General features: G+C 38.5%; 47 protein-coding genes. 34 read left to right on the forward strand and 13 right to left on the reverse strand.

Features of this window, described 5'->3' with window-relative positions:
* The first annotated feature begins 93 nt into the window (after positions 1-93).
* Positions 94-228: a 30S ribosomal protein THX gene (locus tag ACNI3T_RS03705; RefSeq protein WP_141876970.1), complete on the forward strand. Its 135-nt coding sequence runs from the start codon at positions 94-96 to the stop codon at positions 226-228.
* Position 229: 1 nt separating this feature from the next.
* Here the strand turns inward: ACNI3T_RS03705 and ACNI3T_RS03710 are convergent, their stop codons facing one another.
* The 4 genes from ACNI3T_RS03710 to ACNI3T_RS03725 form a co-directional block, all read right to left on the reverse strand.
* On the reverse strand, positions 230-895 hold the full coding sequence (locus tag ACNI3T_RS03710) for a uracil-DNA glycosylase family protein (protein WP_418226853.1): 666 nt from the start codon (positions 893-895) through the stop codon (positions 230-232).
* A 4-nt stretch (positions 896-899) separates the two neighbouring features.
* On the reverse strand, positions 900-1661 hold the full coding sequence (yaaA, locus tag ACNI3T_RS03715; protein ID WP_418226680.1) for a peroxide stress protein YaaA: 762 nt from the start codon (positions 1659-1661) through the stop codon (positions 900-902).
* 91 nt (positions 1662-1752) lie between these two features.
* Positions 1753-2811 carry an RluA family pseudouridine synthase gene (locus ACNI3T_RS03720; protein ID WP_418226681.1) on the reverse strand — a complete coding sequence of 353 codons (1059 nt, stop codon included), beginning with the start codon at positions 2809-2811 and terminating at the stop codon, positions 1753-1755.
* A complete protein-coding gene (locus tag ACNI3T_RS03725) occupies positions 2801-3424 on the reverse strand; it encodes a PASTA domain-containing protein (RefSeq protein WP_295178882.1) in 624 nt (207 codons plus the stop codon). The genes ACNI3T_RS03720 and ACNI3T_RS03725 overlap by 11 nt, the downstream gene beginning before the upstream one ends.
* A gap of 101 nt (positions 3425-3525) precedes the next feature.
* On the opposite strand from ACNI3T_RS03725, the gene ACNI3T_RS03730 reads away from it, so the two are divergent.
* Positions 3526-4503 carry a D-alanine--D-alanine ligase gene (locus tag ACNI3T_RS03730; RefSeq protein ID WP_418226682.1) on the forward strand — a complete coding sequence of 326 codons (978 nt, stop codon included), beginning with the start codon at positions 3526-3528 and terminating at the stop codon, positions 4501-4503.
* A gap of 17 nt (positions 4504-4520) precedes the next feature.
* Complete coding sequence (coaD, locus tag ACNI3T_RS03735; RefSeq protein ID WP_418226683.1) at positions 4521-4982, forward strand: pantetheine-phosphate adenylyltransferase; 462 nt, start codon at positions 4521-4523, stop codon at positions 4980-4982.
* Here coaD and ACNI3T_RS03740 read toward each other — a convergent pair.
* Positions 4979-7270: a TonB-dependent receptor domain-containing protein gene (locus ACNI3T_RS03740; protein ID WP_418226684.1), complete on the reverse strand. Its 2292-nt coding sequence runs from the start codon at positions 7268-7270 to the stop codon at positions 4979-4981. The two genes, coaD and ACNI3T_RS03740, sit on opposite strands and share 4 nt — an antisense overlap.
* A 9-nt stretch (positions 7271-7279) precedes the next feature.
* Positions 7280-8572, reverse strand: a complete 1293-nt coding sequence (locus ACNI3T_RS03745; RefSeq protein WP_418226685.1) for a PQQ-dependent sugar dehydrogenase — start codon at positions 8570-8572, stop codon at positions 7280-7282.
* A gap of 164 nt (positions 8573-8736) precedes the next feature.
* On the opposite strand from ACNI3T_RS03745, the gene ACNI3T_RS03750 reads away from it, so the two are divergent.
* Positions 8737-10488 carry a M14 family metallopeptidase gene (locus ACNI3T_RS03750; protein ID WP_418226686.1) on the forward strand — a complete coding sequence of 584 codons (1752 nt, stop codon included), beginning with the start codon at positions 8737-8739 and terminating at the stop codon, positions 10486-10488.
* Here the strand turns inward: ACNI3T_RS03750 and ACNI3T_RS03755 are convergent.
* Complete coding sequence (locus tag ACNI3T_RS03755; RefSeq protein WP_418226687.1) at positions 10456-11079, reverse strand: NUDIX hydrolase; 624 nt, start codon at positions 11077-11079, stop codon at positions 10456-10458. The two genes, ACNI3T_RS03750 and ACNI3T_RS03755, sit on opposite strands and share 33 nt — an antisense overlap.
* Positions 11080-11087: 8 nt before the next feature.
* On the opposite strand from ACNI3T_RS03755, the gene pyrE reads away from it, so the two are divergent.
* Both pyrE and ACNI3T_RS03765 read left to right on the forward strand, forming a co-directional pair.
* The gene (pyrE, locus tag ACNI3T_RS03760; RefSeq protein ID WP_418226688.1) at positions 11088-11729 is read left to right on the forward strand and encodes an orotate phosphoribosyltransferase; all 642 of its coding nucleotides are present in this window, start codon (positions 11088-11090) and stop codon (positions 11727-11729) included.
* Position 11730: 1 nt separating this feature from the next.
* A complete protein-coding gene (locus ACNI3T_RS03765; RefSeq protein WP_322302045.1) occupies positions 11731-12123 on the forward strand; it encodes an SRPBCC family protein in 393 nt (130 codons plus the stop codon).
* A 33-nt stretch (positions 12124-12156) separates the two neighbouring features.
* Here the strand turns inward: ACNI3T_RS03765 and ACNI3T_RS03770 are convergent, their stop codons facing one another.
* Positions 12157-12885, reverse strand: a complete 729-nt coding sequence (locus tag ACNI3T_RS03770; protein WP_418226689.1) for a biotin--[acetyl-CoA-carboxylase] ligase — start codon at positions 12883-12885, stop codon at positions 12157-12159.
* A gap of 92 nt (positions 12886-12977) precedes the next feature.
* On the opposite strand from ACNI3T_RS03770, the gene rsfS reads away from it, so the two are divergent.
* The 6 genes from rsfS to ACNI3T_RS03800 all read left to right on the forward strand — a co-directional run bounded on the left by rsfS (position 12978) and on the right by ACNI3T_RS03800 (position 17898).
* Positions 12978-13349 (forward strand): ribosome silencing factor, encoded by a 372-nt coding sequence (rsfS, locus tag ACNI3T_RS03775; RefSeq protein ID WP_141876957.1) that lies wholly within the window; start codon positions 12978-12980, stop codon positions 13347-13349.
* Between the two features lie 22 nt (positions 13350-13371).
* The gene (gene ftsH / locus ACNI3T_RS03780) at positions 13372-15429 is read left to right on the forward strand and encodes an ATP-dependent zinc metalloprotease FtsH (protein ID WP_322302043.1); all 2058 of its coding nucleotides are present in this window, start codon (positions 13372-13374) and stop codon (positions 15427-15429) included.
* A gap of 94 nt (positions 15430-15523) precedes the next feature.
* Entirely contained in the window at positions 15524-16135 is a 612-nt protein-coding gene (locus tag ACNI3T_RS03785) for an LUD domain-containing protein (protein WP_141876955.1), read from the forward strand.
* Positions 16136-16138: 3 nt separating this feature from the next.
* A complete protein-coding gene (locus tag ACNI3T_RS03790) occupies positions 16139-16975 on the forward strand; it encodes a phosphatidate cytidylyltransferase (protein WP_141876954.1) in 837 nt (278 codons plus the stop codon).
* Positions 16965-17621, forward strand: a complete 657-nt coding sequence (locus ACNI3T_RS03795; RefSeq protein WP_322302042.1) for a phosphatidylserine decarboxylase family protein — start codon at positions 16965-16967, stop codon at positions 17619-17621. The genes ACNI3T_RS03790 and ACNI3T_RS03795 overlap by 11 nt, the downstream gene beginning before the upstream one ends.
* Positions 17622-17643: 22 nt before the next feature.
* Positions 17644-17898: an acyl-CoA-binding protein gene (locus tag ACNI3T_RS03800; protein WP_260443369.1), complete on the forward strand. Its 255-nt coding sequence runs from the start codon at positions 17644-17646 to the stop codon at positions 17896-17898.
* Between the two features lie 60 nt (positions 17899-17958).
* On the opposite strand, the gene ACNI3T_RS03805 is transcribed toward ACNI3T_RS03800, so the two are convergent.
* Positions 17959-20589 (reverse strand): valine--tRNA ligase, encoded by a 2631-nt coding sequence (locus ACNI3T_RS03805; RefSeq protein ID WP_418226690.1) that lies wholly within the window; start codon positions 20587-20589, stop codon positions 17959-17961.
* A 134-nt stretch (positions 20590-20723) separates the two neighbouring features.
* Here ACNI3T_RS03805 and ACNI3T_RS03810 point away from each other — a divergent pair, with 134 nt between their 5' ends.
* The 3 genes from ACNI3T_RS03810 (at position 20724) to murB (ending at position 23472) form a co-directional block, all read left to right on the forward strand.
* The gene (locus ACNI3T_RS03810) at positions 20724-21116 is read left to right on the forward strand and encodes a DUF1573 domain-containing protein (RefSeq protein ID WP_418226691.1); all 393 of its coding nucleotides are present in this window, start codon (positions 20724-20726) and stop codon (positions 21114-21116) included.
* A gap of 143 nt (positions 21117-21259) precedes the next feature.
* A complete protein-coding gene (locus ACNI3T_RS03815) occupies positions 21260-22456 on the forward strand; it encodes a pyridoxal phosphate-dependent aminotransferase (RefSeq protein WP_418226692.1) in 1197 nt (398 codons plus the stop codon).
* Entirely contained in the window at positions 22456-23472 is a 1017-nt protein-coding gene (gene murB, locus ACNI3T_RS03820; RefSeq protein ID WP_418226693.1) for a UDP-N-acetylmuramate dehydrogenase, read from the forward strand. The genes ACNI3T_RS03815 and murB overlap by 1 nt, the downstream gene beginning before the upstream one ends.
* A gap of 48 nt (positions 23473-23520) precedes the next feature.
* Here the strand turns inward: murB and ACNI3T_RS03825 are convergent, their stop codons facing one another.
* Positions 23521-24141: a fasciclin domain-containing protein gene (locus ACNI3T_RS03825; RefSeq protein ID WP_418226694.1), complete on the reverse strand. Its 621-nt coding sequence runs from the start codon at positions 24139-24141 to the stop codon at positions 23521-23523.
* Positions 24142-24306: 165 nt separating this feature from the next.
* Between ACNI3T_RS03825 and ACNI3T_RS03830 the strand changes: the two genes are divergently transcribed.
* From ACNI3T_RS03830 to ACNI3T_RS03855, 6 genes are all read left to right on the forward strand, one after another.
* Positions 24307-24513, forward strand: coding sequence for a membrane or secreted protein (locus ACNI3T_RS03830; RefSeq protein ID WP_141876946.1), 207 nt, complete (start codon positions 24307-24309; stop codon positions 24511-24513).
* A gap of 5 nt (positions 24514-24518) precedes the next feature.
* Complete coding sequence (locus ACNI3T_RS03835; RefSeq protein ID WP_418226695.1) at positions 24519-25619, forward strand: glycosyltransferase; 1101 nt, start codon at positions 24519-24521, stop codon at positions 25617-25619.
* A complete protein-coding gene (locus ACNI3T_RS03840) occupies positions 25610-26179 on the forward strand; it encodes an RNA polymerase sigma factor (RefSeq protein ID WP_322302035.1) in 570 nt (189 codons plus the stop codon). Before ACNI3T_RS03835 ends, ACNI3T_RS03840 begins: the two co-directional genes overlap by 10 nt.
* Before the next feature lie 78 nt (positions 26180-26257).
* Positions 26258-27139, forward strand: coding sequence for a lipoyl synthase (gene lipA, locus ACNI3T_RS03845; RefSeq protein ID WP_322302034.1), 882 nt, complete (start codon positions 26258-26260; stop codon positions 27137-27139).
* A 9-nt stretch (positions 27140-27148) separates the two neighbouring features.
* Positions 27149-28156: a type I glyceraldehyde-3-phosphate dehydrogenase gene (gene gap, locus ACNI3T_RS03850; protein ID WP_418226696.1), complete on the forward strand. Its 1008-nt coding sequence runs from the start codon at positions 27149-27151 to the stop codon at positions 28154-28156.
* A 44-nt stretch (positions 28157-28200) separates the two neighbouring features.
* Positions 28201-30429, forward strand: coding sequence for a hybrid sensor histidine kinase/response regulator (locus tag ACNI3T_RS03855; RefSeq protein WP_418226697.1), 2229 nt, complete (start codon positions 28201-28203; stop codon positions 30427-30429).
* Between the two features lie 102 nt (positions 30430-30531).
* On the opposite strand, the gene lpxK is transcribed toward ACNI3T_RS03855, so the two are convergent.
* On the reverse strand, positions 30532-31536 hold the full coding sequence (lpxK, locus tag ACNI3T_RS03860) for a tetraacyldisaccharide 4'-kinase (protein ID WP_418226698.1): 1005 nt from the start codon (positions 31534-31536) through the stop codon (positions 30532-30534).
* Positions 31537-31624: 88 nt separating this feature from the next.
* On the opposite strand from lpxK, the gene ACNI3T_RS03865 reads away from it, so the two are divergent.
* The 4 genes from ACNI3T_RS03865 to msrA all read left to right on the forward strand — a co-directional run bounded on the left by ACNI3T_RS03865 (position 31625) and on the right by msrA (position 34935).
* A complete protein-coding gene (locus ACNI3T_RS03865) occupies positions 31625-32719 on the forward strand; it encodes a Nif3-like dinuclear metal center hexameric protein (protein ID WP_418226699.1) in 1095 nt (364 codons plus the stop codon).
* A gap of 1 nt (position 32720) precedes the next feature.
* On the forward strand, positions 32721-33500 hold the full coding sequence (locus tag ACNI3T_RS03870; RefSeq protein ID WP_418226700.1) for a zinc ribbon domain-containing protein: 780 nt from the start codon (positions 32721-32723) through the stop codon (positions 33498-33500).
* Between the two features lie 183 nt (positions 33501-33683).
* Positions 33684-34271 (forward strand): hypothetical protein, encoded by a 588-nt coding sequence (locus ACNI3T_RS03875; RefSeq protein WP_418226701.1) that lies wholly within the window; start codon positions 33684-33686, stop codon positions 34269-34271.
* Between the two features lies 1 nt (position 34272).
* Complete coding sequence (gene msrA / locus ACNI3T_RS03880) at positions 34273-34935, forward strand: peptide-methionine (S)-S-oxide reductase MsrA (RefSeq protein WP_418226702.1); 663 nt, start codon at positions 34273-34275, stop codon at positions 34933-34935.
* A gap of 27 nt (positions 34936-34962) precedes the next feature.
* Here the strand turns inward: msrA and ACNI3T_RS03885 are convergent, their stop codons facing one another.
* The gene (locus ACNI3T_RS03885; protein WP_418226703.1) at positions 34963-36306 is read right to left on the reverse strand and encodes an FAD-dependent oxidoreductase; all 1344 of its coding nucleotides are present in this window, start codon (positions 36304-36306) and stop codon (positions 34963-34965) included.
* 201 nt (positions 36307-36507) lie between these two features.
* Between ACNI3T_RS03885 and ACNI3T_RS03890 the strand changes: the two genes are divergently transcribed.
* From ACNI3T_RS03890 to ACNI3T_RS03930, 9 genes are all read left to right on the forward strand, one after another.
* Complete coding sequence (locus ACNI3T_RS03890) at positions 36508-37614, forward strand: alkene reductase (protein ID WP_418226704.1); 1107 nt, start codon at positions 36508-36510, stop codon at positions 37612-37614.
* An 87-nt stretch (positions 37615-37701) separates the two neighbouring features.
* A complete protein-coding gene (locus tag ACNI3T_RS03895; protein ID WP_141876933.1) occupies positions 37702-37947 on the forward strand; it encodes a hypothetical protein in 246 nt (81 codons plus the stop codon).
* A gap of 75 nt (positions 37948-38022) precedes the next feature.
* Complete coding sequence (locus ACNI3T_RS03900) at positions 38023-38673, forward strand: flavin reductase family protein (RefSeq protein ID WP_418226705.1); 651 nt, start codon at positions 38023-38025, stop codon at positions 38671-38673.
* Positions 38663-38806 carry a DUF2256 domain-containing protein gene (locus tag ACNI3T_RS03905; protein ID WP_322302023.1) on the forward strand — a complete coding sequence of 48 codons (144 nt, stop codon included), beginning with the start codon at positions 38663-38665 and terminating at the stop codon, positions 38804-38806. Before ACNI3T_RS03900 ends, ACNI3T_RS03905 begins: the two co-directional genes overlap by 11 nt.
* Positions 38806-40083: a DASH family cryptochrome gene (locus tag ACNI3T_RS03910; RefSeq protein ID WP_418226706.1), complete on the forward strand. Its 1278-nt coding sequence runs from the start codon at positions 38806-38808 to the stop codon at positions 40081-40083. Before ACNI3T_RS03905 ends, ACNI3T_RS03910 begins: the two co-directional genes overlap by 1 nt.
* Entirely contained in the window at positions 40071-41618 is a 1548-nt protein-coding gene (locus ACNI3T_RS03915; protein WP_418226707.1) for a cryptochrome/photolyase family protein, read from the forward strand. Before ACNI3T_RS03910 ends, ACNI3T_RS03915 begins: the two co-directional genes overlap by 13 nt.
* A gap of 136 nt (positions 41619-41754) precedes the next feature.
* Complete coding sequence (locus ACNI3T_RS03920) at positions 41755-41910, forward strand: lmo0937 family membrane protein (RefSeq protein WP_418226708.1); 156 nt, start codon at positions 41755-41757, stop codon at positions 41908-41910.
* A 63-nt stretch (positions 41911-41973) separates the two neighbouring features.
* Entirely contained in the window at positions 41974-42732 is a 759-nt protein-coding gene (locus tag ACNI3T_RS03925) for an SDR family oxidoreductase (protein WP_418226709.1), read from the forward strand.
* Between the two features lie 34 nt (positions 42733-42766).
* Entirely contained in the window at positions 42767-43438 is a 672-nt protein-coding gene (locus tag ACNI3T_RS03930) for a hypothetical protein (RefSeq protein WP_418226710.1), read from the forward strand.
* Positions 43439-43480: 42 nt separating this feature from the next.
* Here ACNI3T_RS03930 and kynU read toward each other — a convergent pair.
* A partial coding sequence (gene kynU, locus ACNI3T_RS03935; protein WP_418226711.1) for a kynureninase occupies positions 43481-44473 on the reverse strand: 993 nt, incomplete at its 5' end.

A 44473-nucleotide genomic window follows, 5' to 3' on the forward strand; every position in this document is an offset into this window, starting at 1 on the left:
AATCCAACAAATCCAACCGGAAATCGAAACGAGGAAACCAATAAGGTGGATATAGATGAAAAGACCATCAAAGATCAGCAAAACAAAAAATAAATGGGTAGAGGTGATAAGAAAACTAAAAGAGGTAAGATCGCGATAGGAACCAGTGGGAAGCTAAGACCAAAACGTCGCAAATTTAAGATCAAACCTACTACACTGGCTAACCAGGATAAAAAAGAATTGCAGTAATCTAGAAAAATTCTTTATACTGAAGAACCCTGAAATCAAGAGTATTGAATTCAGGGTTTTTCTTTTTCAATTCTTTGTAAAGTTCAGAACTGCCAATGGAAATATTCGCAGCACCAGAAGGTGCAATTAGCGATACAGTCTTGATTGATCGCCCTTCCAGAATAAACTGATGAACTCTGGGTGATTTATTTGACACGATCCTTAAGTTCACCTCTGCCGACTGTTCTTTGAGATATTTTCTAAAGAAATATTCTGGTCCGTTTTTAGAATTACCCCCTGTGAAAAGTAGCGTATCGATTTTTGGATACTTCCGAAGAATTTCAAGCATATCACGCAGCTCCACTTTTTGCATTCCCAGATCACTTGCATCGATCTTTTCGCGCCGGCTACTTTCCACTATATCGCAGATCCCAATTTTTCTACTTTTCAAAAAATCCTGTCGTTGCTGTATCGCTTCTGAAGTATTCTCATATTTCAGATCTAGCTGAAATATACGATCCAGCACTGGCCACAATAAGCCATCCCTGCTTCCGTAACAAAAATCGACATCATCTGGCTTTAATTCCCTACGCGTAAAACGTGGAGGCGGCAGCGTACCAACAATAAGTTTTGTGGCGGTTTCAGGAATGAATGGCGGAAATGGATGTGTGTGATGAAAAAGCTCCAGAATATTATCTTATAAAGGTTGGCTGATCTTCTTTCTCCGTATGTTCTTCACTAAATCGATAATCATCGTAATCGAATCCTTTGATATCTTCCAGAGTTTCACAATTCTTGTCGATGATATATCTTACCATAGAACCACGGGCTTTTTTCGCATAGAAGCTAATGATTTTGAGCTTACCGTTTTTGTAATCCTTGAAAACTGGTGAAATAACCGGAACTTTTAGTTGTTTCGTATCAACTACCTTAAAATATTCATTACTTGCAAGATTCAGGAACAACTCATTCTCCTTCAACTCATCATTCAGCGATTGCGTGATCTTTTCTTTCCAGACTTCATAAAGATTATCCTTTCTTTCGATTCCAATAGAAGTACCCATTTCCAGCCTGTAAGGCTGCATTAAATCTAATGGTCTTAAGATCCCATACATCCCGGAAAGAATTCTTAAGGTATCCTGAAGTTTATCAAGTTTATCTGTCGAAATAGTATATGCATCCAAACCTGTATAAACATCCCCATTGAACGCATACATCGCCGGTCTTGAATTCTTTTTGGTATGATCTTCTTCGAATTCCTGGTACCTCGTATAATTCAGGTCAGCCAGTTTATCGCTAATGCTCATTAATTCTGAAAGATCTGACTTAGTCTGGCGAGATAACTTTCTATTAAGCTTAGCAGTGGTTTCCAGAAATTGCGGCTGTGTACCTCGATCGCTGGGTAGTTTTGAATCGTAATCCAGACTTTTAGCTGGGGAAACAACAATTTTCATTTTCCTGTTTTTCCCAAATATAAGCCGAATCACTAAAATTTCTGAAACCTATTAAAATTAGTTATCGATGGATCAATAGAGAGCTTTTATCCTAAAGATTCTCAGGCTGACTTTTGGCATAAGATCTCCATTTATCCACGCAATTTTGAATATCCTCAGGTATTTCAGTATCAAAGCTCATCCATTTTCCTGTTTTTGGATGTGTAAAGCCTAAGGTTTTTGCATGCAAGGCCTGCCTTGGAAGTATTTTAAAACAGTTATCTACAAACTGTTTGTACTTGGTAAACGTGGTACCCTTAAGGATCCTATCTCCTCCATAGCGCTCATCGTTAAAGAGCGTATGTCCAATATATTTCATATGAACCCGTATCTGGTGGGTTCTACCAGTTTCCAGTTTACATGAAACTAAGGTTACATATCCCAGTCTTTCAATCACTTTAAAATGCGTTACCGCTGGTTTTCCTTCTTCTGCAAGGTCTCCTTCGTAAACTAAGTTCTGCAATCTATTCTTTGGGTTTCTTCCAATATTTCCCTCTATTGTTCCTTCATCTTCCTCTATATTCCCCCAGACGATCGCTATATATTCTCTTTCGCTCGTCTTGTCAAAAAATTGCTTTGACAGGTGAGCCATCGCTTCTTCGGTCTTGGCGATCACCAGTAGGCCGCTCGTATCCTTATCGATCCTGTGAACCAATCCCGGGCGATCACTACTATTATTTGGTAAATTATCAAAGTGATGTACAAGTGCGTTTATAAGAGTTCCACTATAGTTACCATGACCGGGATGCACTACCATTCCAGCTGGTTTATTAACTACCAGCAGCGTATCATCTTCATACTCAATATCAAGTGGAATATCTTCAGGCACCAGTAAGTATTCGTAAGGAGGATGCTCGAACATCACCTGCACGGTGTCTCCAGCTTTTACCTTAAAATTTTGCTTTACGGTTTCCCCATTTACATAGATGTTGCCGCTCTTAGCCGACTTCTGAATTTTATTACGGGTAGCATTCTCGATGAAATTCATCAGGAATTTATCCACTCTTAGTGGTTTTTGACCGGAATCTGCTACGAACTTATGATGTTCATAAAGACTTTCATTCTGGTCGTTATCTTCAATTTCGTCGTTCTGGTCTATATTAGAATTCATCTACTTCGCTTTCAGTTTCCTGTTGAACATCCAGACTATCGTCTTCAAGTTCTCTATATCTTCCACTACCATCGCCCAGTACAAGGTCTAATACAGAAGTTTTCATTAATTTCTCACCAGCTTCCACCAGCTTACCTTTATGTCTAATTTCCAGCACAGCATCTTCAGCAATGTCTGGCTTGTAGCTTACATCACCAATCTCAAAACCTAAAGATCTTAAGGTTGGTTCTACCTGTCTGCGGGTTTTTCTGATCAAATTCTCTGGAATTTCAACTTTACGATATCCGGAAGGATTCAGGGTTAAGTAGATCTTACGGTCTTCCTTTACAAATTTACCCGGTGCAGGTGCCTGTTCTATTACTGAATACCTTGGAAAATCCGGATTAAAATTCGCAGAATCGAGGATTTCGAAATCAAGATTAAGTTCATCCAGGCGATCCTCCACAATATCAAGATTCATCTTGGCGAGGTCGGGAACTTCGATTCGCTGATCCTGGTTCGTGGAGTAATCCAGCCATTGCATAGCCAGAAAAGCAAGTACAACCAATACAATACCGGCAAGCACCAATTGAATTAAAAAGGTCTTGCTGAAAATAAATCGAAAAAATCCCATAGCTTCATGATAATGGACAAAGATATAAAACCCTTTGGTTTTGGTGACTGCCCTATTAAGTGATATTTTTGTTTAACGCCTTCAAACCGGAAATATTGAATATGAAGAAAACTATCGCCATCGCTATGGGCGGTTATTCCAGTGAATACCGCATTTCGATAAACAGTGGTAACATCGTTTATAAAAATCTTGATCGTGACCTTTACGAGCCATACCGTGTTCATATTCTGCAAAGCGAATGGTTCGTGGTAACAGAAGATGACACCCCTTATCCTATCAATAAAAGCAACTTTACGGTTACCATCGATGACAAGGTTATTAGCTTTGATTGCGTTTTTAATACGATTCATGGTACACCGGGAGAAAACGGACTACTTCAGGCATATTTAGAGCTTATTGGAGTACCTCAAACCAGTTGTGACTACTACCAGTCGGCACTGACCTTCAATAAACGGGATCTTATTTCGGTTTTAAGACCTTACGGAGTCAAAACTGCCACAAACTATTTTCTGAATAAAGGCGAGGATATCGACACAAAGGCTATCGTAGATCGCGTTGGTCTACCATGTTTTGTGAAGGCTAATCGTGCAGGAAGTAGTTTTGGGGTAACTAAAGTTAAGACCGAAGAAGAAATAGTTTCCGCGGCGAAAACTGCTTTTACTGAAGATGATGAAGCGATCATTGAATCATTTCTGGATGGAACTGAAGTCTCTGTTGGCGTGATCATGTACAAAGGCGAAATTGTCGCTTTGCCGGTTACTGAAATCGTTCCAGATGGGGAGTTTTTCGATTATGAGGCCAAATACCTCGGGAAATCCCAGGAAATTACACCAGCTAGAATTTCCGAAGAAGATACTTTGAAAGTACAGGAAATTGCCAAAATGATCTATCGTAAACTGAAGATGAAAGGTTTTTCAAGATCAGAATTTATCTTTCATGATGGAGAACCACATTTTATAGAAATGAATACTAATCCTGGAATTAGCCAGGCAAGTATTTTACCTCAACAAGCCGAAAAAGCAGGAATCACACTAAAAGACCTATTTGGCAGTGCCGTGGAAGCAGCATTGAATCAATAGGAATTAAATCGCGAATTATGAAAATAGCAGTTTTCCCAGGTAGTTTTGACCCGCTAACCTTAGGTCATACAGATATTATCGATAGAGCTCTGCCTCTTTTTGACAAGATCATTCTGGCAATAGGCACTAATTCCAGTAAAAAATATATGTTCAGCCTGGAAGAAAGATTGCATTTTCTAACAGAAACTTATAAGGACGAAGCAAAGATTCTGGTAGAAACTTACAGCGGACTTACCGTAGACTACTGCAAAACCAAAGATTCAAAATTTATTTTGAGAGGTTTGCGTAATGCCCAGGATCTCGAATTTGAAAAAGCGATTGGTCAAACGAATTACAAAATGGCGGGTATTGAGACCATATTTTTAATATCCAGTTCTGGTCTCGCTCATATTTCTTCCACCGTCGTAAGAGATGTGATGCGTCACGGTGGAAGTTATGAATTTATGGTTCCTGAAGTCGTAAAGACCCGGTCTTCTTAAAGGCTTAGTTTTAAATTTAGACCAGCGTAATAATTTCTTGGCATTCCGGGGTAATAATAACGTGGGGCAGAACCTCCAAAACCTACCGCGTTGGTTACAATACTTGAAGCATAGAGCTCATCTGTAATATTATTGATTCCAAAGCTCGTACCTGCCTGCAAATAACTGGTTAATTTCGTATTGTAATTCATTCTGAAATTCAGCAATTCGTAAGCTTCAGTAAATCCGGAATTTGAATCATCCAACGCCATTTCTCCAAACATCTGGTAATTTACATTGGCTGAAAAGTCCTTATAATCGAATCCAATGGTTGGTGTCACCATATATTCCGGAACACCTGGTAATTCATTTCCAGAATAATTTTCTCCCAGATCCACGAATTTATCAAAGGTATAATTGGTAATATTCGCATTTAGCCTAAAGTTCAACGAGACAACATTCGAAATTGGTTGTTGGTAAACTGAAGTAAATTCCAGCCCATAGTGATCAGACTTTCCTGCATTGACTCCCACATAGCGATCCCGGTCAATTCGTCTGACTACCAGAAGATCCCGAATCTGTATAGAATAAGCGTTCACTTCAGTATATAACCTATTTTCAAGCCAGTTACCCTTAAAGCCTAATTCGTAGTTCCAGCCAGTTTCTGTTTGAAGATCTGTGTTAATATTTCCTTCCGGAGTCAAGGTTTGCGCTACCGTAGGAGTGGAAAATCCATGACTTGCTGATGCATAAAAGTGCTTCCCGGCAAAAGCTTCATAGCTTAACCCCAATCTAGGAGAAAGCACTGCATCAAAACTATACTCTCCGGACTGATCTTCTGAATCCTGATTAAAATTATCCTGTAAATCGTAGGAAGTAGTATTAAAATTCAATCCAAGATCGGCAGTCAATTTTGATGTTAATTCCAGCTGAACCTGTCCGAAGAAATTGATATAATTTCGATCCTGTTCATTATTGCTTAGACTATTCCCCTGAACGCTGCCTTGATTCTCAAAATCCTGATATAGGTTCTGGTAGGTTTGAACTTCGTAGAACTCCAGCATCCCTTCAGCTCCAAAACTGATTTTCGCAGGCATACTGGCGATAGAAGTTTCGTGATTGAAATTGGTTCGCAGACCAATAGAATTCCTGTTTTCATCAAGAATATCAAACGGTCGTGGTTCATATCCATCCCGGGAATTCAGAAAAACCGTGGTTTGATTCTTCCAGCTTTCAGAAAAATTGTGGGTATAGGCTAAACCAAGGATATTTTTATCATAAGATTCATAACCTTCAGCACTTTCCCATGTGAAAGCAGCCTTTGTGGGTGAGTTCAGGAAATCATCCTGATTCAGAGAACTGGGAATAAAGGCTTTTAGATTGGTATAATTGTAGAAAAGATCCCAGCGATTTCCTTTTTTATTTAGCAAACCAGCTGTCACTACAAATGAATTTCGATCGTAAGCGCCGTTATCACGATACCCATCGCTATCCAGTTTATTATAATTGATCGCAATGTCAAGACTATCTTCTACGTAGTTCACATTTACCCCCGTTTTCATAGTATTAAAACTTCCGTAGCTAAAACTCGTCTTTACAGAGCGCTGATACTGCCTGTTTCGTTGAGTATAAAGATTGATGGCACCTCCTAATCCGGCCCCAAATATGGAAGAAACCGGTCCTTTATAAATCTCAATCCGGTCAAGGTACGAATTGTCAAAATCGTCCAGCGTTAGTTCACCTTCAGCAGTGGTGAGAGGAATTCCATTGATATAAGCTTTGATACGGTTCGTACTGTATTGAGCACGAGCGCCAATTCCTCTAATATCGATCTTATTGGTATTCAGCGCACCCTGACTTACGAAAACGCCGGGTACATAATTGAGATTTTGCACCAGGTTGAAATCATCTGCTCGTTTAAGGACTTCTGCTGAAAGCAAACTCACCGCCGCTGATTCCTTCAGTAATTTCTGCGGAATATTGGAACTACGTAAAACAACTTCAGACAGAACATCTATATCTCGCTGTAGTTCAATAATTTTTCCTTCTTCTGAAGCATCAAAAATTTCAGTAGTGGTCTTATAGCCTATAAATGAAAATTTCAGCTTCAACGGAAAACTGATTCCGTCAAAACTGAAATTTCCATTCCTATCTGTTACCTGGATTTTTCCTGATCTTACAGCAGTCACCGTAACATCATTCAGAATTTCTCCAGATTCGGAGTCCTTTACTTTCGCTCTAAAATTCTGTGAACTTACTATAGCAGAACTGAATAGCAAGAAAGCAAGGACTAAATGTAGTTTCTTCAAATTTTCTAATTATTCTGCGGAGACTCTCCAAATTGTATTCCCGTCGTCATCATTCACAAGTAAAGATCCATCAGGAAGCGTTGTTACACCAACTGGTCTACCATAAACCTGGCTTGAATCGTTGCTGGCAATAAAACCAGTAAGGAAATCCTCCGGTTCCTGCGGGTTTCCGTTCTCATCGAATGGAATAAATACTACTTTATATCCTGCAAAATTCGATCTGTTCCATGATCCATGCTGACCTACAAATGCTCCATTATGATACTTCTCTGGAAATGCTTCTTGAGTATAAAAAGTCAATCCAAGTGATGCTGTATGAGCACCCACTGGCACATCTGGAATAATAGCCTTTTCTACCAGCTCATTATGTGGATCATTGGCCCATCTTGGATCTTTGATATCACCATAATAAGAATATGGCCATCCATACCAACCACCATCTTTTACACTGGTCACATAATCTGGAACCAAATTATCACCAATCTTATCTCTTTCATTCACGGCTGCCCAAAGTTCGCCAGTAATTGGATTCCAATCCACACCTACTGGATTTCTTAATCCGGAAGCATAAATTCTTTCACCACTACCATCAGGATTGATCTCGATTATATTCGCTCTGCGTTCTTCTTTCTCCATCCCGTGTTCACCCACATTACTGGAACTACCTACAGTGATGTATATTTTCTTATTATCAGGACTGGCGATCATATTTCTAGTCCAGTGGTGATTGTAACCACCTGCAGGAAGCGCATAAACCTCTTCCTCTTTTTGATCAATAGCATTCTGTCCCTCCTTATATGGAAAACGAACTACGCCGTCTACATTGGCTACATAAAACCAGTCTCCCATTACCAGCATTCCGTATGGTTGATTCAGGTTTTTAAGAAAACTGTATCTTTCATCAGGTACTCCATCCTGATCTTTATCACGAAACATCGTAATCTTATTCGCACTTTTCTTGGCGTCATCAGACTCTACTACGAAAATATCATGATTTGGAGCGACATAAGTTCGTCTTGGATGTTCCAGACCTTCGGCGAATTTTGTCACTTTAAAACCAGCCGGTGCCTTAGGCATCTCTCCTTCTGGCCACTCTACTAGCTTGCTCTCCTTACTTACAGATTCAGTTGAAAACGGCGCTGGTAGTTTTAGTTCCCCAACGTTAGTTTTAACGATATCTGGTCCAGATTGAGCCAACTCATTCTTTTTCTCCTTACTCAGATTTTCAATAGCCTGACCCATCATATTTACCGAAAATAGGACGGTACCGGCTAAACATAGATTTCTTATATTCTTTCTCATCTTTCAGTTTTCAACAAAATTAACCTGTTTTTTATAGCTGCAGTAAACTGGGGAAGGGATTAGTTTTAATTTAACATCGACCTGTAACCTGCTAGAAATGCTCTCATTTTTAGCAATAGTGTCAGTTTTTGAGTAAGTTTACGCTTCCATTTTTAGAAATATTTATGAAAAAATTGTGGTTGATATTGGGGCTGGCAATCAGCTTTAGTTCTTGCGACTTTTCGAAATACAAACTGGTTAAGGATTTCGATTTCGAAACGCGTTTCGAAAAATCTGGTGGTAAGGAAACTGGCACTTACGAGGAAGTTATTAGCTATTACGAAAAACTCGCTGAAGCATATCCTTCCGTAGACCTTATTGAATTTGGAAGCACAGATAGCGGCTATCCTTTGCACCTGGCCATTTATAATGCCGATGGAGAATTTGACCTGGACAAAATACGTAAGTCGCATAGTTTTATTCTTATCAATAATGGAATTCACCCTGGTGAAAGTGATGGTATTGATGCGACAATGATGCTCTTCAGAGATATGGCTGGAGATTCCATAAATTCACCAAAAAATACGATCGTTGCTACAATTCCTATTTACAATGTTGGTGGAGCACTAAATCGTAACTCCGGCACAAGAACCAATCAAAATGGCCCAAAGGAATACGGTTTCCGCGGAAATGCCCGTAACTATGATCTTAACCGGGATTTTATAAAAGCCGACACTAAAAATGCTCAAACCTTCTACGAGATTTTTCACTACGTAGACCCGGAAGTATTTATAGATAATCACGTAAGTAATGGTGCAGATTACCAGTATACGCTTACCCACCTTTTTACTCAGCATGACAAACTTGGAGGGAATCTTGGTAAATATTTAAATGAAACCATGATGCCCGCTCTGGAAGATTCCTTAAAGAATAAAAATTGGGATATCACGCCTTATGTAAATGTTTTCAACGATGTTCCAGAAGCAGGTTTTGCTCAGTTTATGGATTCTCCCAGATACAGCACAGGTTACACCACTTTATGGAATACCCTGGGAATGATGGTTGAGACACATATGCTGAAAAGATATGACAAGCGAGTTTACGGAACCTATGAATTGATGCAGTCCATGATCAGGATCACAGACAAAGAATCATCAAGGATCAAAGATTTACGAAACCAGGCGAAAAGAAAGTATTTGACAGACAGACATTATATCCTGAAGTTTAAAGTTGACGAGGAAAACCCAAGCAAAAGAGATTTTAAAGGTTATGAAGCTGAAAATATTGCTAGCGAAGTCACAGGTGGTGAACGCCTGAAGTATGATAATAGTAAAGAATTCACTAAAGAGATAGAGTATTACGATAATTTCAAGGCTACTGAAGAAGTAGAGATCCCTCGAGCTTACGTGATTCCACAAGGTTGGTGGCAGGTTGTGGACCGTCTTAAAATGAATAATATTAAGATGGAACCGCTAGATCGTGATACATTGATCCAGGTGGAAGTTTATAAGATCGAAGATTACGATACTTCAAAGAACCCATATGAAGGTCATTATCCACATAAAAATACGAAAGTAAGTAAGACAGTGGAAGAAGTCCGTTTTAGAAAAGGAGATTTCCTCGTAACCACTTTTCAGGATGGAGCCCGATACCTTCTGGAAACTCTGGAACCTTCTGCTACAGATTCTTTCTTTAACTGGAATTTCTTTGATACCGTTCTTCAACAGAAAGAAGGCTTTTCTCCTTATGTTTTCGAAGATAAAGCGAAAGAATTGCTGGACAATAATGCTAATCTTCAGAAAGAATTCGATCAAAAGAAAAGGGAGGATGCAGATTTCAGAAATAACTGGTATGCGCAGCTGGATTGGTTACATAAGCAATCTTCAAACTACGAAGAAGCACATTTACGCTATCCTATCTTTAGATTGCCCCGCTAAATAACGTTCAGGAAAAAGCATTAAAATATTCGCATAGGATTTTGTGAGTGCCTTCTGGGTCTTCTCATAATTCTTCCATTTGGCTTTTTTAATTCCTTCTTTAGCTTCCGGAACTAATTCACCTTCATATTCAGTATACATTTCGTACCAGTAAGTTTCCTTTAAGCGAAGTTTGCCATTCCTTTTAAAAATATGAAAGGTCCTGGTGATAAAACGTTTGATCTCAAGTCCCTGAACACCGGTCTCCTCCTCTACCTCACGAATCGCGGAGTCCTCTATACTTTCATTTTTTTCTGTTTTCCCCTTTGGAAGGTCCCAACGATTATTGCGATAAATAAATAGGATTTCTTCTTTGGAATTGATCACCATTCCACCAGCAGCAGTAACTACCTTCATTTTCTTCAGAAGAAGATCCAACAACTTGGTTTCATCCTTATTATAAAGATTTACGTGGGTGAGTCTGCCATCCAGGATCTTCCGGACTATTTTTTTGAGACGAACTGTTTTTAATCGATAGTTCTTATAGTTTCCTCCAAAATCCTTTCTCGTAGAAATTATTATGGGGATATCATTCACAAAAACTTTATACATTTGTATCTATGATTTTGAATAAGGAAACAGCAAAAAAGACCGCTGAGCTTTTAATGCAAATTAAAGCAATAAAATTAGAACCGCAAGAGCCTTTTACATGGGCTAGCGGCTGGAAGTCGCCAATCTACTGCGATAACAGAATTATCCTTTCCTACCCTAGCATAAGAAACTATGTTAGAGAGCATTTCGCCAAGCAAATTGAATTGAAATACGGCAAAGCAGATGTTATTGCTGGAGTTGCGACCGGTGCAATAGGGATTGGAATGCTGGTAGCAGAATATCTAAGTCTTCCATTTGTCTATGTACGGCCTGAACCAAAAAGCCATGGTAGAAAAAACCAGATCGAGGGAAATCTGGAGCCAGGACAAAGCGTTGTTGTTATCGAAGACCTTATCAGTACTGGTAAAAGCAGTCTGAATGCGGTTAACGCGCTAAAAGAAGCTGGTGCTAATGTCAAGGGAATGTTCGCTATCTTCACCTACGGTTTTGATGCTTCCGAAGAAAATTTCAAAGCTGCAGAAATAGAACTACACACGTTGAGCGATTACGATCATTTGATAGACACTGCTCATAACACTAATTATATAAACACTGAGGAAGCCGGGATTCTTAGAACCTGGAGAAAAGATCCGGCAAACTGGAAACCATAATATGAAATTAGAAAGTCAAAAAGTACAAGCGAATAAAAGTCAGCAGGAAATGTTCAATTTCCTGACCAATGTTGAGAACTACGAAGAAATCATGCCGAAGAGTAAGGAAAAGTTCGTAGTTACTGCTGAGGATACCTTTATTTTTCAACTGAAAGGTATGCCAGAGATCAAACTGAAGATCACTGAAACTAAGGAACCGGAATTAGTGGTTCTGGGATCAACTTCAGATAAGTTTCCATTTAGTTTGAATACCCATATTTCTTCTGCTGGTGAAAATAGCAGTGAAGTGCACATGGATTTTGTAGGAAAATTTAATGCGATGATGGGTATGATGATCAAAGGCCCGCTGCAGAAGTTCATCAATTCTCTTACGGAGAATATTGGTAAGCTCTAAAATTTTTAAAAGCCGGATTCAATTCCGGCTTTTTTAATATAGTAATTTGATTTCCTTAAGATCATAAGTCTGGAATAACTTTTCTTCCTTTTCTACCTCCAGTTTTCCTTCGGAAGTGACTCCTCTAATAATACCGTTAAACTTAGATCCATTAGCTTCAAACGTGGAAATAACATCCTTTCGGAATAAGTTCCGCTGATACTGATACATAAGTTGCTCTTCACTCATTTTGCTTAATGCCTTCAAGTGAAGGTCAAGGGTTTCACAGAGCTCATGAAGCAGTTCATCAACATTCCAGTGAATACCGGTAACGTTCTTTAGAGAAGTAGCCTGAGGCAGATTATCAAAGTTGGTCTGATTCACATTAATCCCAATCCCGATGATACTTGCTACGATCCCTTCGGTCTTGACGATATTTTCGATAAGAATACCACCCAGCTTTTTTCTTTGTGACATAATGTCGTTAGGCCATTTAACCTTAAGATGAGGTATATTTTTAGATCCAAGTACCCCTAAAATAGCCAGAGATATGCAGATGTTGAGATTAAAATATCTCGATATATTGAGTTCCCGTTGTGGGTAAAGTATACTAAAAGTGAGATTATGACCGGCTTGGACATCCCAGTTAGCACCTCTCTGTCCCCTACCGTTTGTTTGATGAGCTGCACTTACGCACACCGGTTCAAAACGACCTTTATTGTCATAGAACTTACGCACGAAATTGTTCGTAGAGTCAATGGCATCAACTTTGATTATACGCATGTTAGTTATAAGAGATATAGGCGTTAAATCTTCTGTAAGAATCTCTTCGAAAAGAGCAAAAAATGATAAATTTGCATAAATAAATCAAATTAATGTCAGAAAAGGAAAAAAACAGCGATCAACTTATTGCACATATTATTAAAGGGATTGAGGAAGTAAAGGGTAATGACATTGATATCCTTGATCTTAGAGAAATTGAGAACACAGTTTGCGACTACTTTATAATCTGTAATGGTACTTCAAACACACAGGTTAACGCCATAGTCAATTCCATACAAAAAACGGTTAGTAAAGAATTAAAGGATAAACCCTGGCACATCGAAGGTAGCGAGAATGCCGAATGGGTGCTAATGGACTACGTCAACGTTGTTGTACATGTTTTCCAGAAGCATATCCGGGAATTTTACGATATTGAAAGCCTTTGGGGTGACGCGAAGATCACTTCTATCCAAACAAGTTATTAAATTTAATTTTTAGCAAGACATAATGGCGAATCAAAAAGCGAAGAAAAAACTCGATCCCAGAAAACCTAAATTCAGTGCTTACTGGATTTATGCTGCGATCATTATTATATTTCTTGGTCTCAATTTATTCGGGGACGGTGGTTTCTCTGAACCTGCAAAAACGAACCCGGCACAATTTAAAGAATATCTTAAGAACGGCGATGTAGAGAAAGTTGAGATCATCAATCGTAATCAAGCACGTGTATATTTAACTCAGGAAGCAAAAGAGAAAGAAGTACACAAGAAAAACATCGATCCAGACCTTTTTTCAACCGGAGATTCTCCGGTATATTCATTTCAATTTGGTGACCTTCAGAATTTTGAAGACGATATTGATGAGATCAAAAATGAAAATAATCTAGCAACTGTAGTTACTTACGATACAAGCAGCGACATTCTGGGAGATCTATTCCTCACTCTCCTTCCGTTCATCCTGATTATTGGTGTCTGGATATTTATCATGAGAAAGATGAGCGCTGGAGGTGGCGGTGGAGCCGGTGGACAGATCTTCAACATTGGAAAGTCAAAAGCAAAATTATTTGATCAGAATACAGACGTTAAAACTTCTTTTAAAGATGTTGCTGGTCTTGAAGGTGCCAAGGAAGAAGTACAGGAAATTGTAGATTTTCTTAAGCAACCAGAGAAATATACTGCACTAGGAGGCAAGATTCCAAAAGGAGCATTATTAGTAGGACCTCCTGGAACAGGAAAGACCTTATTAGCTAAAGCCGTTGCCGGTGAAGCTAAAGTTCCTTTCTTCTCTTTATCTGGTTCAGATTTTGTAGAAATGTTTGTAGGTGTTGGTGCTTCCAGAGTGCGTGATCTATTCAAGCAGGCTAAAGAAAAATCTCCTTCTATCATATTTATAGATGAGATCGATGCTATAGGTAGAGCAAGGGGAAAAAGCAATTTCTCCGGCTCTAATGACGAAAGAGAAAATACTTTGAACCAGCTGTTAACTGAAATGGATGGTTTTGGAACGAATACGAATGTTATCGTAATTGCTGCAACTAACCGTGCAGATGTTCTTGATAAGGCATTGATGCGTGCAGGTAGATTTGACAGACAGATTTATGTAGACCTTCCAGATCTAAATGAAAGAAAAGAAATATTCGAAGTTCATTTAGCTCCTTTAAAAAGAGTTGCAGATGAACTTGACACTGAATTTTTAGCCAAGCAAACCCCAGGATTTTCTGGAGCAGATATTGCGAATGTTTGTAATGAAGCAGCCTTGATAGCTGCAAGAAAAGGAAACAAGGCAGTAGGGAAGCAGGATTTCTTAGATGCTGTAGATAGAATCGTAGGTGGTTTAGAGAAAAAGAACAAAATTATCACTCCTAGTGAGAAGAAAGCTATTGCATTTCACGAAGCTGGTCACGCAACCGTGAGCTGGATGTTAGAACATGCTGCCCCACTGGTTAAAGTTACTATCGTCCCTCGTGGACAATCTCTTGGAGCTGCATGGTATTTACCGGAAGAACGTTTAATCGTTCGTCCAGAGCAAATGCTGGATGAAATGTGTGCTGCTCTTGGTGGTCGTGCCGCAGAGAAAGTTATTTTTAATAAGATATCTACCGGAGCACTTAGTGATCTTGAAAAGGTTACAAAACAAGCCAGAGCGATGGTAACCATTTACGGTTTAAATGATGCTGTTGGAAACCTTACCTATTACGATAGTTCAGGACAGGGTGAATACAACTTCACGAAGCCTTACAGTGAGAAAACTTCAGAATTAATCGATAAGGAAATTTCAAATCTTATTGAAGAGCAATATAAACGTGCGCTTGATCTTTTAGAACTTCACAAGGATAAGCTTTCTCAATTAGCTGATATTCTTCTTGATAAAGAAGTTATTTTCAAAGATGATCTTGAAAAGATCTTCGGAAAAAGACCTTACGAAAGAGAAGAGCCAATTGGAAAACCGGTTAAAGAAACAAATACACTGCCTGAGGGGAATGATGTTTCAAACGAAACTATATCTTCTAATGATACAGCTTCCAAACCGAGTGATCACCTCGATCAGGATTCGGTTAATAAGTAGTGTAGAACTATAGCTAAAAAATCTGAAATTGAACAAGGGTTAATTTCAGATTTTTTAACTTTGATAAAATGTCTAAGAATCAGAACCCAACCCCATGAATCTATTCAAAAGGTTTCTTAATCCCAAGGCGAGAGCAGAGCAGGATCAGGACACGCCTGAGAAAGCAGACCGCGGGAAATATATGCCAGAGGTAAAACTACCTACTGACGAGCGATTTATGCTCAATTTTAAGAATAACGGGGGAAAATTCTTATACTGCATTGATGAAGCTGAAGTACAGGAAGCTTTCGACAATATACTTCTTGAAAACGACTGGTATGAAACAGAATGCTGTTGCTTTGATGATAACCTGAAAGAAAAGTTCAAGGGATTCAATCTTGAATTCAACCATTCAGCGAAAGCAGAATTCTATCTCTCTACTTGTGAATTTCTTGTTGCCAATGATGGTTCGATTCTCATATCATCCAACCAGATCAAGGAAAGAAAACTTCACGACCTTCCTGCTAATTTCATCATCCTTTCGAGTACAAGTCAGTTAATTGACACTATCGGAGAAGGACTAAGAGGAATCAAATTTAAAAACAAGCAGCAAATCCCTTCAAATATTACTACTATAAAGAATTTCGAAACTCAGAAAGAAGGTGATTTCATGAGTTACGGAAGTAGTACGAAGAACTTATACTTACTACTGCTGGAAGATCTGTAATTTATGAAGGAAACCATTATACGTACTGTATCAGGACTATTGTATACAGCCATTTTGGTTGCTTCGATACTCTCTTCAGAATTAATATTTATAATTCTCTTTTATCTGTTAAGCCTGGTCTGCCTTGTGGAGATGCAAAAACTGCTCCGACTCAAAAGCTACGCTCTGTTCATTTTACAGGCGGTACTGTTCTACCTGTTCAGTTTCCTTAAGTTTAACCAGGATGCAACTGTAATGTTATTATTCATAACAATCTTTGTGAATCTTTTCTTGGTCAAGGATCTTATTATCGTCAAAAAAATCCCGGTCTTCGAGAAGAAGAAATACATCATCATCATATTCTACCTTATTTCCTCTACGATCTTCCTAACCCTTATTCCCACCATAGAAGGTGTCTTTATTCCGAAGCTGGTCATAGGAATTTTCTTTTTAATATGGACCAACGATACTTTCGCTTATCTCGTAGGTAAAAACTTCGGAAAACATAAGCTTTACGAAAAGATTAGTCCGAATAAGACAGTGGAAGGATTTCTGGGTGGACTGGTATTTAGCTGCCTGATGAGTTATGCAATCTGGTATTACAGCCCTTTATTTCCAACCACCCTCTCTGACTTCAGCAAGTTTAATACACCACTCATATGGTTAGGAATGGCGATCATATTGAGTATTTTCGGAACATTAGGAGATTTAATCCAGTCAAAATTTAAGAGACAGGCTGGGGTAAAGGATAGTGGAAAATTGATGCCAGGACACGGCGGATTGTTTGACAGACTGGATAGTATTATATTTGCAAGCCCATTCGTCTATGCATATTTATATATATTGAATTATGTTTCATAAAGAAGGATACAAAATAATGATACTTACTGCGCTGATCCTAATTGCGATCAACGTAGTAACCTATAGTTTAATTGACCTGTATTGGTTGAAATTCGCGATTCTGGTAGCCTCGGTACTTTTCTTTTTATTGATCGTTCAGTTCTTTAGAAATCCAAAGAGACCTACCATTCATAATAATGAACATGTAGTCTCGCCTGTAGATGGTAAAGTTGTAGTAATTGAAGAAGTTTTTGAAAAGGAATACTTTAAGGATAAACGATTACAGGTTTCAATCTTCATGTCGCCATTAAACGTGCATGTTACCCGTCACCCGGTTGGAGGAAAAGTGAAATTCAGCAAATATCATCCTGGTAAATTTCTTGTCGCTTGGCATCCTAAATCCAGTGAAGAAAACGAAAGGACTACCGTGGTGGTAGAAAATGAAGTTGTTGGAGAAGTTCTATACAGACAAATCGCGGGAGCACTTGCAAAACGTATTGTGAATTATGCTGAGGAGGGAACAGAAGTAGTTCAGGGAAGTGATAGTGGCTTTATTAAGTTCGGTAGCCGCGTAGATGTATTTTTACCTATTGGGACCAATGTCAAGGTTGGAATTAATGATAAAGTAAAAGGCGGCGTAAGCGTAATTGCTGATGTTATATCATAACCAAAAGATGGCAGAAGAAAATATGAAATTTCTTAAAGCCTATGAAATGGCCAGTAAGACTGAGGAGCAATTTCCTCCAGATGTCATGCTGCATTTCTACGCACTATACAAGCGAGCTACGGAAAGGAATGGCTTTTATATTCCGCCAGGCAATCAGGGTGATCTAAGAAGCGCTTTTAAGATTAATGCTCTGGTACAGGTGAGAAAACTTAGCAAACAGGAAGCAGAAGAAAAATATATAGAACTGGTTGAAGAATACATAGGTAAGATCAACTAGCGTTAAACAAAAAAAGAGGATCAAATGATCCTCTTTTTTTGTACATAGTTTGATATATATCTAGCTTAGATTTTTAAGACTGGCTTTCAAAGCCTCGATTTTAGCTTCTGCGTCTGCCTTTTTGGTCTTTTCTATAGCTACCACTTTTTCTGGAGCGTTGTCTACAAATCGCTTATTAGATAATTTCTTATCTACAGATTTCAGAAAACCTTCAGTATAAGATAATTCCTCCTGGATCTTAGCCTTTTCAGCTTCTACATCGATTGCTCCAACGATAGGGATATAGTACTCGTTGCTTCGCACTCTAAAGGACAATGCACCTTCAGTAGCTTCCGTTACATAATTATAGCTAGATATATTACCCATTTTTGATATAACAGAATCAAAACTATTGCTGGTATTTTCATTATTCATAGCCATCAATTCTATCTGATTCTTAAAGGCAATATTCTTGTCCTTTCTAATCTTTCTTACTCCGGCAATCACTTCAGAAGCGTGAGCGAACTCCTTGATGATAGTTTCATCAAAAGAAGTTTGTTCCGGCCATTTTGCAATAATCAGTGCTTCTTCTGAAGATCTTTCAGTAATAGTTTGCCAGATTTCTTCAGAAACGAATGGCATGAAAGGATGAAGTATTTTTAAGTTGTCTTCCAGAATTTCGATGACCTGATTGTAAGTAACCGCATCAATTGGATCTCCGTAACCAGGTTTCACCATTTCCAGGAACCAGGAACAGTAATCATCCCATATCAATTTATAGGTAGACATAAGCGCGTCACTTATCCTGTATTTCGAATAATGGTCTTCGATCTCTCTAAGACTAAGCTGAAATTTCGCTTTATACCACTCGATCGCTTTCTTAGCAGTTTCCGGTTGCTCGATCTCTTCTGAAATCTCCCAGCCTCTCACTAGTCTGAAAGCATTCCAAATTTTATTTGTAAAGGCACTACCCTGCTTGCATAGATCTTCATCGAACATAAGGTCATTCCCAGCAGGAGAACTCAATAGCATTCCCACACGAACACCATCTGCTCCGTATTGCTCGATCAAAGCAAGTGGATCTGGTGAATTACCTAAAGATTTAGACATCTTACGACGCTGCTTATCCCGAACTATTCCTGTAAGATATACGTTCTTAAAAGGTTTTTCTCCACGGTACTCATAACCAGCCATGATCATACGTGCCACCCAGAAAAATAAAATTTCAGGCGCTGTTACCAGGTCATTGGTAGGATAGTAATATTGTATTTCTTTGTTTTCCGGCTCCAAGATTCCGTTAAAAACGCTCATTGGCCATAACCATGATGAGAACCATGTATCCAATGCATCTTTATCCTGAGTAAGATCTTCAGCTTGAAGTGATTCATTCTGAGTAACTTTCCTGGCTTTTTCCAGTGCCAGTTCAGCAGTTTCAGCTACTACAAAATCCTCCTTTCCAGTTCCGTAGAAATAAGCTGGAATTTGCTGTCCCCACCACAACTGACGGGAGATATTCCAGTCCCGAACATTTTCCATCCAGTGCTTATAAGTGTTCAAAAACTTTTCTGGCACCAGGTTAATATCGTCACCTACTACAGCTTTGATAGCAGGCTCTGCCATCTCTTTCATTTTCAGAAACCATTGATCGCTAAGTTTCGGTTCGATCACGGCACCTGTTCTTTCACTGGTTCCCACTTTATTCACGTGATCTTCCACTTTTGAAAGATTACCAGAAAGTTCCAGTTCCTCTACAATCTCTGCACGAACTACGAAACGATCTTTACCTTCGTAATGTAAACCATAATTGTTCAGGGTCGCATCATCGTTCAGGATATCAATAACATCAAGATTATGCTTCTCTCCTAGGTTCTTATCATTCTCATCATGCGCTGGAGTAACTTTTAAACATCCGGTTCCAAACTCCATGTCCACATATTCATCCTCGATAATTGGAATGCTTCGATTGCAAATTGGCACGATCGCTTTTTTACCTCGAAGATGTGCAAAACGCTCATCATTCGGATTAATACAAATTGCGGTATCTCCAAGGATGGTTTCCGGTCTTGTCGTAGCAATGGTAAGATAATCATCGCTACCTTCTACTTTATATTTTAGATAGAAAAGCTTTCCATTACGCTCTTCATAATTCACTTCTTCGTCTGAAAGTGTTGTTTTTGCCTGAGGATCCCAGTTCACCATACGGTAACCACGGTAGATAAGACCTTTTTCGTAAAGATCTACAAAAACTTTAATGACTGAAGCAGACATGTTATCGTCCATCGTAAACTTTGTACGCTCCCAGTCACAGGAGGCACCAAGATGTTTTAATTGCTGTAGAATGATCCCACCATGCTTATGAGTCCAGTCCCAGGCATGTTGTAGAAATTCATCACGGCTTAAGTCATTCTTATCAATACCTTCCTCCTTTAATTTAGCTACAACCTTAGCTTCTGTAGCGATGGACGCATGATCTGTTCCCGGCACCCAACAGGCATTATAGCCCTTCAATCTTGCTCTACGAACCAGCACGTCCTGAATGGTATTATTCAGCATGTGTCCCATATGAAGAACTCCCGTTACATTGGGTGGCGGGATCACTATCGTATAAGGTTCGCGCTCATCTACTTCAGAGTGAAAGTAGTTGTTCTTCATCCAGTAGTCATACCACTTATCCTCTACTTTTTTCGCATTGTATTGTGAAGCAATTGCCATTTCTTGGTCTGGTTTTTGAAATAATGGCAAAAGTAATTATTAATGAAGGATTATGAAAGCTGCTGAAATGATTAAAATTTTGAGAGTTAAGGCATTTCAGCTTATATTTACTAATCCGATTAAATAACTGAATTATGAGAAAATTGATTGCAATCGTAGTTTTCGTACTGGCAGGATTTGCTACTACCCAGGCGCAAAACTCGGCTAAGTTCGAGTTTGAGTCTGAAACGATCGACTATGGTATTATAAAAAAAGGTAGCGACGGAGTGCGTGTCTTCAAATTTAAAAATGTTGGAGATGAACCACTTATTGTTGAGGATGTGAAATCGAGCTGTGGCTGTACGATTCCTAAAAAACCAGAGAAAGCTGTTATGCCTGGTGAAATGGGTGAAATAGAAGTGAAGTATGACACCAAAAGAGTTGGACATATCAGGAAAACTGTTACAGTTTATTCTAATGCTGAAGAACCTATAAAAGCATTGAAAATCAAGGGTCAGATAATAGATGACACAGAAAGCCAATCGTAGCTTCTGTAATTAAGTACCTAAGCCTCCGTGATGGAGGCTTTTTTTTTGCTGAAATTTAACTGCTTAGGCAGAACAATTCAGGATTGTTTATTCTTGATTCAGGCTTTATTTTTGCAATTTTGCAAACCTATAAAAGAACTATCATGCCAAAGATTTCAAGTAAAGGGCAGCAAATGCCTGAATCACCTATAAGAAAATTAGTCCCTTATGCTGAAGCGGCTGCTGCAAAGGGTAAGATTATATACCAGTTAAATATTGGTCAGCCTGATATAAAGACTCCTGAGATAGTCCTTAATGCTGTAAAAAATCATGACATTGAAGTACTGTCTTACAGTCATTCTGCAGGGTTTGAAAGTTATCGTGAGAAGCTAGCTTCTTATTATAATAACACCTCTCTTCCGGTTGAAAAGCAGGATATTATCATTACCACCGGAGGATCTGAAGCGCTTCTTTTTACAATGGGAAGCATCACAGATCAGGGGGATGAAGTGATCATTCCAGAACCATTTTACGCGAACTACAATGGCTTTGCAACTGCTTCCGGAGTAACAATTAAACCAATTCAATCTAAGATCGAAGATGGCTTTGCATTACCTCCTATTTCAGAATTTGAAAAACTCATCACTGAGAAAACTAAAGCTATACTTATTTGCAATCCTGGTAATCCAACAGGATACCTGTATACAAAAGAAGAAATTCAACAACTTGCCGATCTTGCACTAAAACATGACCTGTTTATTGTTTCAGACGAGGTTTATCGCGAATTCGCTTATGATGGTGTGAAACACCATTCTATTATGAGCATTCCTGAGCTGGCGAACCATGCAATCATGGTAGATTCAGTTTCGAAAAGATATAGTATGTGTGGAGCACGAATTGGTTGCCTGGTATCCAAAAACACCGAAGTGATTGCAACCGCCATGAAATTTGCGCAGGCAAGACTAAGCCCACCTACTTTCGCTCAGATTGCAAGTGAAGCTGCCCTTGACACACCACAGAGCTATTTTGACGAGGTGATCGAGCAATATACTTTTAGAAGAGATCTTCTTGTAAAAGGGTTAGAAAAAATTGAAGGTGTTAAGGTGGCAAACCCAAAAGGCGCTTTCTATTGTATCGCTGAACTACCTATCGCTAATGCAGATGATTTTGCAAAATGGTTACTGGAAGATTTTGAAGATCACAATGAAACCATCATGGTTGCACCAGCAGCAGGATTTTACTCCACTCCGAATACCGGACTAAACCAGGTTAGAATCGCATATGTATTGAAAAAAGAAAATCTTGAACGTGCACTTGTGATTCTTGAGAAAGCATTAAAGCAGTATAACAACAAAGCTTAATGCAGGTTATTCGTAACTTTTCACTAAAGGATTACAACAGTTTCGGCATCGATGTTCGAGCAGATAAATTTGTATCGGTTTCAAGGATCGACGATCTAAGACGTCTTCTTAAAAAAAGTTATTCTTCTGAATTGTTTATTCTTGGCGGTGGCAGCAACATGCTCCTTACTCAGGATATTCATAAAACGGTAGTTCATATTGCCCTGAAGGGTATAGAAGTAGTTTCAGAAAATGAAAATGAAGTAATTCTGGAGGTTGCTGCCGGAGAAAACTGGCATGAACTAGTACTTCATACTATAGAAAAAGGTTACGGCGGATTAGAGAATCTATCGCTTATTCCTGGCAACGTAGGAACCTCTCCCATCCAGAACATTGGCGCTTATGGAGTTGAACTTAAAGACTGTTTTATAAGTTGTCATGCGATGAATATTCAAACCATCGAAGAGAGAGAGTTCACTCGCAAAGAATGCAATTTCGGATATCGTAATTCAGTTTTCAAGAATGAATTGAAAGGTCTTTATATTATTACCTCTGTGCGTTTCAGGCTAACTAAAAAAAATCATCAGTTAAATCTGGATTACGGGGCAATTCGCAATGAACTGGAGAACTCTGGAATAAAAAACCCTGGAATCAAGGATATTTCGAATGCAGTTATCGCTATTCGAAGATCAAAATTACCTGATCCTAAGGAAATTGGAAATAGTGGTAGTTTCTTTAAGAATCCTGTGATCACCAAGGATCAATTTGAAGAATTACAGCGGGATCATCCTGAAATTCCTTCTTATCATGTATCTGAAGATGAAATAAAGATCCCCGCAGGCTGGTTAATTGATCAATCTGGGCTGAAAGGTTACCGTAATGGAGATGCCGGGGTTCATAAGAATCAGGCACTGGTGTTGGTTAATTATGGTGAAGCTACAGGAGAGGAAATTTTAATGCTGGCTAAAATGATTCAGGATAAGGTTTCTCAGAAGTTTGGAGTTCCTCTTGAAGCTGAAGTCAATATTATAGAATAAAAAAAGGAGCGCAAATGCGCTCCCTTTTTTTTTTTTTTCGTTGTCGAATTATGCTTTCTTCATCACTACTGCATCAATGATGTGCACAACTCCATTAGAAGCATCAACATCAGCCTGTACTACAGTTGCTTTATTTCCATTCTCATCAGTAAGGATTACATTTTCACCTTCTAAAGATGCTGTAAGCTCTCCTCCACCAACGGTAGAAACTGCATAAGTTCCATCATTATCCTGGATCATTTTAACAAGATCTGCAGCCATAACTTCACCTTCCACTACATGGTATTTTAAGACACCAGCTAGTTTATCTTTATTCTCTTCCATCATTAGGCTTTCCAATGTAGCCTGATCTACTTTAGAGAATGCGGCATTGTTAGGTGCAAATACAGTAAAAGGACCTTCTTCTGTTTTCATCATTTCTGCTAATTCAGCAGCTTGTAGAGCAGATACTAATGTACTTAAAGTATCGGTAGCCATAGCTTTAGCTGCAATGCTGTTGGATTGCATTTCCTGCTTTTCTTTTTCAGCTTGCATTTCAGCCTCTCTTTCTTCGGCTTCCATTTGCTCCATTTTCTCTTTTTCTTCCTGCTCTTTTTTGTTACCATCTTCACATGATGTGAAAACGACTGCTGTAAGTGCAAGAGTTGTAAATAACATTTTAAATTTCATATTGTAGTTTTTTCGTGGTTAACGCTGCAAGATATCTCTGAATTAACTGATAGCGCTACTTATTCGATTAAAGTTTAGTTAAATAGTGTAAACGATATACTAATGATACGACCAATTTTCAGTTGCCTGTTTTTATTATTATTTTTGCAACAGAATTCAAAGTCTATGAAACTATTTATAATCAGTTTAGTCCTGCTAGGTCTTGCATTTGCAGGAATCGCAATTAAAATATGGGGTAAGAAAGATGGAAAGTTCGCTGGTACATGCGCGAGCCAGAATCCATACCTTAATAAATCTGGTGAACCATGTAGTTTCTGCGGAAAGTTGCCAGATGAAATGGAAAATTGTTCAGATACCGCCAAGACTACTTAGATTAAATGGAGATAATTTTATTTGGCCTGTTTATACTCACCGGTATAATCAATATCCTCTATAACCTAAGTTTTTTTTCATTCACATCTGCTTCTTCGGAAAAGTCACAAGCTTTAAATCTTCCCGTTTCAGTAATTGTTTGTGCAAAAAACGAAGAAGACAATCTTCAAAACTTTATACCAGGAATTCTTGAGCAGAATCATCCAAATTTTGAACTTATCCTTATTAATGATGCTTCCGCAGACAATAGTCTGGACGTTATGGAGCATTTTCAGAATATTGATCCAAGAGTAAAAATTGTGAATGTTCAGAACATTGAAGCATTCTGGGCAAATAAAAAATACGCACTCACTCTAGGTATCAAAAAAGCTTCGAATAAGTATTTATTATTTACAGATGCCGATTGTGTTCCTCAATCTAAGGATTGGATTACAGAAATGACAAGCCATTTCACCACCAAGGATATCGTTCTTGGATATGGTGGTTACTTCAAACAAAAGAAATCAATACTGAATAAGTTAATTAGATTCGAAACATTACTAACAGCTATTCAGTATTTCAGTTATGCAAAATTAGGGATACCATATATGGGCGTGGGACGAAATCTCGCCTATACCTCTGAGAGATTTTACGAATTGAAAGGCTTTGCAAGTCATCTACATATAAAATCTGGCGATGATGATCTATTCGTTAATGAAGCTGCGAATGATGAAAATACCGCCATCTGTTTTTCTGAAAATTCTATCACACGGAGTGTTCCCAAAAAAAGTTTTTCAGAATGGACAAAACAGAAGCGCAGACATGTTTCTACCGCTAAACAATACCAACAGAAGCATCAGGTTTTGCTTGGCGTATATTACTCGGCAAGATTACTTTTCTTGCTACTTTTTATTCTACTTGCAGTCCTTCAGATTTACCCTATTGCTGTTCTATCGATTCTGGTCATAAAATTGATCTTCGACGGAATTGTCTATTATAATGCTGCGGAAAAACTAGATGAAAAGGATGTGATCTGGTTCTATCCATTCTTCGATATATTTTTAATATTTTTCCAATTGGCTATATTTAGCTCCAATCTCATTTCAAAACCAGGACAGTGGAAGTAAATCCCAATCAGCTCTCTGAGAAAATTAGTGGAGCCAAGAAAGGAAGTCAGTCGGCATTCAATTACCTGGTAGACAGGTTCTGGGGAGATGTTTATGGTTTTCAGCTTAAAAAGACCCAGAATGAGTATGAAGCTGAAGATATTACAATTCAAACCTTTTCCAAAGCCTTTAATCGTATAGAGACCTTTGATGACAATTATTCCTTTGCTACCTGGCTTATTGCGATCTCCAAGAATATCCATATAGATCAAATAAGGAAGAAAAAAGCTTCTATTAGATCTAAAACCTCTATGCAGGATGAAGACCAGGTCTACCAGATCGCAGATGATACGCCGGGAATTGAGGATAAACTTATTAAGGAACAAAATCTCGAGCAATTACTTTTTGACATTAAGCAATTGAAACCTCATTACCAGGAAGTCATCAATCTTAGATTTTTTCAGGAGAAATCATATAAAGAAATCGCAGAATTCCTGGACGAACCCATGAATAATATTAAGGTAAAGCTGCTGCGTGCCAAGAAGTTACTCGCCGCTATAATTGAAAGCAGAAATAGCTAAGTAAGGAATGGAATTGGCAGGAGTCTAATTTATGCAGTTCAGCTTATTATTGTATCTTTGAAACAGAGATTTATTGCTATGAATACAGACGTTGCTCCAGTTAAAACCAAAACACAAAGAACTCCAAAACCAAAGTGGTTGCGAGTGAAACTTCCTACCGGTAAGAAATATACCGAGTTGAGAAGCCTGGTTGACAAATACGATCTACACACCATTTGCACTTCTGGTAGTTGCCCAAATATGGGTGAATGCTGGAGTGAAGGGACCGCTACTTTTATGATTCTTGGAAATGTATGTACGAGATCCTGTGGATTTTGCGGTGTGAAAACCGGCCGACCAGAAACTGTAGATTGGGATGAACCTGAAAAGGTTGCCAGATCCATCAAGATCATGGGAATCAAGCATGCGGTAGTTACCAGTGTGGACCGTGATGACCTTAAGGATATGGGTTCAATTATCTGGGCAGAGACTGTCAAAGCGATTCGAAGAATGAATCCTGAAACTACACTGGAAACATTAATTCCCGATTTTCAGGGAAACGAACGTAATATAGATCGTATCATCGAAGTAAGCCCGGAAGTAGTTTCTCACAACATGGAAACCGTTAAGCGTCTTACCAGAGAAGTGCGTATACAAGCGAAATACGATCGAAGCCTTGCTGTTCTAAAATATCTTAAGGACAATGGAATTCGAAGAACCAAGTCTGGAATCATGCTAGGACTTGGCGAAAAGGAAGAAGAAGTATTCCAGACCCTTAGAGATCTGCGCGACGCAGGAGTTGATGTTGTGACTATTGGGCAATATCTTCAACCAAGTAAGAAACACTTACCTGTTAAGCAATTTATCACACCAGATCAATTCAAGCGTTATGAAGAATATGGTCTCGAGCTAGGTTTCAGACATGTTGAAAGTAGTGCTCTGGTAAGATCTTCTTATAAGGCTCAAAAGCACATAAATTAAGAAGTTTACATGGCGAGTCCTGTAAAAATTGCCATTAACGGCTTCGGCCGAATTGGTAGAAACCTTTTCAGACTTTTACTTAGTCATCCCGGGATCGAAGTTGTTGCCATCAATGATATTCATGATGCCGCCAGTCTCGCACATTTACTTCGGTATGATAGTATCCACGGAAGAATATTCAATGATATTTCTGCGGGCGACAATGAGATAATTGTTGACGGTCGCTCTATTCCTTTGCTGAATTTCGAAAAACCCGCAGATATTCCCTGGAATAATTTTGGAGTAGAATTAGTAGTGGAAAGTAGCGGAAAATTCAAAACTTCTGAAGCCCTCCTACCTCATTTGAAGGAAGGGGTAAAAAAGGTGATACTTTCAGTTCCGCCACAGGACGATGATATAAAGATGATCGTACTTGGGGTGAACGAACATATACTTACAGGTGAAGAGAAGATCATCTCGAATGCTTCCTGTACGACTAATAATGCAGCTCCTATGCTCAAGGTGATCCATGATCACTTAAAAGTTACTCAGGCTTACATAACAACTGTCCACTCCTATACTTCAGACCAGAGCTTACATGATAAGCCGCACAAGGACCTAAGGAGAAGTCGGGCAGCGGCACAATCTATCATTCCAACTACCACAGGAGCTGCAAAGGCTTTAACAGGAATTTTCCCTGACCTGAGTGAAGTTATTGGTGGATGCGGAATTAGAGTTCCAGTTCCTAACGGATCTCTAACAGACATGACACTTAATGTTGCAAAATCAACGAGCATTGAAGAAGTAAACCGACTTTTCAAAAATACTGCAGAAAATGAGATGTCCGGAATTTTGGAGTATACAGAAGATCCTATAGTATCTGTAGATATCCTTGACAATAAATACAGCTGTATATTTGACGCTGGAATGACTTCAGTCATCGATGGCACACTCATCAAATTAATAGGGTGGTATGACAACGAAATAGGCTACTCTAACCGTCTTATCGATTTAATTTCACTTGTTAACGATAAATAGCTATATTTAACAACTTATTAAAGCTGCCAGCTATTTTTCCATAAATGAAAAACTTCAAGCGTTTCATCCTCTTAGTATGTTGCTTCGCCATCTTTGGATTCCAGGAGTCCAAGATAGATGAAGAAAACCCAAAACCGGAACAGATAAAAAAGCTGTTGAATCAAGCCGAGGTTTCTATCAATACCATGAATTTTGATAAAGCCCAGGAACAACTGGATCTTTCTCTCAAATTATCCAAACGTATAGACGCTAAGAGTTACATTGCACTTACCAGCACCATACTTAGTCGTATGTATCATGTAAGACACGAATATGACAAAGGTATTACGCAACTTGACAGGGCCATGTCCATTCAAAGAGAGATCAATGATGATGCAGGCCTTAATTATTCCTATGTGCTGTATTCAAAAATACTTACATCTAAAAGAGAGTTTGACCGTGCCTTAAACTACCTGGAGCTGGCAGAAAAACACTATACCCAGCAAGACAACCGGGAACAATTAGGAATCATTGCGCTGAACAGGGCTGTTATCTACTTTAACGATGAGCAAACCAAACCCAGAGCACTGGCCGAATTGAGAAACGCTGAGATCTACCTTAACGATTCGAACAATCAATACGAAAAGTCCAGATTAAATTACTTCCTCGCCCGTGCATTTTTAAACGACGGAAATTATGAACGTGCGGAGCAGTCAGCTAAAAACTCTCTGGACATCTCCAAAGCAGCTGGTTATACTGGCATGATCATGTACAGCTACAATTTGCTAAGTGAAATTGCTCAGGAAAGAGGGAATTATGCGAGCGCACTCGAATTACTTCAGCAGGGAAATCTAATTAGAGAAACGATCTTTGACGTAAATAAAGAGGCCCTTGCTACTGAAGCTAACGCGAGGCTAGGTAATTCTGCTCTAAAATCTACGGTAGATCAGCTTACGGCACAGCAGGCAGAAAATGAAAGAACTTTAAAAGTTAATAAGCTTACCACCATACTTAGTGTAGCTCTTATTACAATACTATCTCTACTTACCTTAAGCCTATATAAAAACAATAATCTTCGTGCTAGAGCGAACGAGTTGCTTCAGAAGAAAAATTCAGAATTGATCCTGGCTAAGGAAAATGCTGAAAAAGCATCCTTAGCAAAAGCACAATTCTTGACCACCATAACCCACGAGTTAAGAACACCCTTGTATGCGGTGACAGGATTAACCCATTTATTATTAGAAGAAAGCCCTACAGAAAGTCAGAAAGAGCATCTTAATTCATTGAAGTTTTCAGGAGAATATCTGCTTTCCCTGATCAATAACATACTTGACCTCAATAAGCTTGAAGCGAACAAAGTGGAGATCGTTAAGACTAATTTTGATCTTGAAAAGCGTATTTCAGATGTGTTGATCGCGTTGAAGAATTCCGCAGATGACAGGAACACGAAATTACATTTCTCTTATGATAAGGACATTCCGGCTAAACTGATCGGGGATCCTCTTAAAGTCTCTCAAATTCTCATCAATCTTATAGGAAACTCTATTAAGTTTACAGAAGATGGAGATATCTGGATCGCGGTAAATAAAACCCGACAGGATGGGAAATTTGTTTCTCTTCTATTTGAAATAAAAGATAATGGTGAAGGAATTGGAAAAGAAAAACAAAAGGCTATTTTCGAAAACTTTACACAAGGTTCTACTCAGATCAATAGAAAATTTGGAGGAACGGGACTTGGTTTATCCATTGTCAAAAACCTATTAAGTCTTCTTAATTCTGAAATTGAACTGGAGAGCGATCTTGGGAAAGGATCCACTTTTACTTTCGAATTGCAATTTGAAGCCGAAACTCTGGAGACTAAACCAGCTCAAACAGTAGCTCCATCTAAAGATATCGTTCTAACCAACGATATTATGAAGGATAAAAACATCCTTATTGTTGAGGATAATAAGATCAATCAAATGATCACACGGAAGATTCTGGAGAAGAACAAAGTTATCTGTGATGTGGCAGACAATGGTACTATTGCGATCGAGAAGGTTCAGAACAATGATTTTGATCTAATTCTTATGGATATTCATATGCCTGGAATTTCAGGAATAGAAGCTACTATAGAAATTAGAAAATTCAATCCTGATATTCCAATCATTGCGCTAACTGCGGTAACACTTGACGATAATCTGGACGAATTCTATATGAACGGTTTTAATGATATTATACCCAAACCTTATAAGACCGAAGAGTTCTTCCACAAGATCAATAAGTATCTAGCTGCCAGAGAGACAACAGTTTAAAAGAATGGCACAGCCTTTGTAAAGTATATGCTAGTAGAATTATATTGAAGATAACAAACATATATAATTTGAATTAGCCGATAAAATGAGGTGCTTCGCACCTCATTTTTTTTGTGCGTAACTTAAAATAAGTTCATCAAATCTTTCAGCATCAGAAATTATTCTGGTTTGAATAGGTAGATAGTAAAGCTTACCGGCAAGTTTAGTATTTTTCAAACGCATATAATCTTTCTCTGTTGTTAGTATCCTTTTGAAAGTGTTTAGCTTTTCAATTTCATCCTTGGAAAAACTATGATGATCTGGAAACTTAAAATGCTTCAGTTCGATATCCATTTCAGCCAGGTATGAAATCATTGGAACGGGATTGGCAATCCCCGTAACAAGCACGAAATCTTTCTGTTCGATATCTTTTAGAAGCATATGCTCTTTCTCTGTGAAGATCATTTCAGAATATATGATACTACTGAAGAAAACAGGACCATTGAAATAAGTTTTGATCTTTGACTGAATTTCATCCTGTTCAGCCTTAACAAGATCCTGCGGACATTTAGTTACCACCACAACATTCGCCCTACGCGCACCGTGCCGTGACTCTCTAAGATTTCCTGCCGGGAGTACAAAGTCTTCCGTGAATAGGTCAGTGTAAGAAGTAAGTAGAATATAAAATCCCGCCTCAACTTTTCGATGTTGAAAAGCATCATCCAGCAAAATAAGATTGGAACCGGACTTTACTAACCTGTTGATACCTTCTACCCTATTTGCATCTACAGCTACCGCGATCTCTGGGAATTTATTCTTAAACTGTAGAGGCTCGTCCCCGCTTTTACTAGCAGCGTCATTGATTTCTACAATCTGGAACCCTGAACTCTCACGTTTATAACCTCTGCTTAAAGTCGCAAGCTTAGCATCCTTCGAAAGCAGATTAATTAGATATTCGATCATAGGAGATTTTCCGGTACCTCCCATATTTAAATTGCCAACCGCGATCACAGGAATATCAAATTTCATGGAATCGAAAATTCCCTGATCATATAATTGATTTCGAACTCCAGTTACAGTTTTATAAACTATGGATAATGGCAAAAGCAATTTTCTGGGATTCGGCATAAACGCTTAATATAATTATCTTTGAGTCTGAAGTCTAAGAAATATGCAAACAATTCATTTTTCAGGCTTCAGGCAAAATTATCAAAATATGCTTATTAAAGAAGTAATTAATATTATAGAAGAATTTGCACCGCTTAATTATGCTGAAGATTTCGACAACGTAGGTTTGCTGGTAGGTAACGCTTCCGAAGAAGTCAACGGAGCACTTATAACTCTAGACACCCTGGAAACTACCGTAGATGAAGCCATTGCTAAAAACTGCAACCTGATCATAAGTTTTCATCCAATCATATTTTCAGGTTTAAAAAAACTAACCGGTAAAAATTATGTGGAGCGTACCGTTCTGAAAGCAATTAAGAATGATATTGCGATCTATGCGATTCACACTGCTCTAGACAATCAGCACAAGGGTGTCAACGATATGATTGCTGAAAAGCTCGGACTGGTGAACAGGCAGATCCTCATCCCTCGTAGCGATAGCATCAAAAAACTGCAAACCTATGTTCCGGTTTCCGACGCTGCTAAGGTTAGAGAAGCTTTATTCCGGGCAGGTGCTGGTAATATTGGAAATTATGAGAACTGTAGTTTTAATGTTCAGGGCTCCGGAAGCTTCAAAGGAAACGAAGATTCGAATCCCGTAGTTGGTGAGAAAGGTACAATACATTATGAGGATGAAGTTCAAATTAGTGTAACCTATAAGAGACATCTCGAATCCAGGATACTGAAAACCTTGCTTCAAAGTCATCCTTACGAGGAAGTCGCCTATGAAATTCACAGTCTTGAAAACAGGAATCAACAGCTAGGAATGGGCATGATCGGGGAACTCGAAACTCCTGTAGACGGGAAAAGTTTCCTAACTCAAGTTCAGGATACATTTAATAGCAAAGGAATTCGTCACTCTGAAATACTCGAAGCACCTATTAAAAAAGTTGCTGTCCTGGGAGGTAGCGGAGCCTTTGCCATTGAGAATGCCAAAAGCGCTGGTGCAGATATATTTATCACGGCAGATCTAAAATATCACGATTACTACAAAGCCGAGCAAAAGCTGGTCGTCGCAGATATCGGACACTATGAAAGTGAACAGTTTACAAAAAATTTACTATATTCTTTTCTTAGCAAAAAAATTAGTAGTTTTGCACTTATTTTAGCAGATACAAATACCAATCCAATACATTACTTATAATATGGCGAAAAAAAACGATGTTACTGTAGAAGAGAAGTTAAGATCACTGTACGATCTTCAATTGGTGGATTCACGAATTGATGAGATTAGAAATGTACGTGGAGAACTTCCTCTTGAAGTTGAAGATCTTGAAGATGAAGTAGCAGGTTTGAACAGACGCCTGGAAAAACTGGATGCGGATATCGAAGTGATTGATAATGATATCAAGAACAAGAAGAACCAGATAGAGGAGTCTAAGACGACGATCAAAAAATATTCTGAGCAACAAAAGAATGTTCGAAATAACCGTGAATTCAATGCTTTAAGTAAAGAAGTTGAATTCCAGGAACTTGAAATAGAGCTTTCAGAAAAGCATATTAATGAGTACAAGGCGAAGATCGAGCAGAAAAAAGAAGTTATTGCTCAAACAAAAGAGAAATTAGCTGAAAGAGAAGCTCACCTTAAGCATAAGAAGAGTGAACTTGACGAAATTTTGAAGGAAACTGAGAAAGAAGAGCAAGCACTTCTAGACAAATCTAAGGAATACGAAAAGAACATTGAAGACAGGCTTGTTACTGCTTACAAAAGAATTCGTACAAACGTAAAGAATGGTTTAGCAGTAGTTCCTGTAGAAAGAGGTGCATCTGGAGGATCTTTCTTCACTATTCCACCACAGGTGATCATGGAAATTGCTGGTCGTAAGAAGATCATCACAGATGAGCACAGTGGTAGAATTCTGGTAGATGAAGAACTAGCTAAAGAAGAGCAGGAAAAAATGGAGTCTATGTTCAAGAAGTTCTAATACTTCTTAAGCAACACTTTAAACTGCCTGGAGAATAACAGTAAGATCTTAGGATCTGAAGCAAAAGTTTTTCAGGCAGTTTTTTTATGCCTAAATTTCAAGCCATTCTCCTATTTACACCAGCTCCTGGATTAACATTCATTTTACAATTTTCAGTGAATTATAGTCTAACTTTAACCCGTTATGAAACTACTCACTGCATTTAAAACCTGTACCATCTGTCTGACTATGCTGACTATTACAGGTTGTAAGGATTCTACCAATTCTGAAATCGAGAATAAGGCAGAAGACACCATTACTACTCATAAAAATGGTTTTAAGGATTTGAACGAACAAAGTTCAGATCAAGCTGAAGAAGCTAGTATCACGGGCACTACGTCTACAGCAGAGAAAAAGAACACAGACTACTCTGGAACTTATACCAACCTCGCGTTTGCGGAAGAAAGCAACTGCGAATGCTATTGCCTGGAAATCGAAGCTGGAAAAAGTTCAGAAATTTGCCTGAAGCCCGGCGAGTTATATATGGAAGCCGACTTTAGAAAAGTAGGTAACGAAATTCATGTTTTCTACAAGGGAGCTTCAGTTAAAAGCAAACAGAATGATATTCCATGGAATGATCTGGATACTGGCACAGCGGTTGCAACATTTAGCAAAGTAAGTGCAAACCAATACAAACTTGACTGGAAGGGTTTTCAAATCGACGGTAAGACTGCCGTAGACTATGCTTTGTTAGGCAAGAAAACTCTTGAAGGAACTTATAAACTTAAATAACATGAAGCTATTATTTATTAATTTCGTAAGCCTCGTACTTCTGGCTTGTGGAAATCAAAACACACAGCAAACTGTGACTAAACCTGAAATTGCAAATGCTACTCCGGTAGAAGTTGAGATGCAGGACGGGATGAAAAAGGCTTATTTCGCCAGCGGTTGTTTCTGGTGTGTTGAAGCTATTTATGAAAGTATTGAAGGAGTGGATGAAGTGATAAGTGGTTACTCGGGCGGACATACCAAGAATCCCACCTATGAAGAAAGCAATACTGGTAGAACAGGTCATGCAGAAGCAGTAGAAGTGATTTATGATCCTGAAGTTGTAGATTTCAGAACCTTGGTTCAGGTGTTCTTTGGCTCTCAAAACCCAACGCAGGTGAATGGGCAGGGACCAGATAATGGATCACAATACCGTTCGATCATATTCTTTCAAACAGAAGAACAAAAAAATATTATAAACGAAGTAAAGACTGAAGTTGCAAAAAATTATCAGAAACCACTAGCCGCAGAAATCCTCCCTTTTCAAAAATTCTGGGTAGCGGAAGATTACCATCAAAATTACGAGAAAAACAATCCTCAGAATCCATACATTCAGAATGTATCGATTCCAAGACTTAATCGATTTAAGGAGAAGTTCCCGAACATTCTTAAGGAGAATGCACATTAAAAAAAAGCTGCCAAATGGCAGCTTTTTTTATTTGTTAAGTAAATCTTTGATCTTGAGTTCGACTTCTTCAGAATCCCAGGTTTCTTCAATTCCAGGAATCTTCATGACCTCATCCATGATTCCTCTCTGGTAATCTCCGATATCCAACGCATCTGAATAAGCTTTGTCTGAAAATGTTACCCGTGAGTACAAAGGCACCCATAATTCAGGATATTTCAGAGCGAACTTCTTTTCTATTTTCTTCCGCAGTAAAAATGATGGATCTGCCGTCTTACTACTCATTTCGACAAAATTACGGTAACTCAATTCTGCGATCGCATCTGTATTAGGTTTTCGCTCTCTTTGATATTCTTCGAAGATAATTTCCCAGTTATCACCATGCTGACTCATCTTTTCATTTAGAACTGATATATCTTCGAATCCCGCATTCATTCCCTGTCCGTAAAATGGAACGATTGCATGAGCCGAATCTCCCACTAGAGTGATCTTATCAAAATAAGACCATGGATAACATTTGATAGTAACCATTGCACTGGTAGGATTTTTGAAAAAATCCCGCTTTAAATTCGATATTTCGTCCTTAATATCTGGAAAATACTGTTCGAAGAACTGATCTGCCTGTTGTTCTGTCTGTATACTTTCAAAAGAAATATCTCCTTCAAAAGGCATGAAAAGCGTACAGGTAAAACTTCCATCCAGATTAGGCATTGCGATCAACATAAAATTACCTCGAGGCCAGATATGGAAAGAAGCATTATCTAGCTTATGGGAACCATCGGGATTAGCCGGAATAGTTAGTTCTTTATATCCTACATCAATAAAATGTTGGGAATAATTGAACCTGCTCTGTCTCTGCATCTTGTGACGAGTTCTTGAAAACGCGCCATCTGCTCCAAAAATAAGATCGAACTGATATTCTTTCCAGACGCTTTTTTCAGATTCACCTGTATACAACTTTGCATTAGGCAAATCCACATCCCAGATCTTCTCTTCAAACCTGAATTCTGCCCCAGCTTCTTCAGCAAGATCTATCATTTTACGATTAAGAATTCCTCTGGAAATCGAGTAGATCGCTTCCCCATCTTCTCCGTACTTCTGGAAGTAAACTGGTTTGTCATCTACATGCATTGCCCGTTTATCCAGCGGTAATGCCAGCTTCCTGATCTCATCTTCTATTCCAGCTTCTCTTAAAGCTTTCCAGCCGCGATTGGACATAGCCAGGTTTATAGATCTTCCAGAAAATTCTACCAGACGAACATCGGGACGTCTATCGAAAATAGTTACTTTGTGACCTTGTTTTCTAAGAAAAATGGCTAATAAAGATCCCACGAGTCCGGATCCTACAATAGCTACTTCTTTTTGATTTTGCATGAAGTATAAACTAATTCCTGGCAAGCAAAATACTCTCCAGTAATATATTAATTAGATTCACGAAATTACTTAATAATATTCAATTCACTGGCAGTCACAACGACTTAGAGCCGCTTTTGACCATCTAATTTTGATTTACCAGTTCATTAACACCCCAAAATCCTTGAAACTGGTAATTTTAGTAAAAATTGAATTATGACTATGGAAAAACAAGCTTTACTACAATCCTACCAAATGGGAGACCTGAATTTAAAGAATCGTGTAATCATGGCGCCAATGACCAGAAGCCGTGCCGAGAATGATGCAAATGCTCCTACAGATATGCATGTGACTTATTACACACAGCGTGCAGGTGCCGGTTTAATTATTTCTGAAGGTTCTCAGGTATCATCCCGGGCTGTTGGGTATATAAATACTGCTGGAATTCATTCTCCGGAACAGGTGGAAGGATGGAAGAAGGTTACTGAAGCAGTTCATAAGGAAGGTGGAAAAATCTTTATTCAGCTATGGCATGTTGGTAGAATTTCACATCCTAAATTTCATAACGGAGACAAGCCACTTGCTCCCAGTGCTGTAAATCCAAATGCAGATGTATACACACCAGATGGCCAGGAAAAAACCGTTGATCCAAAAGCAATGAGTCTACAGGAGATACAGGAAACTGTGCAGGAGTTTAAATCTGCAGCTCAGAATGCCAAAGATGCTGGCTTTGACGGAGTTGAAATTCACTCTTCCAATGGTTACCTTATACACCAGTTCTTCAATAAAAATGCTAACCAACGTACCGATGAATATGGAGGAAGCATTCCAAACAGAGCAAGATTCTTTTTTGAAGTTCTGGATGCTATCAATGAAGTATGGCCTGAAAACAGAATTGGTTGCAGATTCAATCCTTCTCTTCATAAAATCTTCGGAATTGTAGCTTCAGAAGAAAGCATTGAAACCTTTGATTACATCATGGAGAAACTTAATGCTTATGACCTGGCTTATATTCACCTTTCAGAACCATTCTCAGATGTTAGCGACGTGCCTTATCTTATAACTGATATTGCGAAACACTATCGAAAGATCTACAAAGGAACTTTGATGATCAATGCTGGTTTCGACCGAGAATCTGGAAACAAAGTTATCGAAGAAGGGAATGCAGACCTTGTGAGTTATGCAAAATGGTACATTTCCAATCCAGATCTTGTAAAAAGATTTGAAAATAAATGGCCTCTGGCCGAATATAACGAGGATACTTTTTATACGCCTGGGAAGGAAGGATACATTGATTACCCTGCTTACGAAGAGCAACAGGAATCCTAATTTTTTGATAAAGCTGTTCTAAAAGCTGTTAACTGGCAAGGCTTCATTAAGGCGAGGTAGTATATTAGATAAACTAAATTTAATATTATGGATCAGGAGAAACTAGACCACATGAGGTCTACATTGAACAAACTGGAGGATATCAAGAATACTCAAAGTAGTATTATCGATAAAATTAACCATGTGATCACAGATTTGTTCCAGCATCCAGACAAGAACCTGGAGAAGGTTATGGAAGATGCTCACCAAAAAGCGTCAGACAATATAGATGCGGTAAGAGAAGCAATGGAAGAATATGAGATGGCCATCAATAAGATGGAAAATCAGAGTTAATTTAAAAATCCATTAACAGCTTTATAGTAAAGCAATCAATAACTTGAGGTCAGTCTAAAAAACTGACCTTTTTTTATGAAACATATCAAAGCCTCAGACATTGAGGAAATGGAAAAGATCTATCGCCTGAATCTTGTAAACAGTTGTACGGGATATAAATCTGCGAATCTTATAGCTACCAGATCTAAATCTGGGAATCCCAATGTGGCCGTATTTAGCTCGGTAACTCATATTGGCAGCAACCCTGCAATGCTTGGGTTCGTGACCAGGCCACTGAGTGTTGCGCGAAATACTTATAATAACATTAGGGATACTGAGTACTTCACCGTGAACCATATCAAGGATAAAATGATCGAGCAGGCTCATCAAACTGCGGCGAAGTATGATGAAGAAATTTCAGAATTCAATAAAACAGGTCTGGATGAGGAATATCTCGATGGATTCCACGCTCCATATGTCAAGCAATCTGAAGTAAAGCTAGGATGTAAATATGTCAATGAATATCATATCAAGGAAAATGACACTGTACTTGTGGTTGCATCCATTGAACATATCTATTATGATGAGGGTATTCAAATGCCAGATGGGTGGTTAAGATTGGACGACGCTGGTACAGTAGCAGTAAATGGTCTGGATGGCTATTCCCTGCCAAGCCTGCTTGATAGATTTCATTATGCCCGCCCTGGACAGGAGGTTAAATCGTTCTTTAGTAAGGATGGCGAATAAAACGGTTAAGAAATCTGATTTACCTCAAAAGATCTGTCCGGTTTGCGAACGTCCTTTCTCGTGGCGTAAGAAGTGGGAAAAAGATTGGGAACAGGTACGGTATTGCAGTGATAAATGCAGAAAAAACAAATAATGAGTACAGGGTTAATTTGGTTTAGAAATGATCTTAGAACGCAGGATCATGAGGGATTATCAAAAGCAACAGACAATCACGATAGAGTAATCGCTGTGTACTTTTTCGATCCCAGGCATTATAAAGAACTGGACATAGGCTTTCGAAAAACAGGAAAATTCAGAGCAAAATTTCTGATAGAAACTATTCATCAACTGCGGAATAATATTCAGAAGATACATATTCCATTTTTTGTTTTTCAGAATAAACCGGAAGTTAAAATCGCGGAACTCGTAAAAGAGCATCAGATAGACACCGTTTACTTTCAGAAAGAGTGGACAGATGAAGAGAAGGAAGTTGAAAGAAATCTGAAGGAATCTATCCCGGATGTTGAATTTAAAGATCATTATCAGCAATTTTTATTTCATCCTGATGATATCCCTTATGATTCCTTCGATGATATTCCAAAGGTCTTTACTGAATTCAGGAAAGAATGTGAGAAGAAAACAGAAGTTAGAGAATTACTTACCAATTCATCAATCGCATTTGAGTTTGAAAATGACACTAAAATACCGAGTTTAAAGGACCTCGATTTTACCGAATTTGAAACCGACGAGCGATCTGCCTTCCCATTTCGCGGTGGAGAAGATGAAGCTTTAAAAAGAGTTGAACAGTACTTTTTTGAACAAAGGAACCTTGAAACGTACAAAGAAACCAGGAATGGTTTGATTGGCACAGATTACAGCTCTAAACTCTCAGCATGGCTGGCCAATGGAAGCATTTCACCCAGACAGATCTATTTCAAGGTCAAGCAATATGAAAAAGAAATTAAAAGTAATCAGAGTACATACTGGCTTGTTTTTGAACTCATATGGCGCGACTTCTTTAAGTATATTTCCCTTAAGCATGATAACAAGATCTTTCAGCTAGAAGGAATTCGAGGAAAATCTCATGAATGGAATGATGATACTGAAACTTTCAGAAACTGGATCGATGGAAATACTAAAGAGGATTTTGTCAATGCCAATATGCTGGAAATCGCCCATACCGGTTTTATGAGCAATCGCGGAAGACAGAATGTGAATAGTTATCTCGCGAAGGAACTTAAACACGACTGGCGAAAAGGCGCTGCATATTTTGAGAGTCTGCTCATAGATTATGATGTACATAGTAACTGGGGAAACTGGATGTACAATAGCGGAGTTGGAAATGATCCCCGTGATAGAAAATTTAATATTAAAAGTCAGGCAGAACGCTACGATCCCGATAATGACTATCAAAATTTATGGCTGAAGTAAAAAAAACGCTGAGACTTATTTTAGGTGATCAACTAAATCATCAACATAGCTGGTTCAAGGACGACCTTGAAGACGTGACATATCTTTTTATGGAAATGCGACAGGAAACCGATTATGTGAAACATCATATACAGAAGGTCGTAGGTTTTTTTAGTAGCATGCGAAATTTTGCCAGCTATCTGGAAGAGAGAGATCACCGCGTCATCTATTATGAGATCGATCATGAGGATAATACTCAGAATCTTGAAAAGAACATAAAAGACCTGATCGATAAACATGATTTTGAAAGTTTTCAGTATCAATTACCAGATGAGTATCGTCTTGATGAGCAACTGAGAAATTTGTGTGAAGATCTGGAGATCGAAACTAGCAATTTTGATACTGAACATTTTTTCACAACCCGTACTGACCTGGAAAAGTTTTATAAAGGCAAGAAGCAAATGACCATGGAATATTTCTACCGCGATATGCGGAAGAAAAACGATATTTTAATGATCAATGCTAAAGATCCTGAAGGAGGGAAATGGAATTTTGATAAGAGTAACCGGCAGAAATGGAAAGGCAAGCCTGAAATTCCCCACGAAAGAGGTTTCCGTAAAGATGTATCTGATCTAGTTGAAGAAATTAAAAATGCCGGTGTAGAAACTTTTGGATCTATTGAATCGAAAAACTATAACTGGCCAACCACTCGCGAAGACTCACTTTCAGTACTAAATTATTTCTGTAAAAACCTTCTTGTACATTTTGGCGATTACCAAGATGCTTTGCATACCGATGAAGCTTACCTTTTCCATTCGCGATTATCCTTCAGCATGAACACAAAAATGCTGAGTCCAAAAGAAGTCATAAACTCTGTTCTGGATTACTATTACGACCATAAAGACGAGATCGATATTTCTCAAGTAGAAGGATTTATACGGCAGATCCTGGGATGGAGAGAATATATGAGAGGTATTTACTGGAAAGAAATGCCGGGATATCGCCGTACTAATAAACTTCGAAATCAAAATAAACTTGCTGGATTCTACTGGGATGCAAAGACCAAAATGAATTGCCTGCATCATGCGATCAAAAATAGTCTGGAAAACGCATATGCACATCACATCCAGCGACTTATGATCACTGGTAATTATGCTTTGTTAACTGAAACTCACCCAGACGAAGTCGACCAGTGGTATCTGGGAATTTATATCGATGCCATTGAATGGGTAGAGATCACTAATACTCGTGGAATGAGCCAGTTTGCAGATGGTGGAATTGTAGCAACGAAACCCTACGTTTCCAGTGGCAGTTACATTAATAAAATGAGCAACTACTGCAAGGATTGCCACTATAAAGTAAGTAAAAAGACCGAAGATGATGCCTGTCCATTTAACAGTCTTTATTGGAATTTTCTGGATTCCAACCGGGAACATTTTGCTGGAAACCAGAGAATGAATATGATGATGAGCCTACTGGAAAAGAAGCTTCCGGAAGAAATGCAGAAAATAAGGAATCGCGCGGCAGAAATTATTTCTAATCCAAACCGCTTTTAGTACTTATAGTTAAATCAAGGTTAAATGAAAACCAGTGGGTTAATGCTTTGTCTAATTTAGTCCTGAAATTATTAAACCACCTAACTAAAAATCATTAACCAAAGGCAGGATAAAACCAGTCTAAAACCAGAACATTATGAAAGATTTAATTTGGCTTATTATCGTATTACTAGTAATTGGATGGCTAATTGGATATTTTGCATTCCCAGATTTAGGAAGCATCATACATATCCTTATCGTTGTAGCTGTAATATTAATCCTGTACAAGTTACTTACAGGACGTAAACTATAATAATTAATATAATTGATACTAACCCTTTGAGCGATCAAAGGGTTTTTTGTTTAAAATCGAAATATGTGGAGATTAGAATCAAAAAAGGTATTGGTAACCGGTGGAACCAAGGGAATTGGAAAAGCGTGTGTAGAACAGTTTCTGGAGTTGGGTGCAGAGGTACTATTCACTGCAAGAACATCGAGTGAAGTGGATGATCTTGAATATGAACTGAAAGATCAGGGCTATCAAGTGAAAGGCCTGGTCGCTGATGCTTCAAAATTATCTGATTCACAAAGTGTTCTAAAATGGATTTCTGAAAACTGGCGCAGATTGGATGTACTTGTAAATAATGCCGGTATCAATATCCGGAAAAAGGCTCATGAATATTCTGAAGAAGAGTACAAAAAAGTTCTGGACATCAATCTGATGGCTCCTTTTACGCTCAGCCGACTCCTATTTCCTCTTCTGAAAATTTCAGATGCATCAACGATCATCAATGTAGCATCTTCCGCAGCACTTCAGGATGTAGGCACAGGAACTCCTTATGCGATGTCCAAGGCAGGTTTGTTACAGCAAACCAGAAGTCTTGCTGTAGAATGGGCTTCAGAAGGGATAAGAGTAAACGCAGTTTCACCGTGGTTTACGAAAACACCATTAACTGAAGGCTACCTGCATAACGACGAAAAGATGAGATCTATTATTTCCAGAACTCCGCTTAAGCGCGTTGCAGAAGCAAAAGAGATTGCCAGCATTGTAGCATTTTTAGCGATGCCAGCTTCCTCATTTGTTACCGGACAGAACATTGTTGCTGATGGTGGAATGAGCATAAACGCACTATAAACAAAAGAATAACTATATTTAAAAAACTAAAACTATGAAAAAACTACTGCTTACATTTCTTGCCGGAATTACCCTTATCTCCTGCAATGAAGACAAAAAGAAAGAGGTAACTCCTGAAGAAAATCCAAACCTGGAAGTTCACGAGAAGATCGCGATGGTCAATGGCTTTGAAGAATTTGATAGTATTAAAAAGGTCAAATTTACCTTCAATGTAAAAGTGAACGATTCTATAAGATCTGAAAGACGATGGAACTGGAATGTTGATACGGACAAGATTAGTCTAACCGAAAATGACTCAGTGATGAGTTATACCAGAAAAGACAGCCTGGCTGACGATAAAAAATATATAGATCAGCGTTTTGTAAATGATTCCTACTGGTTATTGTTTCCTTTTCAATTAAAGTGGTCACTGGCAGATCTTAGTGAACCAAAGAAAGCAACAGCACCAATTAGCGGAGACGAAATGCAGATGCTTACAGTAAGTTACCCAGAAGATGGTGGTTACACCCCGGGTGATAGCTACGACATCTATTTCGATGATGAATTCATGATTCGCGAGTGGGTTTACAAATCTTCAAATGGAGGTCGTGAAATGGCTACAACCTGGGAAGACTATAAAGATTTTAAAGGAATCAAGATTGCTACTATGCATAAATCCAAGGATGATAGTTTTGAGTTATTCTTTGATGACATTTCCGTAGAATAGAAAAAATAAGTCATAAAAAAAGGAGGCAAATGCCTCCTTTTTTTATGACTTATTTTTTGAGAGTATTCCCTCTTTTAAGATCTGACCAAATCTATAAATATCTTCATAAGAACAATAAAATGGTGCCGGTGCCAGCCTGATCACGTTCGGCTCACGCCAATCCAGCATCACTCCATTCTCCATTAGATAATTAAAGATCTCTTTCCCTTCACCGTGTAGAAAAACTGAAAGTTGGGTTCCTCTTTCCTTCTGTGCTGAAGGAGTAATGATTTCAAAAGTACTGTCTACATCCTTGTCTATTTCGTGCAATACGAACTCAAGATATGCAACAATATTGTCTCTTTTCTTTAGCAAGCTATTCATTCCAACCTCCGCGAACATTTCCAGGGAAGCAAGATAAGGCGCTAGCGCAAGAACCGGTGCATTGCTAATTTGCCAGGCATCTGCATTAGATTCCGGTTGAAATTCTGGCTCCATTAAGAATCGGCGTTCTTTATTATGTCCCCACCAACCTTCAAATCTGGGAATATCTTTTTTGTTATGATACTTCTTGTTTATAAAACATCCTGAAGCATTTCCAGGGCCTGAATTCATATATTTATAACTACACCAAGCAGCAAAGTCTACATTCCATTCGCTGAGTTTTAGTTCTATATTTCCGGCTGCATGAGCTAGATCCCAACCAACGAAGGCTCCAACTCTGTGACCTGCTTTAGTGATAGTATCCATGTCCATGACCTGACCAGTGTAGTAATTCACTCCACCAATAAGCACAAGAGCACACTCCTCTCCTACTTCATTAATTTTACTAAGAATATCTTCTGTTCTAAAATTATGCTCTCCATCGCGCTTTTTGATCTCTACGATGGCATCTTCAGGATCAAATCCATGAAAACGAACCTGGCTGGAGATCATATATTGATCGCTGGGAAATGCTTTTTCTTCACAAATGATCTTATAACGCTTTCCTTCAGGTCTGTAAAAACTTACCATTAAAAGGTGAAGATTTACCGTAAGCGTATTCATGACGGTCAC

Source organism: Christiangramia qingdaonensis, from assembly GCF_048381525.1.
Classification (GTDB): Bacteria; Bacteroidota; Bacteroidia; order Flavobacteriales; family Flavobacteriaceae; genus Christiangramia.

Excerpts from the sequence above, each read along its gene's own strand:
- ACNI3T_RS03705 (WP_141876970.1), top strand. The coding sequence starts at position 94 with ATGGGTAGAGGTGATAAGAAAACTAAAAGAGGTAAGATCGCGATAGGA.
- yaaA (WP_418226680.1), bottom strand. The coding sequence starts at position 1,661 with ATGAAAATTGTTGTTTCCCCAGCTAAAAGTCTGGATTACGATTCAAAA.
- ACNI3T_RS03720 (WP_418226681.1), bottom strand. The coding sequence starts at position 2,811 with ATGAATTCTAATATAGACCAGAACGACGAAATTGAAGATAACGACCAG.
- ACNI3T_RS03725 (WP_295178882.1), bottom strand. The coding sequence starts at position 3,424 with ATGGGATTTTTTCGATTTATTTTCAGCAAGACCTTTTTAATTCAATTG.
- ACNI3T_RS03730 (WP_418226682.1), top strand. The coding sequence starts at position 3,526 with ATGAAGAAAACTATCGCCATCGCTATGGGCGGTTATTCCAGTGAATAC.
- coaD (WP_418226683.1), top strand. The coding sequence starts at position 4,521 with ATGAAAATAGCAGTTTTCCCAGGTAGTTTTGACCCGCTAACCTTAGGT.
- ACNI3T_RS03745 (WP_418226685.1), bottom strand. The coding sequence starts at position 8,572 with ATGAGAAAGAATATAAGAAATCTATGTTTAGCCGGTACCGTCCTATTT.
- ACNI3T_RS03750 (WP_418226686.1), top strand. The coding sequence starts at position 8,737 with ATGAAAAAATTGTGGTTGATATTGGGGCTGGCAATCAGCTTTAGTTCT.
- ACNI3T_RS03755 (WP_418226687.1), bottom strand. The coding sequence starts at position 11,079 with ATGTATAAAGTTTTTGTGAATGATATCCCCATAATAATTTCTACGAGA.
- pyrE (WP_418226688.1), top strand. The coding sequence starts at position 11,088 with ATGATTTTGAATAAGGAAACAGCAAAAAAGACCGCTGAGCTTTTAATG.
- ACNI3T_RS03765 (WP_322302045.1), top strand. The coding sequence starts at position 11,731 with ATGAAATTAGAAAGTCAAAAAGTACAAGCGAATAAAAGTCAGCAGGAA.
- ACNI3T_RS03770 (WP_418226689.1), bottom strand. The coding sequence starts at position 12,885 with ATGCGTATAATCAAAGTTGATGCCATTGACTCTACGAACAATTTCGTG.
- rsfS (WP_141876957.1), top strand. The coding sequence starts at position 12,978 with ATGTCAGAAAAGGAAAAAAACAGCGATCAACTTATTGCACATATTATT.
- ftsH (WP_322302043.1), top strand. The coding sequence starts at position 13,372 with ATGGCGAATCAAAAAGCGAAGAAAAAACTCGATCCCAGAAAACCTAAA.
- ACNI3T_RS03785 (WP_141876955.1), top strand. The coding sequence starts at position 15,524 with ATGAATCTATTCAAAAGGTTTCTTAATCCCAAGGCGAGAGCAGAGCAG.
- ACNI3T_RS03790 (WP_141876954.1), top strand. The coding sequence starts at position 16,139 with ATGAAGGAAACCATTATACGTACTGTATCAGGACTATTGTATACAGCC.
- ACNI3T_RS03795 (WP_322302042.1), top strand. The coding sequence starts at position 16,965 with ATGTTTCATAAAGAAGGATACAAAATAATGATACTTACTGCGCTGATC.
- ACNI3T_RS03800 (WP_260443369.1), top strand. The coding sequence starts at position 17,644 with ATGAAATTTCTTAAAGCCTATGAAATGGCCAGTAAGACTGAGGAGCAA.
- ACNI3T_RS03805 (WP_418226690.1), bottom strand. The coding sequence starts at position 20,589 with ATGGCAATTGCTTCACAATACAATGCGAAAAAAGTAGAGGATAAGTGG.
- ACNI3T_RS03810 (WP_418226691.1), top strand. The coding sequence starts at position 20,724 with ATGAGAAAATTGATTGCAATCGTAGTTTTCGTACTGGCAGGATTTGCT.
- ACNI3T_RS03815 (WP_418226692.1), top strand. The coding sequence starts at position 21,260 with ATGCCAAAGATTTCAAGTAAAGGGCAGCAAATGCCTGAATCACCTATA.
- murB (WP_418226693.1), top strand. The coding sequence starts at position 22,456 with ATGCAGGTTATTCGTAACTTTTCACTAAAGGATTACAACAGTTTCGGC.
- ACNI3T_RS03825 (WP_418226694.1), bottom strand. The coding sequence starts at position 24,141 with ATGAAATTTAAAATGTTATTTACAACTCTTGCACTTACAGCAGTCGTT.
- ACNI3T_RS03830 (WP_141876946.1), top strand. The coding sequence starts at position 24,307 with ATGAAACTATTTATAATCAGTTTAGTCCTGCTAGGTCTTGCATTTGCA.
- ACNI3T_RS03835 (WP_418226695.1), top strand. The coding sequence starts at position 24,519 with ATGGAGATAATTTTATTTGGCCTGTTTATACTCACCGGTATAATCAAT.
- lipA (WP_322302034.1), top strand. The coding sequence starts at position 26,258 with ATGAATACAGACGTTGCTCCAGTTAAAACCAAAACACAAAGAACTCCA.
- gap (WP_418226696.1), top strand. The coding sequence starts at position 27,149 with ATGGCGAGTCCTGTAAAAATTGCCATTAACGGCTTCGGCCGAATTGGT.
- ACNI3T_RS03855 (WP_418226697.1), top strand. The coding sequence starts at position 28,201 with ATGAAAAACTTCAAGCGTTTCATCCTCTTAGTATGTTGCTTCGCCATC.
- lpxK (WP_418226698.1), bottom strand. The coding sequence starts at position 31,536 with ATGCCGAATCCCAGAAAATTGCTTTTGCCATTATCCATAGTTTATAAA.
- ACNI3T_RS03865 (WP_418226699.1), top strand. The coding sequence starts at position 31,625 with ATGCTTATTAAAGAAGTAATTAATATTATAGAAGAATTTGCACCGCTT.
- ACNI3T_RS03870 (WP_418226700.1), top strand. The coding sequence starts at position 32,721 with ATGGCGAAAAAAAACGATGTTACTGTAGAAGAGAAGTTAAGATCACTG.
- ACNI3T_RS03875 (WP_418226701.1), top strand. The coding sequence starts at position 33,684 with ATGAAACTACTCACTGCATTTAAAACCTGTACCATCTGTCTGACTATG.
- msrA (WP_418226702.1), top strand. The coding sequence starts at position 34,273 with ATGAAGCTATTATTTATTAATTTCGTAAGCCTCGTACTTCTGGCTTGT.
- ACNI3T_RS03885 (WP_418226703.1), bottom strand. The coding sequence starts at position 36,306 with ATGCAAAATCAAAAAGAAGTAGCTATTGTAGGATCCGGACTCGTGGGA.
- ACNI3T_RS03890 (WP_418226704.1), top strand. The coding sequence starts at position 36,508 with ATGGAAAAACAAGCTTTACTACAATCCTACCAAATGGGAGACCTGAAT.
- ACNI3T_RS03895 (WP_141876933.1), top strand. The coding sequence starts at position 37,702 with ATGGATCAGGAGAAACTAGACCACATGAGGTCTACATTGAACAAACTG.
- ACNI3T_RS03900 (WP_418226705.1), top strand. The coding sequence starts at position 38,023 with ATGAAACATATCAAAGCCTCAGACATTGAGGAAATGGAAAAGATCTAT.
- ACNI3T_RS03905 (WP_322302023.1), top strand. The coding sequence starts at position 38,663 with ATGGCGAATAAAACGGTTAAGAAATCTGATTTACCTCAAAAGATCTGT.
- ACNI3T_RS03910 (WP_418226706.1), top strand. The coding sequence starts at position 38,806 with ATGAGTACAGGGTTAATTTGGTTTAGAAATGATCTTAGAACGCAGGAT.
- ACNI3T_RS03915 (WP_418226707.1), top strand. The coding sequence starts at position 40,071 with ATGGCTGAAGTAAAAAAAACGCTGAGACTTATTTTAGGTGATCAACTA.
- ACNI3T_RS03920 (WP_418226708.1), top strand. The coding sequence starts at position 41,755 with ATGAAAGATTTAATTTGGCTTATTATCGTATTACTAGTAATTGGATGG.
- ACNI3T_RS03925 (WP_418226709.1), top strand. The coding sequence starts at position 41,974 with ATGTGGAGATTAGAATCAAAAAAGGTATTGGTAACCGGTGGAACCAAG.
- ACNI3T_RS03930 (WP_418226710.1), top strand. The coding sequence starts at position 42,767 with ATGAAAAAACTACTGCTTACATTTCTTGCCGGAATTACCCTTATCTCC.